Source organism: Embleya sp. NPDC050493 (genome assembly GCF_044458105.1).
Lineage (GTDB): Bacteria > Actinomycetota > Actinomycetes > Streptomycetales > Streptomycetaceae > Embleya.
Map to the genome: position 1 here is coordinate 296044 of NZ_JBITHP010000005.1, position 57671 is coordinate 353714.

Annotated in this window: 47 protein-coding genes, 2 tRNA genes and 1 pseudogene (2 of these 50 only partly in view); 29 read left to right on the forward strand and 21 right to left on the reverse strand. The window is 71.7% G+C overall.

What is annotated here, in order from left to right; genetic code table 11:
- The 8 genes from ACIBM5_RS13380 to ACIBM5_RS13415 all read right to left on the reverse strand — a co-directional run.
- Positions 1-1026, reverse strand: partial view of an ABC transporter substrate-binding protein gene (locus ACIBM5_RS13380; protein ID WP_391581385.1) — the 5' portion only. Its footprint begins 561 nt before the window's first position; the window shows 1026 of its 1587 coding nt (coding positions 1-1026); its start codon is at positions 1024-1026; the stop codon falls past the left edge of the window.
- Positions 1027-1173: 147 nt separating this feature from the next.
- Positions 1174-2784 carry an ABC transporter substrate-binding protein gene (locus ACIBM5_RS13385; protein WP_396006961.1) on the reverse strand — a complete coding sequence of 537 codons (1611 nt, stop codon included), beginning with the start codon at positions 2782-2784 and terminating at the stop codon, positions 1174-1176.
- Between the two features lie 202 nt (positions 2785-2986).
- Positions 2987-4606 (reverse strand): ABC transporter substrate-binding protein, encoded by a 1620-nt coding sequence (locus ACIBM5_RS13390; protein WP_396006962.1) that lies wholly within the window; start codon positions 4604-4606, stop codon positions 2987-2989.
- A 330-nt stretch (positions 4607-4936) separates the two neighbouring features.
- A complete protein-coding gene (locus ACIBM5_RS13395) occupies positions 4937-6487 on the reverse strand; it encodes an ABC transporter substrate-binding protein (RefSeq protein WP_396006964.1) in 1551 nt (516 codons plus the stop codon).
- A 261-nt stretch (positions 6488-6748) separates the two neighbouring features.
- Positions 6749-8038, reverse strand: coding sequence for an ABC transporter ATP-binding protein (locus tag ACIBM5_RS13400; protein WP_396006966.1), 1290 nt, complete (start codon positions 8036-8038; stop codon positions 6749-6751).
- Entirely contained in the window at positions 8035-9102 is a 1068-nt protein-coding gene (locus ACIBM5_RS13405) for an ABC transporter ATP-binding protein (RefSeq protein ID WP_391581390.1), read from the reverse strand. The genes ACIBM5_RS13400 and ACIBM5_RS13405 overlap by 4 nt, the downstream gene beginning before the upstream one ends.
- 132 nt (positions 9103-9234) lie before the next feature.
- A complete protein-coding gene (locus tag ACIBM5_RS13410; protein ID WP_391581391.1) occupies positions 9235-10161 on the reverse strand; it encodes an ABC transporter permease in 927 nt (308 codons plus the stop codon).
- Positions 10158-11108 (reverse strand): ABC transporter permease, encoded by a 951-nt coding sequence (locus ACIBM5_RS13415; protein ID WP_360310631.1) that lies wholly within the window; start codon positions 11106-11108, stop codon positions 10158-10160. The genes ACIBM5_RS13410 and ACIBM5_RS13415 overlap by 4 nt, the downstream gene beginning before the upstream one ends.
- Positions 11109-11714: 606 nt before the next feature.
- Between ACIBM5_RS13415 and ACIBM5_RS13420 the strand changes: the two genes are divergently transcribed.
- From ACIBM5_RS13420 to ACIBM5_RS13450, 7 genes are all read left to right on the forward strand, one after another.
- Positions 11715-13028 carry an ammonium transporter gene (locus ACIBM5_RS13420; RefSeq protein ID WP_396006967.1) on the forward strand — a complete coding sequence of 438 codons (1314 nt, stop codon included), beginning with the start codon at positions 11715-11717 and terminating at the stop codon, positions 13026-13028.
- Positions 13025-13363, forward strand: a complete 339-nt coding sequence (locus tag ACIBM5_RS13425) for a P-II family nitrogen regulator (protein WP_360310627.1) — start codon at positions 13025-13027, stop codon at positions 13361-13363. Before ACIBM5_RS13420 ends, ACIBM5_RS13425 begins: the two co-directional genes overlap by 4 nt.
- Before the next feature lie 130 nt (positions 13364-13493).
- The gene (locus ACIBM5_RS13430) at positions 13494-15824 is read left to right on the forward strand and encodes a [protein-PII] uridylyltransferase (RefSeq protein ID WP_391581392.1); all 2331 of its coding nucleotides are present in this window, start codon (positions 13494-13496) and stop codon (positions 15822-15824) included.
- A 319-nt stretch (positions 15825-16143) separates the two neighbouring features.
- Positions 16144-17712 (forward strand): signal recognition particle protein, encoded by a 1569-nt coding sequence (ffh, locus tag ACIBM5_RS13435; protein ID WP_396006968.1) that lies wholly within the window; start codon positions 16144-16146, stop codon positions 17710-17712.
- 81 nt (positions 17713-17793) lie between these two features.
- The gene (locus ACIBM5_RS13440) at positions 17794-18357 is read left to right on the forward strand and encodes a GNAT family N-acetyltransferase (protein ID WP_396006969.1); all 564 of its coding nucleotides are present in this window, start codon (positions 17794-17796) and stop codon (positions 18355-18357) included.
- Between the two features lie 26 nt (positions 18358-18383).
- Complete coding sequence (locus ACIBM5_RS13445) at positions 18384-20102, forward strand: alkyl sulfatase dimerization domain-containing protein (protein ID WP_396006970.1); 1719 nt, start codon at positions 18384-18386, stop codon at positions 20100-20102.
- Between the two features lie 204 nt (positions 20103-20306).
- Positions 20307-22556 carry a substrate-binding domain-containing protein gene (locus tag ACIBM5_RS13450; RefSeq protein WP_396006971.1) on the forward strand — a complete coding sequence of 750 codons (2250 nt, stop codon included), beginning with the start codon at positions 20307-20309 and terminating at the stop codon, positions 22554-22556.
- Between the two features lie 324 nt (positions 22557-22880).
- Here ACIBM5_RS13450 and ACIBM5_RS13455 read toward each other — a convergent pair whose 3' ends face one another.
- A complete protein-coding gene (locus ACIBM5_RS13455; RefSeq protein WP_396006972.1) occupies positions 22881-24587 on the reverse strand; it encodes a proline--tRNA ligase in 1707 nt (568 codons plus the stop codon).
- A gap of 260 nt (positions 24588-24847) precedes the next feature.
- On the opposite strand from ACIBM5_RS13455, the gene rpsP reads away from it, so the two are divergent.
- The 18 genes from rpsP to ACIBM5_RS13545 all read left to right on the forward strand — a co-directional run bounded on the left by rpsP (position 24848) and on the right by ACIBM5_RS13545 (position 43511).
- Positions 24848-25315, forward strand: a complete 468-nt coding sequence (gene rpsP, locus ACIBM5_RS13460; protein ID WP_126642843.1) for a 30S ribosomal protein S16 — start codon at positions 24848-24850, stop codon at positions 25313-25315.
- A gap of 2 nt (positions 25316-25317) precedes the next feature.
- A complete protein-coding gene (locus tag ACIBM5_RS13465) occupies positions 25318-25557 on the forward strand; it encodes an RNA-binding protein (protein WP_020553237.1) in 240 nt (79 codons plus the stop codon).
- 156 nt (positions 25558-25713) lie between these two features.
- Complete coding sequence (gene rimM / locus ACIBM5_RS13470; RefSeq protein WP_396006973.1) at positions 25714-26433, forward strand: ribosome maturation factor RimM; 720 nt, start codon at positions 25714-25716, stop codon at positions 26431-26433.
- Positions 26430-27248 carry a tRNA (guanosine(37)-N1)-methyltransferase TrmD gene (gene trmD, locus ACIBM5_RS13475; RefSeq protein ID WP_396006974.1) on the forward strand — a complete coding sequence of 273 codons (819 nt, stop codon included), beginning with the start codon at positions 26430-26432 and terminating at the stop codon, positions 27246-27248. The genes rimM and trmD overlap by 4 nt, the downstream gene beginning before the upstream one ends.
- A gap of 153 nt (positions 27249-27401) precedes the next feature.
- On the forward strand, positions 27402-27761 hold the full coding sequence (rplS, locus tag ACIBM5_RS13480; protein WP_020553234.1) for a 50S ribosomal protein L19: 360 nt from the start codon (positions 27402-27404) through the stop codon (positions 27759-27761).
- Between the two features lie 66 nt (positions 27762-27827).
- Positions 27828-28949, forward strand: coding sequence for a signal peptidase I (gene lepB / locus ACIBM5_RS13485; RefSeq protein ID WP_396006975.1), 1122 nt, complete (start codon positions 27828-27830; stop codon positions 28947-28949).
- Entirely contained in the window at positions 28942-30084 is a 1143-nt protein-coding gene (gene lepB, locus ACIBM5_RS13490) for a signal peptidase I (protein WP_396006976.1), read from the forward strand. The genes lepB (ACIBM5_RS13485) and lepB (ACIBM5_RS13490) overlap by 8 nt, the downstream gene beginning before the upstream one ends.
- Positions 30085-30296: 212 nt before the next feature.
- The gene (gene lepB, locus ACIBM5_RS13495) at positions 30297-31262 is read left to right on the forward strand and encodes a signal peptidase I (protein ID WP_396006977.1); all 966 of its coding nucleotides are present in this window, start codon (positions 30297-30299) and stop codon (positions 31260-31262) included.
- Positions 31263-31355: 93 nt separating this feature from the next.
- Entirely contained in the window at positions 31356-31925 is a 570-nt protein-coding gene (locus tag ACIBM5_RS13500; RefSeq protein ID WP_391581402.1) for an NUDIX hydrolase, read from the forward strand.
- Positions 31926-32070: 145 nt separating this feature from the next.
- Positions 32071-32397 carry a DUF2469 domain-containing protein gene (locus tag ACIBM5_RS13505; RefSeq protein WP_020553228.1) on the forward strand — a complete coding sequence of 109 codons (327 nt, stop codon included), beginning with the start codon at positions 32071-32073 and terminating at the stop codon, positions 32395-32397.
- A gap of 126 nt (positions 32398-32523) precedes the next feature.
- On the forward strand, positions 32524-32967 hold the full coding sequence (locus ACIBM5_RS13510; protein WP_396006978.1) for a YraN family protein: 444 nt from the start codon (positions 32524-32526) through the stop codon (positions 32965-32967).
- 2 nt (positions 32968-32969) lie between these two features.
- On the forward strand, positions 32970-34580 hold the full coding sequence (locus ACIBM5_RS13515; protein WP_396006980.1) for a YifB family Mg chelatase-like AAA ATPase: 1611 nt from the start codon (positions 32970-32972) through the stop codon (positions 34578-34580).
- Complete coding sequence (dprA, locus tag ACIBM5_RS13520; RefSeq protein WP_396006982.1) at positions 34577-35746, forward strand: DNA-processing protein DprA; 1170 nt, start codon at positions 34577-34579, stop codon at positions 35744-35746. Before ACIBM5_RS13515 ends, dprA begins: the two co-directional genes overlap by 4 nt.
- A gap of 751 nt (positions 35747-36497) precedes the next feature.
- Positions 36498-37346 carry an RNA polymerase sigma factor WhiG gene (whiG, locus tag ACIBM5_RS13525; RefSeq protein ID WP_020553224.1) on the forward strand — a complete coding sequence of 283 codons (849 nt, stop codon included), beginning with the start codon at positions 36498-36500 and terminating at the stop codon, positions 37344-37346.
- 66 nt (positions 37347-37412) lie between these two features.
- Complete coding sequence (locus ACIBM5_RS13530; RefSeq protein WP_396006984.1) at positions 37413-38720, forward strand: deoxyguanosinetriphosphate triphosphohydrolase; 1308 nt, start codon at positions 37413-37415, stop codon at positions 38718-38720.
- Positions 38721-38772: 52 nt separating this feature from the next.
- Positions 38773-40707, forward strand: a complete 1935-nt coding sequence (gene dnaG, locus ACIBM5_RS13535) for a DNA primase (RefSeq protein ID WP_391581407.1) — start codon at positions 38773-38775, stop codon at positions 40705-40707.
- A 142-nt stretch (positions 40708-40849) separates the two neighbouring features.
- Positions 40850-41977, forward strand: a complete 1128-nt coding sequence (locus tag ACIBM5_RS13540) for an RNA polymerase sigma factor (RefSeq protein WP_396006985.1) — start codon at positions 40850-40852, stop codon at positions 41975-41977.
- 61 nt (positions 41978-42038) lie between these two features.
- Complete coding sequence (locus tag ACIBM5_RS13545; protein WP_396006987.1) at positions 42039-43511, forward strand: FGGY-family carbohydrate kinase; 1473 nt, start codon at positions 42039-42041, stop codon at positions 43509-43511.
- Between the two features lie 168 nt (positions 43512-43679).
- On the opposite strand, the gene ACIBM5_RS13550 is transcribed toward ACIBM5_RS13545, so the two are convergent.
- The gene (locus ACIBM5_RS13550) at positions 43680-43979 is read right to left on the reverse strand and encodes a YtxH domain-containing protein (protein ID WP_391581410.1); all 300 of its coding nucleotides are present in this window, start codon (positions 43977-43979) and stop codon (positions 43680-43682) included.
- A gap of 162 nt (positions 43980-44141) precedes the next feature.
- On the opposite strand from ACIBM5_RS13550, the gene ACIBM5_RS13555 reads away from it, so the two are divergent.
- A tRNA-Asn gene (locus ACIBM5_RS13555) sits at positions 44142-44217 on the forward strand.
- Positions 44218-44276: 59 nt separating this feature from the next.
- Here the strand turns inward: ACIBM5_RS13555 and ACIBM5_RS13560 are convergent.
- Entirely contained in the window at positions 44277-44813 is a 537-nt protein-coding gene (locus tag ACIBM5_RS13560; RefSeq protein WP_391581411.1) for a nuclear transport factor 2 family protein, read from the reverse strand.
- A gap of 106 nt (positions 44814-44919) precedes the next feature.
- Between ACIBM5_RS13560 and ACIBM5_RS13565 the strand changes: the two genes are divergently transcribed.
- Together ACIBM5_RS13565 and ACIBM5_RS13570 are read left to right on the forward strand one after the other, a co-directional pair.
- Positions 44920-45894 carry an LLM class flavin-dependent oxidoreductase gene (locus tag ACIBM5_RS13565; RefSeq protein ID WP_391581412.1) on the forward strand — a complete coding sequence of 325 codons (975 nt, stop codon included), beginning with the start codon at positions 44920-44922 and terminating at the stop codon, positions 45892-45894.
- Between the two features lie 216 nt (positions 45895-46110).
- Positions 46111-46184 (forward strand) — tRNA-Ile (locus ACIBM5_RS13570).
- A gap of 167 nt (positions 46185-46351) precedes the next feature.
- On the opposite strand, the gene ACIBM5_RS13575 is transcribed toward ACIBM5_RS13570, so the two are convergent.
- A complete protein-coding gene (locus tag ACIBM5_RS13575; protein WP_396006989.1) occupies positions 46352-47299 on the reverse strand; it encodes an SGNH/GDSL hydrolase family protein in 948 nt (315 codons plus the stop codon).
- Between the two features lie 352 nt (positions 47300-47651).
- Here ACIBM5_RS13575 and ACIBM5_RS13580 point away from each other — a divergent pair, with 352 nt between their 5' ends.
- Positions 47652-48146 carry a DUF3145 domain-containing protein gene (locus ACIBM5_RS13580; RefSeq protein ID WP_391581414.1) on the forward strand — a complete coding sequence of 165 codons (495 nt, stop codon included), beginning with the start codon at positions 47652-47654 and terminating at the stop codon, positions 48144-48146.
- A 182-nt stretch (positions 48147-48328) separates the two neighbouring features.
- Here ACIBM5_RS13580 and ACIBM5_RS13585 read toward each other — a convergent pair whose 3' ends face one another.
- The 9 genes and pseudogenes from ACIBM5_RS13585 to ACIBM5_RS13625 all read right to left on the reverse strand — a co-directional run.
- A complete protein-coding gene (locus ACIBM5_RS13585; RefSeq protein WP_391581782.1) occupies positions 48329-49774 on the reverse strand; it encodes an acyl-CoA carboxylase subunit beta in 1446 nt (481 codons plus the stop codon).
- A 103-nt stretch (positions 49775-49877) separates the two neighbouring features.
- Positions 49878-51179, reverse strand: a complete 1302-nt coding sequence (fabF, locus tag ACIBM5_RS13590) for a beta-ketoacyl-ACP synthase II (protein WP_396006990.1) — start codon at positions 51177-51179, stop codon at positions 49878-49880.
- A gap of 133 nt (positions 51180-51312) precedes the next feature.
- Positions 51313-51558: an acyl carrier protein gene (locus ACIBM5_RS13595; protein ID WP_391581416.1), complete on the reverse strand. Its 246-nt coding sequence runs from the start codon at positions 51556-51558 to the stop codon at positions 51313-51315.
- Between the two features lie 78 nt (positions 51559-51636).
- Complete coding sequence (locus ACIBM5_RS13600) at positions 51637-52647, reverse strand: beta-ketoacyl-ACP synthase III (protein ID WP_396006991.1); 1011 nt, start codon at positions 52645-52647, stop codon at positions 51637-51639.
- A 319-nt stretch (positions 52648-52966) separates the two neighbouring features.
- A pseudogene (locus ACIBM5_RS13605) lies at positions 52967-53902 on the reverse strand (ACP S-malonyltransferase); the annotation flags it as partial.
- A 97-nt stretch (positions 53903-53999) separates the two neighbouring features.
- Positions 54000-55166: a PucR family transcriptional regulator gene (locus ACIBM5_RS13610; protein ID WP_391581418.1), complete on the reverse strand. Its 1167-nt coding sequence runs from the start codon at positions 55164-55166 to the stop codon at positions 54000-54002.
- 245 nt (positions 55167-55411) lie between these two features.
- Positions 55412-56140, reverse strand: coding sequence for an adenosylcobinamide amidohydrolase (locus ACIBM5_RS13615; RefSeq protein ID WP_396006993.1), 729 nt, complete (start codon positions 56138-56140; stop codon positions 55412-55414).
- The gene (locus ACIBM5_RS13620) at positions 56137-56949 is read right to left on the reverse strand and encodes an ABC transporter ATP-binding protein (RefSeq protein WP_396006994.1); all 813 of its coding nucleotides are present in this window, start codon (positions 56947-56949) and stop codon (positions 56137-56139) included. The genes ACIBM5_RS13615 and ACIBM5_RS13620 overlap by 4 nt, the downstream gene beginning before the upstream one ends.
- Positions 56946-57671, reverse strand: the 3' portion of a protein-coding gene (locus tag ACIBM5_RS13625) for a FecCD family ABC transporter permease (protein ID WP_391581421.1). The gene runs 309 nt beyond the window's last position; 726 of the gene's 1035 nt are visible here — the last part of the coding sequence; its start codon lies off the right edge, out of view — the gene reads right to left on this strand; the stop codon is at positions 56946-56948. Before ACIBM5_RS13625 ends, ACIBM5_RS13620 begins: the two co-directional genes overlap by 4 nt.

The window sequence follows — 57671 nt, forward strand, 5'->3', positions numbered from 1 at the left end:
CTTGCCGCTGTGGAAGATGCTCTTGGCCGGGGTCGCCGTGCCCGCGTACATCTTCTGGTTCAGGTCGGCCGGGTCGAGCGCGAGCGCCACCGCACGCCGGGCGCGCGGGTCGTCGAACGGCGCCGTCGAGGTGTTGAAGACGATCATCTGGCCGCCGTCGAGGGTGAACGGCGTGACGCCCAGGCCCGCTTCCTGCGCGGCCTTGGTCTTCTGCGGGTCGATCGTGAAGGTGATGTCGGCGCCGCCGGCCTTGATCGTGTCGACCTGCTGCTTGACGTCGTTGACCACCTTGATGGTCAGCGTGTCCAGGTACGGCTTGTCCGCGCCCTGCCAGTAGTTCGGGTTCTTCTCGAACACCATCTGGCTGTCCCGGGTCCAGGTCTTGAGCACGAACGGGCCCGCGCCGACCGGCTTTTCGCCCTTCGGGTCGATCGCGTACTGCTTGGGCGACTCGATGTAGGACAACTCCGAGGCCACCGTGCGGTCGAAGTTCGCGTTCAGCATCGGCAGGGTGATCTTCAGCGTCAGCGGGTCGACCACCTCCAGCCCCAGGCCGCTCGCGGCCGGGCGGTGCTGGCTGAGCACCTCCGGCTTGGCGTGCATCTCCCAGTTGAACTTGACCGCCGCGGCGTCCAGCGGGGTGCCGTCGCTGAACTTGACGTTCGGCTTGACCTTGAGGGTCCAGACCTTGCCGCCGTCGTCGCTCTTGAGGCTCTCGCCGATCTGCGGCAGGACCTTGTTCTGCGTGTTGTCCACGTAGAACAGCGCGTCGTAGACGGCGAGCATGCGGTTGAGGTCGGTGACCGCCGCATAGGACGCGTTGAACGGCGTCATGCTGCGGGCGTCGGACACGGTCAGAAGGGTCAGGTTGCCGCCCTTCTTGGCGCCCGCCGACGCGTTCGGATCGGCCTTGCCGCCGGCGCCGTCGTCCCCGCCGCCACACGCGGCGAGGATCAGGGCCAGAGCCGATACGCCGGCGACGGCCGCCGCGCGCTTTCGTGCGTTGTTGCCGAGGTGCTTGCTCATGTGACTCCTCCGTTGTCACAAGGCACACCCGGTCCCCGTTCGGATCGGGTGTGATGGTGCGGTGGTGCACGGCCGGGGGCCGGTCCGGCGCCGAGATCGCTGCGCCGGGCCGGCCACCCGGCCGGGTCTGTGGGGGTCAGCCGCTCATCAGCGCCGCCCGATGGCGTCGAAGTGGATCAGGCCGTCGTTGTAGAGCTGGATCCCGACCAGGTCGGACCGGTGCACGGCGCCGATCACCGCCGACGAGTAGACCCAGAACGGCAGATCGCGGTTGACCTGGTTCTGCAGCCGGGTGTAGGCATCACGCCGCGAACCGGCGTCGGTGGAGCGCCGACCGTCCTCCAGGGCGGTGTCCACGATGTCGTTCGCGTAGCCGGTGATGTTGCTCAAACCGGCCTTGCTGTACAGGAATTGGTAGATCGTAGGCTCGACGTCGTCGGCCCACAGCTGACAGACGGTGGCGTCGAAGTCGTTGCCCGCCAATCGGGTCACCAGCGAGGCCATGTCGGTGACCTCGACGATCACGGTCACGCCCGGGAAACCCTCCAGGGTCTGCCGGATGTACTCGGCGGTGGCGCGCATCTTGGCGCTGTCCGGCACCAGATAGCGGAAGACGAACGGTTTCTTCCCGTTGTTGGTGACCTGCGCGAACAGCGCGCGGGCCTCCTCGGGCCGATTCTCCGGCGCGGCCAGGTTGACGTTCGCGAGCGGGGACGCGCTGTCGAAGATGCCGCGCGCCGATTCGCCCCGGCCGCCGTAGAAGCGCCGGCTGATCTCGGTGCTGCTGAGCGCCAGTGCCGTCGCCCGGCGGGCGTTCGGGTCCTGGAACGGCCCCTTGCGCACGTTGAAGGCGACCATCAGGCCGCCGTTGAGCCGGGCGTCCTCGGCCACCAGGCCGTCCGCGCGGGCCTGCGCGATGCTCTGCGGGTCCGTACTCAGGGTGAGGTCGGCCCGCTTGGCCTGGATCGCCTTGTTGCTGCCCTCGACGTCCTTGTCCACCCGGAAGACCACCTCGTCGAGGTAGGGCCGATCCCGCTGCCAGTACAGGGGGTTGCGCTCCAGGCGGACCTCCCGGCCCGGTTCCCAGCTCTTCACCTTGAACGGGCCCGCACCGACCGGCGCGTGCTTGAGCTCGAAGCGGCCCTCGGGCGTGGCGGCCAGTCGCCGGGGTGCGACGAAGGAGAGGTTGCGCGCGATGGTGTGGTCGAAGTTGGCATTGGAGGACGGGAGTTCGATGCGCAGCTGGAGCGGGCCGAGTTCGGTCAGCTGCACACCGCGCAGCGGACCGCCGACCAGCGATCGCACCGTGGGGTCGCGATGCGCCTCCCAGTTGGCCTTGACCGTGCCGGCGTCGAGCGGGCTCCCGTCGCTGAAGCGCACGTCGGGACGCAGGGTCAGGGTCCAGATCCGCGCGCTCTGGTCGGAGACCAGCGATTCGGCCAGTTTGGGACGTACCCCACCCGTGCTCGGATCGGTCCACACCAGCACGTCGTACAGCGCGGACAACCGGTTCGAGTCGGCCACGCTGGAGTAGGACGCGGTGAACGGATCGAGCCCACGCTCCTCGCCGGGCATCAGGATCGTGACCGAACCGCCGTGCTCGGGCTCGCCGGACGAGCCGCCCGAGTCGGACGAGCCCAGGCCGCAACCGGTCGTCGCCAGCACGGTGGCCGCAGCGAGCCCGAGGGCGAGGGAGAGTCGGCGGCGCAGGCCGCGACACGGTGGTCGTCGTAGGGGTGTCTTCGGGTGGAGTACCACTGCCGGCCTACCTACCTATCACTGTGGGGTTCGAACGTGCCTCGTGCGTCGGTGCAGTCGTGCAGTCGTTCCGGAAGTGCGGTAGCGCTGTGGTGCGGTGGCTCGCGCGAGCCGCGCGAGGGGACCGAATGTCGCGCGCCGGCCGGGTACGGCGGGGCGTCCCGCCCGGGGTCACGGAACCCGGGCGGGACGAGTCGATCGACTAGCCGGTCGTGCCGATCCGGTCCCACAGGACGACGCCGTCGTTGGCCAACTGGATGCCGGTGATCCTGGGGTTGTGGACCGCGGCGGTGACCGCTTCCTGGTAGACCCAGAACGGCATGTCCTTGTTCACCTGCAGCTGTACACGCGTGTACGCGTCACGTCGCTGGGCGGGGTCGGTCGTCCTGCGCGCGTCCTCGAGCGCGGTGTCGACCGTCGCGTTCTCGTAACTGCTGTTGTTCGGCATGCTCTTGCTGTGCAGGAGATCGTAGATGCCCGGCTCCGGGTCGTCGATCCATTGTTGACCGAGAGCCGCCGCCCATTCGGTGGTGCCGCCTCGGACGGTGCGGACATAGGTCGCGATGTCGACGACCTTGACCTCCATCTGGACCCCGGGGTAGGTGTTGAGTACCGACTTCATGTACTCCGCGACCCGGATCGAGGCGGGGGCCTGGGGAACCCAGTAGGTGAACTTGAGCGGCTTGGTGCCGCCCGCGGTCACGTCGTCGAAGAGCTCCCTGGCCCGCTTGGGGTCGTTCTCCGACGCCGCGAGCTGGATGTTGGCCACCGGGGACGAGGCGGCGAAGATGCCCTTGGCGGGGGTGCCCTTGCCGCCGAAGAACTTCTGGTTGATCTCGATCCCGTTGAACGCGTAGACGAATGCCCGACGTGCCCGCAGGTCCTTGAACGGCGCGACGTTCAGGTTGAACACGACCATCTGGCCGCCGTTGAGGCCGATGCGGGACACGCCCAGCTTCTTCTCCTCGGCCTGCGCCACGGCGAGCGGGTCCACCGCGACGGTGAGGTCGGTCTTGCCGTCGTCGACCGCGGCGACCGAGTGGTTGACGTCGGTGTCCACCGTGATGGTCAGGTTGTCCAGATGCGGCAGACCCTTGTCCAACTGCCAGTAGTCGGGGTTGCGGGTGTAGGTCTGCTTGACCCCGCGCTCCCACTGCACCAGCTTGTACGGCCCGGCCCCGACCGGCTTGTCGCCGATCCCGGTGGGGCTCGCCCGCAGCGCGGTGGGCGAGGCGATGTAGGCGAGGTTGCGCGTGACCAGGTGGTCGAAGTTCGCGTTCTCGCTGATCAGCTTGATGTCCAGGGTGAGCGGGTCGCTGACGTTGAGCGAGAGGATGACGCTCGCCGCGCCCCGCTGGAAGGAACCGACCTTGGGGTCCTTGTGCCGGTCCCAGTTGAACCGCACGGCCTCGGCGTCGAACACCGTGCCGTCGCTGAACTTCACGTTCGGACGGATCTTGAGTCGCCACGTGTCGGCCTTGGGGCCGTTGATCGCCAGCGACTCGGCGATCTGCGGGCGAATGCTGCCGGTGCTGGGGTCCGTCCACACCAGCGAGTCGTAGAGCGCCGACATGCGACTGCCGTCGGCGACGTTGACATACGACGTGGCGAAGGGGTCCAGGCTGGTGGAGTCGCCCGGGAGGCTCATCGTGAGCGAGCCGCCCTGCTTGGGCGTACCCGCGGCCGACGGCTTGGTCTTGTCGTCGTCCCCGCAACCGGCGAGGACGGTGGCCAGCGCGGTCGTGACGACCAGCACGGCTATTCGGCGCCGGGGACGGGGGCGGCGCGTGGATCGAAGGGACAACAGGGAAGTACGAGTCACTGCAGGGCCAACCTTCACCTGACGGACCGTCCGGGCGTCTGTGGCCGGGCGGCGGACGTGCTTGGTGCCGGGTACGTCGGCCGACTCGGGGGGAGAGGGCGACGGCGCCCCGGGTGGAGCATGGTGGTGCGTCCGTGCGGCTGTGCTGTTGTGCGGTGGTGCGTGCTATGCGACTGTCTGCAACCCTCGGGCGAGACACGTGAAGGCCGGGAATCACCAAGGTGATTCCCGGCCTCCACGAACCGACTGGTAAGGGTGCCGTCTCTTTCTACTGCCTTCCGGCGGTCTGGTCCATCAAGATCGGGTCACTGTTGTACTTCTGATGACCTGTCAGGCCTTTTTGCCGATGCGATCGAAGAGGAAGATGCCGTCGTTGGACAACTGCACCCCGGTCACCCCGGAGTGGAACACGCCCGCCACGACCGCCTCCTGGTAGACCCACAGGGGCATGTCCCGGTCCAACTGGAGCTGGAGCTGGGTGTAGGCGGCCCGGCGTCGGGCCGGGTCGGTGGTGTTGCGGGCGTCGTCGAGTGCCTTGTCCACCACGTCGTCGCCGTAGAAGCAGCAGTTGCTCGGGCTGCCCCGGTGCAGGTACTGGTACACCACCGGCTCGGGATCGTCGGCCAGCAGTTGGCTGACCTTGACGTCGAACGCCTCGGCCAGATTGGAGCGCTTGACGAACTCGGCCAGGTCGGCGGTCTCCACGTCGACCGCCACTCCGGGGTACTTCTCCAGCGTTTCCTTCATGTACCGGCCGAGTTCGTCGATCGCGCCGCTCTTGGGCGCGAAGAACTTGAGCCGCATCGGCTTGGCGCCGTTGTCGGTCACCCTGGCGAACAGCTCCGCGGCCTGCTTCGGCTTGTTCTCCGGCGCGGACAGCTGCGGGTTGGCCAACGCGGTGGCCTGGTTGAAGATGCCGCGCGCGGGGGTGCCCGCGCCGCCGAACACGCGCCTGTTGATCTCTTCGCTGCTCAGCGCCAGCACGATCGCGCGCCGCACCTCGGGGTTGGCGGTGGGACCGCCGGAGGTGTCGAAGCTGAGCAACTGGCCGCCGGAGAGCGCGAGCGACTCGACGCCGACGCCCGCGTCGCGCGCGGCCTTGAGGGTGAACGCGTCGCTGACGTTGGCGACGTCGGCCTTGCCCTTCCTGACCTTGTCGACCGCCGCGCTGCCACTGGACTCGAAACGGAAGGTGAGGCTGTCCAGGTACGGCTTGGCCGGGCCCTGCCAGTAGTTCGGGTTCTTCACCAGGGTCAGGTGGTCGCCCTTGACCCAGTCGCCCGGGCGCAGCATGAACGGGCCCGCGCCGACCGGGTGTTCGGCCAGCTTGTCGACGCCCTCGGCGATCGCCTTGGGCGAGGCGATGAAGGACAGGCTGCGTGCGACCAGGCGGTCGAAGTTGCCGTTCGGCTTGTCCAGGATGATCCGCAGCTCCAGCGCGTCGGCGCCGATCTGGCTCTTCATGCCCACCGTCGCGTCCCGCTGTCGCGACTTGGTGGTGGGCACCGCGTGCGTGTCCCAGTTGATCTTGACCGCCGCGGCATCGAAGACCGTGCCGTCGGTGAACTTGAGGTTGGGCCGCAGCCGCAGGCTCCAGATCTTGTTGCCGCCGCCCTCCACCGGGGCCAGGCTCTCGGCCAACTGCGGCTGTACGGAGCCGGTGACGGGGTTCGTCCAGACCAGGCTGTCGTACAGGGCCGCCATCCGGTTTCCGTCCGCCTGTGCCGCGTAGGAGGGCAGGAACGGGTCGAGGCTGCGGGCGTCGGAGGTGGCCAGGATGTCCAGCGAGCCGCCGGCTCGGGGGGTGCCCACCGCGCTGGGGGCCTCACCGGACTCGGAGCCGCAGCCGGCCGCGGCCAACAGGCCGATTGCCGCGATCACGGCGGCGGTGCGACGGCGTGCCCGAAGGGCGAAAGGTCGTGCGTGTGCCACAGAAAACGTCCTCAAGCATGGAGCAGGCCGGCCGATGGCCGGATGCCGCGCGATGAGCGCGGTCAGCGCCGTGAGGCTACAACTCGACACGTGTCGCATCGTCGACGGGATGCCCGATTCGACCCCCGCACGGTCGACCGGGACACGGGCGTGTACGCACAGCGACGCGGTACGGCCCGGGGTCGGCCGTACCGCGTCGGGGGTCGGCGGTCAGTCCCGCTTGGTCGCGTCGGGTGCGTCGGCTGCGGCCTTCGGCTCTGCTCCCGGGGCGGGCTCGGGGTCGGAGTCGGCCTTGGCCGCGGCCTCGGGCTCGGAGGCGGTCTCGGCCTTCGGCTCGGTCTCGGCCTTCGCTTCCGCCTCCGGCTCGGGCTCGGGCTTCGTTTCCGGCTTCGCCTCGGCCCCGGCCTCCGGTTCCGGCTTCGGCTCGGGCTCCGGTGCGGCCTCGACGGCGGGCGTGCTCCGCTCGAACACCGCCGCCTCGCCGACCAGCGGGAAGTGGCACGCCACCCGGTGTCCCGGCGCGATCTCGCGCAGCGTCGGCACGTGCGCCGCGCATTCCTCGCGCGCGATCGGGCAGCGGGTGCGGAACCGGCAGCCGCTGGGCGGGTTCATCGGCGAGGGGATCTCGCCCTTGAGCGAGGGCCCGGCCGGCGCCGCCGCGGGGTCGGGCGCGGGCACCGCGTCGAGCAGGGCGCGGGTGTACGGGTGCGCGGGCGAGTCGTAGATGGCCGCGGTATCGCCGGTCTCGGCGATGGTGCCCAGGTACATCACCGCGACGTCGTCGCTGATGTTGCGCACCACCGCGAGGTCGTGCGCCACGAAGATCATCGACACACCGGTGCGGTTCTTCATCTCGTCGAGCAGGTCGAGCACCTGCGCCTGCACCGATACGTCCAGGGACGCCACCGGCTCGTCGCAGATCAGCAGGTCCGGGTCGACCACCATGGCCCGGGCGATGGCGATCCGCTGGCACTGGCCGCCGGAGAACTGGTGCGGACGCCGGTCCGAGACCAACTCCGGGTCCAGGCCCACCTGGCGCAGCACCGCCTCCACCCGCGGGCGGATCTCCTCGGCGGACATGCCCGAGATGACCAGTCCCTCGGCGACGATGTCGAAGATCTTCCGGCGCGGATTCAGCGCCGAGATGGGGTCCTGGAACACCATCTGGATCCGCCGACGCATCGTGCGCAGACCGGACTTGGGCAGGGTGGTGAGCTCCTGCCCGTCGAACCGGACCGATCCCTCGGACGGCTTGGTCAACTGCAGGATGGCCCGGGCCAGCGTGGACTTGCCGCACCCGGACTCGCCGACCAGGCCCAGCGTGCGGCCGCGCCCGAGCTCGAAGCTCACGCCCGCGACCGCGTTCATCATCCCGCCGGGCACCCGGAAGCGCTGGACCAGGTCGGTGACCGTGAGCAGCGGATCGGTGCCGGTCGAGGTCTCGGCGGCGGGCTTGTCGTCCAGGGCGAGCGCGCCCGGCGCGGTGCCGTCGGCGGTCATGCGGAGGCCTCCTTCATCAGGGACGGCTGCCCGCTCTCGACACCCTCGGCGGGCGCGACGTCCTCGCCGACGGGGTGATGGCAGGCGAACCGGTGTGCGCCGAGTTCGTCGCCGAGCTCGGGTCGCTCCTCGCGGCACAGGTCGTCCGCCGCCGTGCAGCGGGCCGCGAACGCACAACCGGACTTGAGCGTGACCAGGTCCGGCGGGACGCCGGGAATCGCCCGCGGGCGCTGGTCGCGGGGCACGTCCAGGCGCGGCACGGCGCCCAGCAGGGCCTCGGTGTAGCGATGCCGGCGGTGCAGGAACAGGTCTGCGGTGGGGGAGTGTTCGACCATGCGACCGGCGTACATCACGGCGATCTGGTCGGTTCGCCCGGCCACCACGCCCAGGTCGTGGCTGACCAGGATCATGCCCATGCCGCGTTCGGCCTGGATCTCCTGGAGCAGGTCGAGGATCTGCCGCTGCACGGTCACGTCCAGCGCGGTGGTCGCCTCGTCCGCGATCAGCACGTCGGGGTCGCAGGCGAGTGCCATCGCGATGGTCACCCGCTGGCGCATGCCGCCGGAGAGCTGGTGCGGGTACTGCCGGGCGCGTTTGATCGGTTCGGGGATGCCGACCAGCTTGAGCAGTTCGATCGCGCGCTCGCCGGCCTCCTTCTTGCCCAGGCCCAGGTGCAGCCGCATCGACTCGGTGAGCTGTCGGTCGATCCGCAGCACCGGGTTGAGCGAGGTCATCGGGTCCTGGAAGACCATCGCGATCCGGTTGCCCCAGATCTTGCGGGCCTCCTTGCGCGGTACGCCCACCAGTTCGCGGCCGTCCAGGCGCACACTGCCGTGGATGTTGGCGATCGAGGGGCAGATGCCCATCAGCGAGCGCACGAGCATCGACTTGCCCGAGCCGGACTCGCCGACCAGGCCGAGCGTCTCGCCGCGTTCGATGCTGAAGGACACCCCGTCCACCGCCTTGAGCAGCCCGCGCGGGGTGTCCAGGTGCACCCGCAGATCGGTGGCCCGCAGCAGTGGTTCGTCCGGCGTGGGCGAGCCGGTCGTCTTCGGCTCCGCCATGGTCACCACGCCACCTTCGCGCCGCGCGGCTGTTGGATCCCGTCCATGTGTGCGGTCCCGTCTGTGTGAGGGGGTCGAAGAACGAGGCCGACGGCGGTCCCGTGGGAGGCGGGACCGCCGTCGATCCCTCGGCTACAGCTTGGTGTCGCGGACGTCGAACCTGGCACGCAGCCGGTCGCCGATGACGTTCAGCGAGAAGACGGTCAGGAACAGCACCCCGCAGGGCACGAACACCTGGGCCGGATACAGCGAGAGATCGTCCCGGGCGGCGTTGATCATGCCGCCCCAGCTGGGCATCGGCGGCGGGATGCTCAGGCCGAGGAAGGACAGCGAACCCTCCGCGACGATCAGCACGGCCATCACGATCACCGAGTACGACATCACCGCGGGGAACGTGTTGGGCAACAGTTCCTTGAAGATGATCCGACCCGGTCCCGCGCCCATCGCCTTGGCCACCGTGACGTATTCGCGGTTGGACTGGGCGATCGCGCTCGCCTTGGTGAGCCGGGTGAAGCCGGGGATGGTGAGCACGGCCAGGCCCGCGGTGATGCTGGTCTGCGACGGCTCGTACACCGAGGACAGCGCGAGCAGCAGGATCAGCGGCGGGAAGGCCAGCAGCGCGTCGGAGAACAGGTCGATGATCATCTCGGTGATGCCGCGGAAGTAGGCCGCGACCAGGCCGAGCAGACCACCGATGATGACGCCGACCACGACCGACACCAGCGCGACGATCATCGACACGCGCGCGCCGAAGGCGAGCCGGGTCAGGTGGCTGCGGCCGAGGCCGTCGGTGCCGAGGAACTCGGGCCAGGCCGAGAACGGCTTCTGCTTCGCGTCGCCGAACGCCTGCCCGTACTCGTGCGGGAAGACGCCCGGGGCGATCAGGCTCAGCACCGCGCCGAGCAGCACGATGCCCATCCACCCGATCGCGAACCACAGCAGCACGCTGGGCCGCTTGCGGGCCTTGCCGCTCTTGGCCCGCTTGATCTGCGAGGGTCGCAGGCCCGTCGGTTCGGCCGCACCGAGGGCCGGCTCCGGGGCGGTTTCGAGTGTGCTCATCGGGCCCTCACTCTCGGGTCGATGAGTGAGTAGCCGATGTCCACGAGCGTGTTGAGCAGCACGTAGACGATCGCGATCACCACGACCGTGCCCTGGACGACCGGGATGTCCTTGCCGTTGATCGCCTGGTACATGCCCTGCCCCAGGCCGGGGATGGAGAAGTACGACTCGACGATGACGGTGCCGCCGATCAGCCGGCCCAGGGTCAGTCCGGAGACGGTCAGCAGCGAGAACGACGAGGGCCGCAGGGCGTGTCGGAACAGTACGTACGACGTCGACAGGCCCTTGGACCGGGCGGTCAGGATGAAGTCCTCCTGGAGCGTGGCGAGCATGTCGCTGCGCAGGAGGCGTTGGAACTGGGGGATCTCGGCGAGGGCCAGCGCGAGCGCGGGCAGGAACGCGAACTCGATGTTCTTGGCGAAGTCGATCGAGATGTACTCCCATCCCGTCGGCTTGAACGCCGCGATCATCTCCCGGTTCGCGAAGAAGTAGACGAGCAGGAACACGCTCACGAAGGTGGGGATCGACAGCAGCGCCGAGGACACGCCGCCCACGACGCGGTCGACGCGACCGCCTGCCTTCGCGGCCGTCCACACACCCAGCGGCACGGCCACGATCAGGGCCATGAGGAGGGCGAAGACGGCGAGTTCCAAGGTCACCGGGAAACGCTCGGTGATGCCGTCCATGACGGGGGTTCGAGTCTTCAGCGACTCCCCGAGGTCGCCGGTGAGCGCGTGGCCCACCCAGGTCACGTATCGGACGGGCAGCGACTTGTCGTACCCGAACTCGTGCTCCAGGTCCTTGAGGTCCTGTGGCGTGGAGCCGGGGCCGAGCATCTGGGCGACCGGTGAACCGTCCACCAGGTCGGGCAGGGCCGTGGTCGCGAACGTCACCAGGAACAGCACCGGAATCAGGGCCAGCAACTTGCGACCGAGCAGGCGCAACACGACGGTGTCACCCCCTCTCGCTGGTCTGGTCGGTTGACGAGGTCTGTTGACGTTCCGTGCGGTGGTGCGGTCGTGCGCTCGCGCGAAACCGCCGAATCCCGGACAGGGCCGATCACCTGTGGTGACACGTGCCTTGACGGGTCGTCAGTTAAGCGCGGTGATTAATTACGGCAGTGGGCGCGATCAATGTCAATGGATTCAACGCAACCGTTAGCGGGTCGAAAACGTCCGGTGCGAACCGGAGCGTCGGGCTCCGGCGGCACGTGTCGACCTGCGGGAATAAGGTGCGGAGGCCAACTAACTGACGGTGCGTCAGATGTGGTCGACGGGCTGTGTGTGGGTCGCCCGTCGCTCACCTGCGGGACACCCGCCGGCCCTCTCGCGCGCGAGCCCGACTCGTCCGGAGACCGGCCCGCCGCGCGTCCGGGGATCGGCGCGATCCGGCCGGCCGTGCGCGTGAGCGGACGTTCATCCGCCGGAAACACATGTGCGGCAAGCGTCACGTCGGCGAAACACGTCGCGCCACGGCGTGAAACCTCACGCCCCGAAGCTCCTTTCCATGAGCTCCCGGAGGTCGGCCGGGGCCACGGAGAAGAGAGGCAGAGTATGGACACGGGTAACACCGCATTCGTACTCCTGAGCGCCGCACTGGTCATGCTCATGACACCCGGGCTGGCGTTCTTCTACGGCGGCATGGTCCGCGTGAAGAGCGTCCTCAACATGCTGATGATGAGCTTCATCTGCCTGGCTGTCGTGACGGTGCTGTGGGTGCTCTACGGGTTTTCGATGACCTTCTCCACGGACGCCTTCGGCGGCCTGGTGGGGAACCTGGACTGGTACGGCATGCGCGACATCGGGGTCGCCGAGTTGTGGGACGGCTACACGATCCCGGTGACGGTGTTCGCGGCCTTCCAGCTGATGTTCGCGATCATCACCCCGGCGTTGATCAGCGGCGCCGTCGCGGACCGTACCAAGTTCACCGCCTGGGCCGTGTTCGTGGCGTTCTGGGTCACCCTGGTCTACTTCCCCATCGCGCACTGGGTCTGGGCCGCGGACGGCTGGTTGTTCGAGAAGGGTGTGATCGACTTCGCCGGCGGTACGGCGGTGCACATCAACGCCGGTATCGCGGCGCTGGCCCTGGTCCTGGTGATCGGCAAGCGGGTCGGCTTCAAGCGTGACCCGATGCGCCCGCACAACCTGCCGCTGGTGATGATCGGCGCCGGCCTGCTGTGGTTCGGCTGGTTCGGCTTCAACGCCGGCTCCTGGCTCGCCGCGGACGGCGTCACCGGCCGCGCCCTGATCAACACCCAGATCGCCACCGCCGCGGCCATGCTCGGCTGGCTGTTCCTGGAGAAGATCCGGGACGGACACCTGACCACCCTGGGCGCCGCGTCCGGCGCGGTGGCCGGCCTGGTCGCGATCACCCCCGCGTGCGGTGCGCTCAGCCCGCTCGGCTCGATCGCCCTGGGCCTGGTCGCCGGCGCGGTGTGCGCCTGGGCGGTGGGCCTGAAGTACAAGCTCGGCTACGACGACTCGCTCGACGTGGTCGGTGTGCACCTGGTCGGCGGCATCATCGGTTCGCTCGCCCCCGGCTTCCTGGCCACCGGTCACGTCCAGAGCGACGCCGAGGGCTTGTTCTACGGTGGGGGCTTCGACCAGCTGGGCAAGCAGCTGATCGGCGTCGGTGCCGTCCTGGCCTACTCCTTCGTCGTCACGTTCATCCTGGGCACGGTCATTCACAAGACCATCGGCTTCCGGGTGTCCGAGGACGAGGAGGTGGCCGGCATCGACCAGGTCGAGCACGCCGAGACCGGGTACGACTTCGCCACACTCGGCGGTTCCACCCGACCGTCGGCGGGCATCGGCACCTCTACGGGCGCGGGCGCCACGGCGTCCGCCGACACGAAGGTGGATGCGTGAAGCTCATCACGGCGGTGATCAAGCCGCACCGGCTCGACGACGTGAAGAACGCCCTCCAGGCGTTCGGCGTCCACGGCCTCACCGTGACCGAGGCGAGCGGCTACGGCCGGCAGCGCGGCCACACCGAGGTCTACCGGGGCGCCGAGTACCAGGTCGACCTCGTGCCGAAGGTGCGCATCGAGGTCGTCGCGGACGACGAGGACGCCGAGGAACTGCTCGACGTCCTGGTCAAGGCCGCACGCACCGGCAAGATCGGCGACGGCAAGGCGTGGATCGTCCCGGTGGACAGCGTGGTGCGGGTACGCACCGGCGAGCGCGGCCCGGAAGCCCTGTAGCACCCCGATGGCCGGTCCCGCCCCGAAGGCAGTCTTCGGGGACGGGTCCGGCCATCCGCCTTCGTGTCGACCGCTCGCAGCGCCCGGCGGCCCGTGCCGCCGGCGCGTGTGAACGAGGGAGCAGGCCCCGATGGAACCGACCGCCACCTCTCGGTACACCCGAGCCAGGGACGACCTCCTGGCCGATCCCGCCGGGCCCACCGGCGTGGCCCGTCGACAGGCGCTCGGCGCGCTGTCGGACCGCTGGCTGACCGAACTGTTCACCGCCGCGGGCGCGCCCACCGAGGGCGTGTGCCTGGTCGCGGTCGGCGGCTACGGCCGACGTGAGCTGTCCCCGGGCAGCGACCTGGACCTGGTCCTGCTGCACGAGGGCCACGACCGGATCACCGAACTCGCCGACGCGATCTGGTACCCGGTCTGGGACGCGGGCATCGCCCTGGACCACTCGGTGCGCACTCCCGACGAGGCCCGCCGAGCCGCCGCCGAGGACCTGCGGGTGCAGACCGGCCTGCTCGACATCCGCCACATCGCCGGCGACCCCGACCTGACCGCCGCGCTGCGCACGTCGATGTTCGGCGCGTGGCGTGCGGCAGCGGTCAAGCGGTTGCCCGAGCTCTTGGAGTCCTGCCGCGAGCGTGCGCGGCGGCACGGCGAGGTCGCCTTCCTGCTCGAACCCGACCTCAAGGAGGCCCGGGGCGGCCTGCGCGACGCGACCGCGCTGCGGGCCGTCTCGGCCTCGTGGATCGCGGACGCGCCGCACGAGGAGGTGGACACCGCGCGGGCCACCCTGCTCGACGTGCGCGACGCACTGCACCTGGTCACCGGGCGCGGCGCGGATCGACTGCTGCTCCAGGAGCAGGACGCGGTCGCCCGGCGGCTGGGCCTGCTGGACGCGGACACCCTGCTGCGCCGGGTCTCCGAGGCGGCCCGGGCGCTGGCCTACGCATCCGACGTGACCTGGCGCGAGGTGTGCCGGGTGCTCGCGGCGCGCGAGGCGGGCGCCGGGATACGCCGACTGCGCCGGGCCCGGACCGGGGTGTCCGCACGCACGCCGCTGGCCGAGGGCGTGGTCGAGTACGCGGGCGAGGCGGTGCTCGCACAGGCCGCGCAACCGGCCCGGGACCCGGTGTTGTTGCTGCGCGCCGCCGCGGCCGCCGCGCAGGCCGGCCTGCCGCTGTCCCGACACACCGTGGACCGGCTCGCGATCGAGTGCCCGCCGTTGGCCGATCCGTGGCCGCCGGCCGCCCGCGAGGCGTTCGTGTCGCTGCTCGGCGCCGGGCGGGACGTGTTGCCGGTGTGGGAGGCGTTGGAGTCCAAGCGGCTGATCACCGCGTTGTTGCCGGACTGGGAGCGGGTGCGCTGTCGTCCGCAGCGCAACGCGGTGCACCGCTTCACGGTCGACCGGCACCTGATCGAGACCGCGATCGAGGCCGCCGCGCACACCCGCCGGGTGGCCCGGCCGGACCTGCTCCTGGTGGCCGCGCTGCTGCACGACATCGGCAAGGGCTGGCCGGGCGACCACAGTGTGAGCGGCGAGGTGATCGCGCGCGAGGCCGCGGCGCGGATGGGCTTCGCCAAGAACGACGTGGACGTGCTGGGCACCCTGGTGCGCCACCACCTGCTCCTGGTGGACACCGCGACCCGGCGCGACCTGGACGATCCGACCACCGTGGCGGCGTTCGCCGAGGCGGTGGGCAGCGTGGAAACCCTCGATCTGCTCCACGCGCTCACCGAGGCCGACGCCGCCGCCACCGGACCCGCCGCGTGGAGCGAGTGGCGGGACGCCCTGGTTCGGGACCTCGTCGCCCGGACCAGGGCGGTGTTCGCCGGCCGGCCCGCCCCGGCGGTGTCCGAGCGGATCGTCACCGCCGACGTGTCCGGCGAACTTCCGGTGGTGCGGCTGGAACCGCTGCCCTTCGGCGCCGAGGTGACCATCGCGGCGCCGGACCGGGTCGGCCTGATGGCGCTCTCCGCGGGGGTGCTGGCGCTGCACCGCCTCACCGTGCGCTCGGCCGCGATCGACGTGATCGAGGAATTGGGCGTCACCGTGTGGACGGTGGAGACCGAGTTCGGCCGGCTGCCCGACCCGGCCGCACTGCGCGAGGACGTGCGCAGGGCCCTGGCCGGCGGCCTGGACGTGGCCGCCCGGCTGGCCAAGCGGGAGGCGGCCTACCCGCCCCGGCGCGGCACCACCCGGGCGCCCGCCCGGGTGGAGGTGATCGCGGACGCGTCGGAGAGCGCGACCGTCCTGGAGGTGCGGGCGCACGACAGCCCCGGGCTGCTGCACCGGATCGGCAAGGCGCTGGCCGATGCCCGGGTGAGCGTGCGTCAGGCCCGGGTCGGCACGCACGGCGCGGACGCGGTGGACGCGTTCTACGTGGTCGCCCCGAACGGGAACCCGTTGACCGCCGCCGACGCCCGGAGCCTGGCCAGGTCGCTGGAGAAGGCGCTCGCGCCGTGATCAGCGGCCCGGCGCCGCGGCCCGGGGCACGCGCGCCGTGATCGCAGGCACCGGCGCCGCCTCCCGGGCACGCGTGCCGCGGCCCGGCAGGCGGTGGCGCCGGGCGGGTCGGCGGGCACCCCGCGGGTCGACGCCCGTGCCACTGCCCCTTCGCGTCGGGGTCGGCCGGGGCGCCCGTGCCGGGATCCGCGCGGGGGCGAACGGCGCCGGTCACGGCGTCGGCGGGCGGATCCCGGACGCGTGCCCCCGCCACGACCGCTCGGCGGGCGGTTAGGCTGGGCCCGACACCACCCGTATCTGACGAAGGACCTCTGCCGACGTGTTCGACACTCTCTCCGACCGCCTCGCAGCGACCTTCAAGAACCTTCGCGGCAAGGGGCGGCTCTCCGAAGCCGACATCGACGCCACCGCACGCGAGATCCGCGTCGCCCTCCTGGAGGCCGACGTGGCCCTCCCGGTGGTCCGCGAGTTCATCGGACGCGTCAAGGAACGCGCCCGGGGCGCCGAGGTGTCGGGTGCGCTCAACCCGGCACAGCAGATCGTCAAGATCGTCAACGAGGAACTCGTCGGGATCCTCGGCGGCGAGACCCGCCGGCTGCGCTTCGCCAAGACCGGCCCCACGGTGATCATGCTCGCCGGCCTCCAGGGCGCGGGCAAGACCACCCTGGCGGGCAAGCTGGGCAAGTGGCTCAAGGAGCAGAAGCACCAGCCGCTCCTGGTGGCCTGTGACCTCCAGCGCCCGAACGCGGTCAACCAGCTCTCCGTGGTCGCCCAGCGGGCCGGCGTCGCGGTCTACGCGCCCGAGCCCGGCAACGGCGTCGGCGACCCGGTCAAGGTCGCCCGCGACTCGATCGAGTTCGCCAAGACCAAGCAGTACGACGTGGTCGTGGTGGACACCGCCGGACGCCTGGGCATCGACGCCGAGATGATGCAGCAGGCCGCGGACATCCGGGACGCGGTCAAGCCGGACGAGATCCTGTTCGTCGTCGACGCGATGATCGGTCAGGACGCGGTGGTCACCGCGCAGGCCTTCCTCGACGGCGTCGGCTTCGACGGCGTGGTGCTCTCCAAGCTCGACGGCGACGCGCGCGGTGGCGCGGCCCTGTCGGTCGCGTCGGTGACCGGCCGGCAGATCATGTTCGCCTCCAGCGGCGAGAAGCTCGACGAGTTCGACGCCTTCCACCCGGACCGGATGGCCTCGCGCATCCTGGGCATGGGCGACATGCTCAGCCTGATCGAGATGGCCGAGGCCAAGTACGACCAGGACCTCGCGCTCAAGGCCGCCGAGAAGCTGCACGGTGGCGGCAACAACTTCACCCTGGAGGACTTCCTCCAGCAGATGGAGCAGGTCAAGAAGCTCGGCTCGATCTCGAAGCTGCTCGGCATGCTGCCCGGCATGGGCGCGATGAAGGAGCAGATCGACAACATCGACGACCGCGACCTGGACCGGGTCGCGGCGATCATCAAGTCGATGACGCCCGCCGAGCGGGCGGACGTGAAGATCCTCAACGGCTCGCGCCGGGCCCGGATCGCCAAGGGTGCCGGTACCGAGGTCAACGCGGTCAACAACCTGATCGAGCGGTTCGTCGAGGCCCGCAAGATGATGGGGCAGATGGCCAAGGGCGGCGGCATGCCGGGAATGCCCGGGATTCCGGGCATGGGCGGCGGCGCCGGCAAGAAGAAGGGCAAGGCGCCCAAGCAGGCCAAGGGCAAGCGCCAGTCGGGCAACCCGATGAAGCGCAAGCAGGAGGCTGCGGCCGAGGCGGCGCGCCGCGAGGAGCGCGCGGCGAACCCGTTCGGCCTGCCGGCCGGCGGCGGTGCGGGTGGCGCGGCCGACTTCGAACTGCCCGAGGAGTTCAAGAACTTCCTGCCGCCGGGCCAGAAGTAGGCCCGGTCGCGACACGGGACCACCGCACCCGGGGGCGACCCCCGGGGGCGGTCGGATCGGACGACGAAGGGACACAGGCAGATGGCGGGGGTCGTGGACCTGTACACCGTGCCCGGTGCCCGCGTGGGCATCCGCGCGCCGCGGGAGTCGGACGCGGCGGCGTCCGCCGCGGCGATCCGCCGCTCGGACCACATCGCACGCTGGAATCCGTCCGACCCGGACGACCTGCCGGACCTGATCCGCCGACAGAGCGACAACTTCCGCACGTTCCTGGTGGTGGATCTCGCCGATACGGCCCTGGCCGGCCGGGTCAACGTCTCGAACATCGTGCGCTCGCGGTTCTGCAACGCCTCGCTCGGCTACGACGCGTACAAGCCGTACGTGGGCACCGGGCGGATGACCGAGGCACTCGCCCTGGTGATCGATCGGGTGTTCGCGCCGGACGGGCTGGGGTTGCACCGGCTGGAGATCAACGTGCAACCCGGGAACGAGAGTTCGATCGCGCTCGCGCGCCGGATGGGCTTTCGGCACGAGGGCTTCACCCCGCGGATGCTCTTCATCAACGACGCGTGGCGCGACCACGAACGGTTCGCGCTGACCGCGGAGGAGTGGCCCGGGGCGGAGAAGGCGATTCTTCCCTCGTAGCGCCGGACATGGCAGGCTGCCCGCCCATGACGTACGAGGTCGAGCCTGCCGTTCATCCCGAACTCGCCGCCCACACCGCGCACTTCACCAAGCGCGTGTACACCGTGGCCGAGCACGTACACGTCGCCGTGGGCTGGTCCTCGGCCAATGCGACGGTGATCGAGGGCCCCGGCGGCCTGGTGGTCGTCGACACCGGCAGCGGCGCGGATCTGGCCGCCGTGATCGAGGCGGAGGTACGCCCGCACCTGAGCGACCCGCAGGCACCGGTCCGGGCCGTGGTGGTCACCCACCATCACCCCGACCATGTGAACGGCCTGAGCCACTGGGCCGCGACGCCGGGCGTGGACGTCTACGCACACCGGACGTTCCTGGCGAGTCTGACCGACCAGTCCGGTCCCGCGCTGCACATCATGGGCCTGCGCTCGGTGTACTCGCTCGGCAACCTGCTCGCCCCCTCGGACACCGAGGGGGTCAACGACGCGGTCGGCCCGCACGCGGGGGTGGGCACACCGTCGTTCGTGATGCCCACGGTGCTGGTGGGCGACGAGTTGGAGACCGAGGTCGCGGGCGTGCGACTGCGCCTGTTCCACAACCCCGGCGAGACCGACGACGCGATCAGCGTGTACCTCCCGGACAGCGACGTGCTCCTGTGCGGGGACACCATCCAGGGCCCGACCCTGCCGAACATCCATACCCTGCGCGGTTGTCGCTACCGCGACCCGATGCAGTGGGTGCGCAGCATCGACGCGCTGCGCGCGCACCGGGCCGCGCACCTGATCCCCAGTCACGGGCAGCCGGTGTCGGGAGCCGCGAAGGTGGCCGAGGTGCTGGCGGTGGAGCGGGACTGCATCCAGTACATCCACGACCAGACGGTGCGCCGGATGAACGAGGGGCTGACCCCGGACGAGTTGGCCGAGACCGTCGAACTGCCCGAACACCTGGCCTCGTACGCGCCCTACGCACGCGAGTACTACGGCACGGTCAAGCACACCGTGCGGCAGATCTTCTTCGGCTACCTGGGCTGGTTCGGCGGCGATCCGGTCGACCTGGACCCGCTGCCCCGGGCCGAATACGCGCGCCGGACGGTGGAGTTGATGGGCGGCCGGGAGCGGGTGCTGGACGCGGCGAGGCAGGCGTACGCGGCGGCCGAGTACCAGTGGGCGGCCGAGCTGGCCACGCATCTGACCCGGATCGACCGCGAGGATGCGGACGCGCGCTCGGTCAAGGCCGCCGCGTTTCGCCGGCTGGGCTACGCGCAGCTCAACATCAACTGGCGGAACTGGTACCTGACCAGCGCGGACGAGTTGGAGGACCGGATCCAGCCGATCCTGCCCCTGATCAACTTCGCGGCGATCTTCGCACCGAGGGACCTGGTCGCGCAGATCCCGGCGGCGTGGCTGATCGAGCTGTACACGACCCGGCTGCGGGCCGAGGAGGCGCTGGACGTGGACGCCGTGCTCGGTTGGCGGGTGCTGGGCGGGGTGCACGGCGAGGAGGAGGTCGCGCTGCACATCCACCGCGGCGTCGCCCGCTTCCTGCGCGAGATCCCCTCGGACGCCGAGGTGATCCTCGAACTCCGGCGCGAAACCGTGGAATCGCTGCACCTGGGTCGCACCGACCTGCGCGGCGCCCTGGCCGGCGAGGACGCCCGCACCATCCGGGGCGGCGCCGAACGGGCGGTGACCCTGCTCGATCTCTTCGACCCGGCCCAACCGAAGAAGCCCACCGAACTCACACTGCGCTGAGCCCCCGACATCCGGTCGGCGGCACCCGGGCCCCGGGTGCCGCCGACCGGCTGCGAAGCGGGGTCGGCTTCGGCAACGATTGGGTCCGGTCGGTCACGCGAGGCAGGCATGCGGGTGATCCCGGCCCCGTCGGACGGGAGCGACGGCCGGAGTCGACGACGGGGGAACCCAGTGGAGCCATTACGGGCCGACGATCCGCGTCGGGTGGGACCGTTCCGATTGCTGGGTCGGCTCGGGGCCGGCGGCATGGGTCAGGTGTACCTCGGCCGGGGTCCGGCCGGGCGGACGGTGGCGGTCAAGCGGGTCCGGGTCGAACTCCTGGACGACGAGGACGCGTTCCGGCAGCGGTTCGCCCGCGAGGTGGAGGCCGCGCGTCGGGTGCGGGGACCGTTCACCGCACCGGTCGTGGCCGCGGACGCGTATGCCGAGGTGCCCTGGCTGGCCACCGCGTACATCCCCGGGATGACGCTCGGCGAGGCGGTCGGCGCGTTCGGTCCACTGCCCGCGCACACGCTGGGCGCGGTGGCCTCGGGGCTGGCCGACGCGCTGCTTGCCATGCACGCGGTGGGCCTGGTGCACCGGGACCTGAAACCGGCGAACGTGCTGCTCGCGGTCGACGGCCCGATCGTGATCGACTTCGGCATCGCGCTGCTGGACGGGGCGACCGCGCTGACCCGCACCGGGCGCACCCTCGGCACGCTCGGGTTCATGTCGCCCGAGCAGTTCGAGCGGGCCGACGTCGGGCCGGCCAGCGACGTCTTCTCCTACGGAGCGGTGCTCGCCTATGCGGCCACCGGGCGACTGCCGTTCGGATCCGGGCCCTGGCCGGTCCTGCTGGCCAACCTGACCGGCCGCGATCCGGACCTGGCGGACGCCCCGGAGGCGTTCCTGCCGTTGCTGCGGGCATGCCTGGACAAGGACCCGACCCGCCGGCCGACGCCGACCCGGGCCCGCGAACTGGTGCCGACCGGGACGGGCGAGGATCTGCCGGGTGGCTGGTTGCCGATGCCGCTCGCCCACGAACTGCTGCGGATCGCGGGGCGTGCGCTGGACGCCGAGGGCATGCCGGATCCGCGCGCCGAGGGGTTCGGCGAGGTATCGGGCCGGGCGCCGGAGGACGAGGCGACCGACGACCCGCGGTTCCCGCCGATCGTCGGCTGGGCGGTCGAGGACACCGCCGACTCGGGGGAGTTCGGGCCGGCCCGGGTCCGGGTCGAGCCCGCTCGGGACGCGCTGCCGGGCGACCCGCCGGGCGATCTCCCGGACGGCGCGTCGAGCCGGGTCGAGCCGGCCGCCGCCCCCGCCGCGCGCGTGGTGCATGCGGGCGGCCCGGGCCGGGGCGGGAGCCATCGGCTGCCCTCGACCCGATCCCGGTTCACACTCGTGGTCGTGACGGCCGTCGTGGTCGCGCTGACGGCCGCCCTCCTGGTGTGGCGCGGGTTCGGGGACGACACCTCCGACGCCGCCCACACGCCCGCCGCGTTCCCGGTCGGCCTGCTGCTGCCCGACGACCGGGCGGAGCGCACGGTACGACCGGCGTTCGAGGCCCGGCTTCGACACCTGTGTCCCGGCTGCACCGTGCGTTTCGCCCGGGCCGACCGGCAGCCGGGCGTGCAGGGTGCGCAGGTCGACGCGATGATCTCGGCCGGTGTCCGGGTGCTGGTCCTGGGCCCGGTGGACCCCAAGGACGCGGCGCCGACGGTGACCAGGGCCCGGGCACACGGCATCCCGGTGATCTCCTTCGACAAACTGGCCGCCGGTCCGGTGGCCGGGCACGTCTCGTTCGACTTCCGGGCGGTGGGCCGACTCCAGGCCGAGGCGCTGCTCGACGCGGTGCGGACGGCCGGCGGACCGCACCGCGGCTCGATCGTGATGCTCAACGGCCGCGCGGGCGATCGGGCCGGGAACGAGGTCAAGCGCGGCGCCCACGAGGTGCTCGACGGTGAGGTGACGATCGGGCGCGAGTACGACGTCGAGGACGCCGGCGGGTCCAAGGCCCAGCAGGTGATCGGCGACGCGGTCACCGCACTCGGCGGGCCGCGGCAGCTGATCGGGGTCTACGCGGCGGACGACACGATGGCCGAGGGCGTGCTCCGGGGCCTGACCGCCGCCGGTGTCGGCCGGCCCGTGCCGCTGACCGGACAGGATCCGGACCCGGCCGCGCTGCGCCGGATCATCGCGGGCACCCAGACCGTCTCGGTGCTCAAGCCCGTCGGGCCCGAGGCCGAGGCCGCCGCCGAGATGGCGATCGCGCTGGGCCGGGGCGAACCGTTGCCGGGCGTGAACGCGGCCCGCGACAACGGGACGATCCGGGTGCCGACCGCGGCGTTGGCGCCGATCGCGCTGACCCGGGCCAACCTCAAGGAACTGCTGCCCACGCTCCCGGGCCTGGACGTACGCGAGGTGTGCACGGCCGAACTCGCGTCCGCGTGCGCCCTGCTCGGTCTCGGCTGACGGCGTCGCGGATCGCGGGCCCGGGTCGACGGCCGCGGATCCGGAGGCACGAGGCACGAGGCTGGGGGCGCCGAACTCGGGGCGCGGAACTCGGCGCTCGGGAACGGACGACAACGGTCGCGTGGGTCGATCGGTGGTCGGTGGTCGGTGGCCGGTGGCCGGCGCCGTCGACATCGGGGAATCGATCCATGCCCTGACCCCGGACCCGTTCGGCACCAACCGGGTGCGGGTCGAGGAGATCGCCCGCCGGGCACCGCGACCCGGCACCGACCCGGCACCGGGCAGGTGTCGGGTCGGTACAGGGTCGGCGCATCGCAGCCGTGGTCAGCTCGCGTCGAGGACCAGCTTGCGCACGTACTCGACCGCCTCGGCGACCGGGACCATGGCCTTCTCGCCGCTCGCGCGCGAGACGATCTCCACGTTGCCCTCGGCCAGGCTGCGGGCGCCGACGGTGACCCGGAACGGGATGCCGACCAGTTCGATGTCCTTGAACTTCACCCCGGGACGCTCGGCGCGGTCGTCCAGGATCGTGTCCACCCGCTGCCGGACCAGTTCGGCGTAGATCTCCTCGGCGGTGCCGCGCGACTTCTCGTCGTCCACGTCCAGGAGCGCGACCGCGACCTCGAACGGCGCCACCGCGACCGGCCAGACGATGCCGTTCTTGTCGTGGTGCGTCTCCACGACCGCGGCCATCGCGCGCTCGACGCCGATCCCGTAGCTGCCCATGATCGGGGTGACCCGCTCACCGTCCGCGCCCAGCACGTTCACGCCCAGGGCCTCGGTGTACTTGTAGCCGAGCTTGAAGATGTGGCCGATCTCGACCGTCTGCTCGACCTCCAGGCCGGTGCCGCAGGCGGGGCACGGCTCGCCGGCCACCACCTCGCGCAGGTCGGCCCAGGTGCCCACGGCGATGTCCCGCTCCACGTCCACGCCGCGCACGTGCACCTTGTCGACGTTGGCACCGGTCACCATGTCCCGGCGACCGCGCAGCGCCTGGTCGGCCAGGATCGGCAGGTCGCGCACGCCGACCCCGCCCAGGCTGCCCGGGTAGGCGCCGAGCGCGGCCTTGATCTCGTCCGGCGTCGCCGGGCGCACGTCGGTGGAGCCGGTGGTGTCGATCAGCTTCTGCTCGACCAGCGCGTGGTCGCCGCGCAGCAGGGCCAGGGTGAGCTGCCCGCCGACCATGTAGACCAGGGTCTTGATCTGCCGGTCGGCCGGCACGCCGTGCGCCTTGGTCAGGTTCTCGATGGTCTTGATGCCCGGGGTGTCGAACCGCTCCGGCGCATCGAGCCCGGGGCCGTCCTCGATCGCCGCGAGCTGCGAGGTGGCCTTCTCGACGTTGGCCGCGTAGTCGCAGTTCGGACAGTGCACGACGAGGTCCTCGCCGGCGGCCGAGGGGCACATGAACTCGGTCGAGCCGCTGCCGCCCATGGTGCCGCTGGACGCCTGCACCGCGATCGCCGGAATGCCCAGGCGCTGGAAGATCCGCACGTACGCCTGCCGGTGCGCCTCGAACGAGCGGTCCAGCCCCTCGGCGTCCAGGTCGAAGCTGTACGAGTCCTTCATGGTGAACTCGCGCACCCGGATCAGACCGCTCTTGGGCCGCGGCTCGTCGCGGAACTTGGTCTGGAACTGGTACCAGGTCTGCGGCAGGTCGCGGTAGGAGCTGAGCTCGTGCGCGAGGGTGGTGAAGATCTCCTCGTGCGTCATGCCCAGCGCGAGGTCCGAGCCCTTGCGGTCCTTGAGCCGGAACATCTCGTCGCCCATGACCTCCCAGCGACCGCTCTTCTGCCAGATCTCGGCCGGGTGCATGGTCGGCAGGATCATCTCCTGCGAGCCGATCCGGTTCATCTCCTCGCGGATGATCGCGACCACCTTCGCCCGCACCCGCACTGCGAGCGGCAGCAGCGAGTAGTGGCCGGCCATCAGCTGGCGGATGTACCCCGCGCGGACGAGCAGACGGTGACTGACCGCGTCGGCATCGGCGGGGTCCTGGCGGAGGGTGGGTACGTACAGTTCGGACCAACGCATGAGACCGTGGCGACCTAACTACTGGAGTGGGAGAAGGGCGATGCGGCTTGCATTCTAAAAGCCGCGCGACCCTCGGCCGGTCGAGTTTGCGCCCGGCTTTGGCCGGGGCCCGGAAGTCTGGCAGAATGGCCAGCTGAGTACCCGGGGCATTGCCGGACCCTCTCTCCGCATGCTTACCGTGTCCACGATCAGCCGAGCCTCATGTCCCCACGTGAATGCCGGCTGTTCACCCACGTCAAGATGCAGGAGACACCACTCTCGTGGCAGTCAAGATCAAGCTGAAGCGCCTGGGCAAGATCCGTTCGCCCCACTACCGCATCGTCGTCGCCGACGCCCGCACCAAGCGTGACGGTCGGGCGATCGAGGAGATCGGTATCTACCACCCGATGGAGAACCCCTCGCGCATCGAGGTCGACTCCGAGCGGGCGCTCTACTGGCTGGGTGTCGGCGCGCAGCCGACCGAGCCGGTCGCGCACATCCTCAAGCTCACCGGCGACTGGCAGAAGCACAAGGGTCTGCCGGCCCCGGCCCCGCTGCTCGTCGCCGCGGAGAAGGCCGACAAGAAGTCGCTCTTCGAGGCCGCCGCCCGTGAGGCGATGGACGAGCCCAAGGACGGCGCCACCACGCCGAAGGCCAAGAAGGAGAAGAAGGTCGAGGCTGCCGCCGAGACCGAGACTCCGGCCGCCGAGGGCGAAGCCGCCGCCGAGACCGCCGCTAACGAGGGCTGACCGTGCTCGAGGAAGCCCTCGAACACTTGGTCAAGGGCATCGTCGAGCATCCGGACGAGGTCAAGGTACGGGCGCGTAATCTCCGCCGCGGCCGCATTCTCGAGGTTCGGGTCCACCCCGAAGACCTCGGGAAGGTCATCGGTCGAGGCGGTCGCACCGCGCGTGCGCTGCGCACCGTCGTGACCGCGCTCGGCGGCCGGGGAGTCCGCGTCGACCTCGTCGACGTCGACCAGGTTCGCTGACGTACCCGGACATCACGTCCAACCGGGAGCTGCCCGGCGGAATCATCCGCCGGGCAGCTTCTTGGCATCTACAGTCCCGGCATTTCCGCCGACTTGGCATTTCCCCCTCCTGCCCCGGGCATGAGGTCCCATCGGGCAGAGATTGAGGAGTCGCAGGTGCAGCTTGTGGTCGGCCGTATCGGCAAGGCACACGGCATCAAGGGCCAGGTGACCGTCGAGGTCCGTACCGACGAGCCGGAACTGCGGCTTGCGCCCGGGGCGGTGCTGATGACGGATCCCCCCTCGGTCGGCCCGCTGACCATCGCCGACGGTCGGGTGCACAGTGGCCGGCTGCTGCTCACCATCGAGGGCGTGACCACCCGCAGCGGCGCCGAGGCGCTGCGCAACACGCTGCTGATCGCCGAGATCGACCCCGAGGAACTCCCCGAGGACCCCGAGGAGTACTACGACCACCAGCTGATCGGGCTCGACGTGGTCACCGCGGACGGCGAGGCGGTCGGCGAGCTGACCGAGGTCGTGCACCTGCCCTCGCAGGACCTGCTCCTGGTCCGGCGCTCGGATGGTCGCGAGGTGATGATCCCGTTCGTGCACCAGATCGTCCCGGAGATCGACCTGGAGAACCAGCGCGCGGTGATCACCCCGCCGCCGGGTCTGCTGGACGCGGAGAACGCGGTGCTCGCGGTACCGGATCCGGATGCGACCGAGGCCGAGCCGCGCGAGCGCAAGCCGAAGAAGGCCAAGCCGAAGAAGCTCACGGCCGCCGAACGGGCCGAGGCGAAGGCCGCCCGGGCCGCGGCGAAGCCCGACGCCGAGCCCGAGCCGGGACCGACGCGGCAGTCGCAGTCGGATTCGGAGTCCGAGCAGGACCCCTCGTGAGGATCGACGTCGTCACGATCTTCCCCGAATATCTCGCGCCGCTGGACGTCTCCCTGGTCGGCAAGGCATGCGCCAAGGGGCTCATCGACGTACACCTGCACCAGTTGCGGGACTGGACGTACGACGTGCACAAGACCGTCGACGACACCCCGTACGGCGGCGGCCCCGGCATGGTGATGAAGCCCGAGCCGTGGGGCCTCGCGCTGGACGCGGTGCTCGAGCGAGGCGCGAGCGAGGCGGCCCCGGTGCCCCGGATGATCGTGCCGACCCCCTCCGGGCGGCCGTTCACCCAGGACCTCGCGGTCGAACTGGCCGACGAGCCGTGGTTGTTGTTCGCACCGGCCCGGTACGAGGGCATCGACCGGCGGGTGCTCGACGAGGCGGCGACCCGGATGCGGGTGGACGAGGTGTCGATCGGCGACTACGTGCTCGCCGGCGGCGAGGTGGCCGTGCTCGTCATGGTCGAGGCGGTGGCCCGGCTGCTGCCCGGTGTGCTCGGCAACGCCGAATCGCACCGGGACGACTCGTTCGCCCCGGGCGCGATGGCCAACCTGCTCGAAGGGCCGGTGTACACCAAGCCCGCCGAGTGGCGCGGTCGCGAGGTGCCGCCGATCACGGTGTCCGGGAACCACGGCGCGATCGCCCGCTGGCGGCGGGACGAGGCGCTGCGCCGGACCGCCGCGCACCGGCCCGACCTGATCGCCCGGATCGATCCGGGGGCCGTGGACAAGAAGGATCGGGCCACCCTCGCCGAGCTGGGCTGGGTCGAGCGGGACGGCCGGTTTCGGCCGGCCGATACACCTGTGGCAGACTGAGACGCTGTTGCCATGTCCCGATCCGGACCGGGTTCCCCGGGAGCCGGACGGCACCCCTGCCACAGGGGGAGCGCCACTCGGGAGCGGCGACCCCACACCTGTGACCACGAAACCCGTGGGTGACCTGTGGCACCCACGAGAAAGCGACGCGAGATGAACAAGCTCGACCACATCGATGCCGCATCCCTGCGGGACGACGTCCCGGACTTCCGTCCCGGTGACACCCTCAAGGTGCACGTGCGAGTCATCGAAGGCAACAAGTCCCGCGTCCAGGTCTTCCAGGGCTTCGTCCTGCGTCGCCAGGGTGACGGCGTGCGCGAGACCTTCACGGTCCGCAAGGTCAGCTACGGCGTCGGCGTGGAGCGCACCTTCCCGGTGCACACCCCGGTGATCGAGAAGATCGAGCTGGTCACCCGCGGTGCGGTCCGTCGCGCGAAGCTGTACTACATGCGCGACCTGCGCGGCAAGGCTGCGAAGATCAAGGAGAAGCGCACGGACCGTCCGGGCCGCTGACCCGTACGTTCCAACCCGGGGTGCCTCGGCCCTGTCGAGGCGACCCGGACGCTAGTCTCGTTCGTGATGGACGACGCAGAGCAGAGCAAAGGCCGTGCCTCCACGGCGGAGGAATCCGCCGGCACCTCGTCCACCGAGGTCGTGGAGGCGCGGCCTTCGCGTGTCTCGGAGCAGGCGCGGAGCGCCGGCGGCGGCGAGAGCGGCTCCGAGGGGGCCGTCGCCACGGTCACGGAGGCGGCGAAGTCTCCGATTCCGGCAAAGGATTCGGCCCCGAACCCGACCCGGGAGTCGGCCGCGACCGCCGAACCCGCCGCCGCCCCGAAGCCCGCCGCGGACGCGGACGGCGCCACCGCCCCGGTTCCGGCCCCCGCCCACGCCCCCGACGCCGACCGCGACCCGGCCGCGGAGCGGGACGAGCCCGTCGAGCCGGCGGACGCCCCCGCAGACACCGATGACGACAGCGGTGACGGCACCGATGGCACCGACGGCACCGACGACCCGCCCCCCGCGCCGCGCCGGCGGCGGATGCCCGCGTGGGTCGAACTGCCGCTCCTGGTCGCGGTGGCGATGGTCGTGGTGCTCGCGGTGAACTCGTGGGTGGCCCAGCCGTTCGTGATCCCGAGCGGTTCGATGGAGAACACGCTCCAGGTCGGCGACCGGGTGCTGGTCAACAAACTCGCCTATCGATTCGGGGACATCCGACGCGGCGACATGATCGTCTTCGACGGCCGCGGCTCGTTCACCCCCGAGGACACCGACAAGCCCAATCCGGTGGCCGGCGCACTGCGCAAGCTCGGCGGGGTGTTCGGCTTCACCAACCCGGACGACAGCGACTTCGTGAAGCGGGTGATCGGGGTCGGCGGCGACGTGGTCAAGTGTTGCGACGCGCAGGGGCGGGTCACCGTCAACGGCGTGCCGCTCGACGAGGGCGACTATCTGCATCCGGGCGACAAGCCCTCGGACTTCCCCTTCGAAGCCGAGGTGCCCAAGGGCAAGCTGTGGGTCATGGGTGACCACCGCAGCAACTCGGCCGACTCGCGCGACCACCTGGGCGACCCGGGCGGCGGCATGGTGCCCGAGAGCCGAGTGATCGGGCGGGCGCAGTGGATCATCTGGCCGTTCGGTCGAATCCAGGGCGCGGACCGGCCGAGGACGTTCGAGCGGTCGGACTTCGACCGTCGTGGGTAAGCGCGGCAAGCCCAAGGGTGCCCGCGCCGCAGCCCGCACGTCGGGGCCGGCCACCGGCGCGGACGTCCCCGTCCCCGGTGCCCCGCCCGCGGGAGCAGCCGGCGCGGTGGTGCTCGGCGAGGCCGAACCGCCGGTGCCGGCGCCCGTATCGCGCGCGGCGCCCTCGGTCGAGGCGGGTACGCCCACCCGGCGGCGGCGGCGGGGCCGGCGCTCGCGGCGCAAGGACAAGGTGGTGCCGCTGTGGCGCGAGTTGCCGATGCTGGCGGTGATCGCGCTCGCGCTCGCGCTGCTCATCAAGACCTTCCTCGTGCAGGCGTTCTACATCCCGTCCGGTTCGATGGAGCACACCATCGACATCGGCGACCGGGTGCTGGTGGACAAGTTCTCGCCGTGGTTCGGGTGGACCCCCGAACGCGGCGAGGTGGTGGTCTTCCGGGATCCGGGCGGTTGGCTGGGCAAGAAGAAGTCGGACGACCCGCCGCCCGTGCTCAAGCAGATCAAGCAGGGTCTGGTGTTCGTCGGCATGTTGCCCTCGGACGACGAACAGGACCTGATCAAGCGGGTGATCGGGGTCGGCGGCGATACGGTGGCCTGCTGCGACCCCTCCGGTCGGATCACCGTCAACGGTGTCCCGCTGGACGAGCCGTACCTGTACAAGGGCAACGCGCCCTCGGAAAAGAGATTCAGCGTGACCGTGCCCAAGGGTCGGTTGTGGGTGATGGGCGACCATCGCGGTGACTCGGCCGACTCGCGGGCACATATGGATCGGCCCTACCAGGGCACGATCCCGGAGGGTGACGTGGTCGGCCGGGCCTTCGTGGTGGCCTGGCCGTTCGGCCGGGCGCATCGCCTGCCCGTTCCGGAAACGTTCGGGAACAAAGCCCTGTCGGTTGCGATTCCCCCGCCCACCCCGGTCGTTATGGGAATGGTGGGTGCGGTTCCGCTGGTCCTGCTACGCCGACGTGTACGCTCGCGCCGGCGCATGCCGGACCCTTGGGGCCGACATCGACCCGGCAACGTGCGCGGCACGGGTCGGAAATCATCAAGACAGAGCTGTGGGCAGCCGGTGGACAGCCCCGACCGGGTGCCGTCCGGCCTGCACGGGTACGAGGAGGCGCCGTGGGGGAAGTCGTGATCGGAGCGCGATCCGCTGGTGGAGACGACGATCGTGGGCGGGAGCCGCAGGAGCGGTACCCGACCGACGCGCCGCACGATCCCGGAGCGCCACCGACCCAACCAACGAGCGGGGACGGGCCGGCGCAGTCGTCCGATCCGGTGAAACGCCCGGGGCCGGATCTGGGGAAGCGACCGGGGGGCGTCCCGGACGCGGCGCCGGTCTTCCCGCCGGTGGGTCCGACCCCCACGTCCGGCGGCCCGGGCGACGGTTCGCCGCCGGACGCGAACGACCCCGGCGGCCCGGGCGGCCCCGGTGGATCGCACGGCCCGGAGGACTCCGGCGACGACGAGGGTGCCTCCGACTCGGGCGAACGGCGCAAGAAGAAGGGGTCGTTCTGGAAGGAACTGCCGCTGCTCCTGCTGATCGCCATCGTCCTGGCGCTGCTCATCAAGACCTTCCTGGTCCAGGCGTTCTCGATTCCCTCGGAGTCGATGGAGAACACCATCAAGGTCGGCGACCGGGTGCTGGTGAACAAGTTCTCGCCGTGGTTCGGCGCGGAGCCCGAGCGCGGCCAGGTCGTGGTCTTCCACGACCCGGGCAACTGGCTCCAGGAGGCCCCGAAGCAGTCCGACAACGCGGTCGTGCGCGGGTTGCAGAAGGGCATGTCCTGGGTCGGCCTGATGCCGTCCGCGGACGAGAAGGACCTGATCAAGCGGGTGATCGGGGTGGGTGGCGACCGCGTGCAGTGTTGTGACGCGCAGGGTCGCCTGATGGTCAACGGGAAGCCGTTGGACGAGAGTTCGTACCTCAAGAAGGGCGTGGCCCCGTCGACGAAGGTGTTCGACGTGACCGTGCCCAAGGGCCGGATCTGGCTGATGGGCGACAACCGGGACAACTCCTCCGACTCGCGCTACCACATGGACCAGCCGTTCAACGGGACCGTGGACAAGGACCAGGTGATCGGGCGCGCGTTCACCGTGGTGTGGCCGCTGAACCGGATCCACGGTCTCGGGGTGCCGGGCACGTTCGATCAGCCGGGGCTGGGGCTCGACGTGATCGGCGGCACGCCGATGGCGGCCGGCCTGATCGGGGCCGTGCCGCTGGTGCTGTGGCGCCGCCGGCGCCGGGCCGGGGCGGACGACGCGCCGCAGGCACGCGTGAGCACGCGCGACCCCTCGGGAGCGCCGCCGGCCTGACCACGGGCCCTCGGGCCGGTCGGTACGGCCGGGTCGCTCGGGAATCCTTCTCCCGGGCGGCCCGGCCGTTCGCGGTCGGGGCACAATCCGTGGATGACGACTCAACCCGTGTCATGGCCCGGAGACGTGCCGGAGCCGGTTCCGGACTACCCCGCGGACCTCGCTCCCGACCTGGAACGCCGCGCCGTGCGCGTGGTGCTGCTCGACCCGGACGGCCGGGTGCTGCTGTTTCGCACCCGGGTCGCCGAATCCGATCCGTCGCAGTGGTACGACCTGCCGGGCGGCGGCCTGGACCCCGGTGAGACCTACGTCGACGCGGCGGTGCGGGAGATCCTGGAGGAGACCGGCCTGCGGATCACCCCCGCCGATGTGGGCCCGCCCACATGGCGGCGGAGTGTGACCTGGGTGCGTCCGGGGCATCGGCGGGTGCAACACGAGTTCGTGGTCCTGGTCCGGATCGCCGAGCGGGCGCCGACGGTCGGCGAGGACCGGTCGCAGTGGACGGCCGAGGAGCTGGCCGAGTACCAGGAGGCGGTGTGGTGGTCGCCGGCCGAGATCGCGGCCGCCCCGGCGCGGTTCTATCCCGGCCGGTTGCCGCAGCTGCTGGAGCCGTTCCTGGCCGGCGAGCTGATCGACGAGCCGTTCGAGTGGTGGAACGGCTGAGGTACGGCCGGCGGGCCGGGATCCGCCCGGCCGATCCGGGCCGCCCGCAGGCTCCCGGACGGTTGTGCCATGGTGCGCCGGTGGTCGCGTGGGTCGCCGGTACACAATGGGAGACGACAGCGAAGCGCAGGAGCGAGGGGCGCGCATGAGTGCGGAAGATCTCGAAAAGTACGAGACCGAGATGGAGCTGCAGCTCTACCGCGAGTACCGCGACGTCGTGGGTCTCTTCAAGTACGTCATCGAGACGGAAAGGCGCTTCTACCTCACCAACCAGTACGAGCTGCACGTGAGGTCGGCCGACGGGGAGGTCTTCTTCGAGTTGTCCATGGCGGACGCGTGGGTGTGGGACATGTATCGACCCGCGCGTTTCGTGAAGAATGTCCGAGTCCTCACCTTCAAGGACGTCAACGTCGAGGAATTGACCAAGAGCGAGTTCGAGATGCCCTCGGGCAACGAAGGGTTCGGCGGCTGAGCGGCCCGGACGCGGTTCCCTACCCGCAAGGGCGGCATCCACAACGACCGGTTTGTGCACAGCCGGTCGCGCACGCGCTCTCGACCACCTTCGGCACCGGCACTGTCGGTACCGGAGGTGGTCGTCGTGCGAATCGGAGCAGGTGGCGGCGAAGACCGGGGCAGCGGGCCCCGGGGCGCGCGGGAGGGGACCGGCCCGGCCCGCCGGTCGCGCAACACCGCGGTGGGGCGGTACGGCGAACGGGTCGCGGCCCGGTTCCTGATCGAGGCCGGGATGGCCGTCCTGGATCGGAACTGGCGCTGTCGCGACGGTGAGATCGACATCGTCGCCCGGGACGGGCCCACGCTCGTGGTGTGCGAGGTCAAGACCCGCCGGGCGGGCGGCTTCGAGCACCCGCTGGAGGCGGTCGGCGCGGTCAAGGCGGAGCGGCTGCGGCTGCTCGCGGAGCGCTGGCTGCTGGCCCACCCGCTCGGCGGCCCGCCGGGGCGCGAGGTGCGGATCGACCTGGTCGCGGTGATCCCGGCCGAGCGCGGGGCGGCCCGGGTCGAGCACATCCGGGGGGTGTGCTGATCGTGGGCTTCGCACGTACCCGCTCGGTCACCCTGCTGGGCGTGGACGGCGTGGTGGTCGAGGTCCAGGCCGATCTGGAGCCCGGCGTGACCACGTTCACGCTGGTGGGGCTCCCCGACAAGACCCTCGTGGAGTCCAAGGAACGAGTCCGCGCCGCGCTGGTCAACAGCGGAGAGGAGTGGCCGCAGCGACGGCTCACGGTGGGGCTGTCACCCGCGACCGTGCCCAAGACCGGGTCCGGGTTCGACCTGCCGATCGCCGCCGCCGTGCTGGCCGCGGCGGGTGTGCTCGACCCCCGCGTGATCGAGGACCTGGTGATGGTCGGCGAACTGGGCCTGGACGGGCGCCTGCGGCCGGTGCGCGGGGTCCTGCCGGCGGTGATGGCCGCCGCCGCGGCGGGCTGTGCCCGGGTCGTGGTGCCCGCCGTGGTGGCCGGCGAGGCCGAGTTGGTGCCCGGCATCACCGTGTGCGGGGTGACCTCGCTGCGCCACCTGCTCGCCCTGCTGCGCGGTGAGCCGGTGCCCGTGCCGGAACACGCGGTGGCCGACATCGGCCTGGGCCCGGATCCGCTGGCCGTGGTCGGCACCCTGGCCGCGGGCCCCGCCCCGGCCGGCGCCGAACCGCCCGACCTGGCCGATGTCGCGGGACAGGGCCGGGCCCGGCGGGCGCTGGAGGTGTGCGCGGCGGGCGGACACCACCTCTTCCTGCTCGGCAGCCCGGGGGCGGGCAAGACGATGCTGGCCGAGCGGCTGCCCGGGATCCTGCCCGCGCTCGACGGCCCGGCGTCGCTGGAGGTCAGCGCGGTGCACTCGATCGCCGGCACGCTGCGTCCGGACCTGCCACTGGTGACCACGCCACCGTTCTGCGCACCGCACCACAGCGCCACGATGCCCGCGATCGTGGGCGGCGGCAACGGCCTGCCCCGCCCCGGCGCGGTCTCGCTGGCCCACCGGGGCGTGCTGTTTCTGGACGAGAGCCCGGAATTTTCCGGGCGGGTCCTGGACGCACTGCGGCAGCCGCTGGAGTCGGGCACGGTCACCGTGGCGCGCAGCGGCGGGATGTTGTGCTTCCCGGCCCGGTTCCTGCTGGTGATGGCGGCCAACCCGTGCCCGTGCGGGCGGTTCTCCGGGCGTGGCCTGGACTGCACGTGCTCGGTGCTGATGCGGCACAAGTACCTCTCCCGGCTGTCCGGGCCGCTGATGGACCGGATCGACGTACGGGTGACCGTGGACGCGGTCTCCCGGGCCGAGTTGTTCGCACCCGAGGGGTCGGGGGAGCGGTCCGCGGTGGTGGCCGCGCGGGTGCTCGCGGCCCGGGAGCGGGCCGCCCGGCGGCTGGCCGGGACCGGGTGGGCGGTCAACGCCGAGGTGCCCGGGCGCGAGCTGCGCACCCGCTGGAGCGTCGAGCCGGACGCGCTGGATCGCGCCGCCCGGGACATGGAGCGCGGCCTGCTCACCGCCCGGGGCCTGGATCGGGTGTTGCGGGTCGCCTGGACCGTCGCCGACCTGCGCGGGCACGAGCGGCCCGATCGGGCCGACGTGGACGCGGCCCTGGAGCTGCGGACCGGGATCGTCCGGGGCGACTCGGCCGGCGACGGCGAGCCCGCGCCGTGACGGGGCCGGATCCGCTGCCCTGGGACGAGTCGGACCCGCCCGCCCGGGACGCCGCGGCGGAGCGGGTGGCCCGGGCGGCGCTGACCCGCCTGGTGGAGCCGGGCGACGCGGCGTTCGGCCGTGCGGTGCGCACCCACGGCGCCGCCCGGCTGTGGGCCGACCTGCGGTCCGGCGCCGCGTTGCCGGTCGAGCTGGCCCGGCGGGATCCGGCCGGCTACCGGGTTCGGCTGGGCGGGCACGACCCGGAGCGGGACCTGGCCCGGATCGCCGGGCTGGGGGGCGCCTTCGTGGTCCCGGGCGACCCGGGCTGGCCCAGCCAGCTCGACGACCTCGGGGACGTCCGGCCGCTGGGCCTGTGGGTGCGCGGCGCGGTTCCGCTGCGGCTCGCCGCGCTGCGCTCGGTGGCGGTCGTGGGCGCGCGGGCGTGCACCGACTACGGCGCGCACGTGGCCGCGACGCTGGCCGCCGACCTGGTCGAGGCGGGCTGGACGGTGGTCTCGGGCGGCGCCTACGGGGTGGACGCCGCCGCGCACCGCGGCGCGCTCGTGGTGGCCGGCCCGACCGTCGCGGTGCTCGCGTGCGGGATCGACGTGAACTATCCGCGCGGCCACGAGCGGCTGCTCGCCCGGATCGCCGACGAGGGCACCCTGGTCACCGAGCTGCCGCCGGGGGCGCATCCCACCCGCTACCGCTTCGTCGAGCGGAACCGGGTGATCGCCGCGCTGACCCGGGGCACCGTGGTGGTCGAGGCGGCGCTGCGCAGCGGGGCGCTGATCAGCGCGCGGCGGGCGGCGCGGCTGGGCCGCCAGGTGATGGGCGTGCCGGGGCCGGTCGGATCGCCGAGTTCGGCCGGTGTGCATGCGCTGCTGCGCGAGCCGGGCTCGGTGCTGGTCACCCGGGCGGCCGAGGTGATCGAACAGGTGGGGCTGATCGGCGACGACCTCGCGCCGGTGTTGTCCGGCCCGGTCCGGCCGGGCGACGATCTGGCGCCGACGACGCGCCGGATCCTGGAGACGGTGCCGAACCGGGGCACCTCGTCCACGGCGCGGATCGCCCGCGAGGCCGGCATCGGGCCCGCCGCCACCCGCCGCCATCTCGACGTCCTGGCCGCCCGCGAACTGGTCGATCGCACCTCGAAGGGGTGGCGTCGCCGTGGCGGTGCTTGACCTGGGGCGGCAGTGATCATCACCGTGAGGGGAGGCCCAATCGAGGAGGTGCCATACCCCGTGACCGACGAGAGCGTGGCCGAGGCCGCGGCCGCGGAAGGCGACACCGGCGGCCCCGACCGGATCGCCCCACCGCCGGCCGCGCCCGCCCGACCGGCGGATCGCGACCGGGCCCGACGGTTCGACCCGCGCCCGCGCACCCGGCGCGACGCCGCCCGCGGTCCGCTCGAACGCGCGTGCCCGGGCGGTGTCGGCCCGACACGCGACGACACGCCCGTACCGGCCCGCGTCCTCCCGGTTGCGGCGGCGGCCGGGCCGGCCCGCGGGGCGGCGGGTACACCCGTTCGGGGAGGCGTGATCGCCGCGCGCGGGCGCGCCACGGCGCGGACGCCGAGCACGATCGGGCACATGCACACGCCGCCCCGGGCCGGCCGACCCGCGGGCACCCTCGATCGGTGGATCATCGCCGGTGGGCGGCACCGCGCGGGCCGGATCCCCGCTGCCGCCCGCCGTCCGGCCGAACCGCCGGCCCGGCCGCCCCGACCGGCGCCCTCGGCCCCGGCAGAAGCCGCCTCCGCCGGCCCGATCGAATCCGCCGGGGGCGATCCGCGCGGCCCCGGCCGCACCGCCGCGACCCGGCCGATCCGGGCCGGGCGGGATCTTCGTAGCGCTCGGGAGTCGTCAGGTCACGCTACGCTCGCGAGGACCCAGATCTGCACGCACGTCTCCGTGGAACGACACAAGGCCACGCATGCCCAAGCAAACCCCAGGGCGTAAGAGCGCCACCGCGGCCGCGTCCCAGGACGGACCGGCCGTCACCGTCGAGGACGGTGGCGCTTCCAACCGCGCGCTGGAGAACCTCTGGAGCGACTTCAAGCGCTCGGGGGATCCCACCCTGCGGGAACGCCTCATCCTGAATTACTCGCCGCTCGTGAAGTACGTCGCCGGGCGCGTCGGCGTCGGCCTTCCGGCCAATGTGGACCAGGCCGACTTCGTCTCGTACGGGATGTTCGGCCTGATCGACGCGATCGAGAAGTTCGACCTCGACCGCGCGATCAAGTTCGAGACGTACGCGATCAGCCGCATCCGAGGCGCGATCATCGACGAACTGCGCGCGCTGGACTGGATCCCCCGGTCCGTGCGGCAGAAGGCCCGCGCGGTCGAACTGGCCTACGCGGGCCTGGAGGCGAAGCTCAATCGCACGCCCTCGGAGGTCGAGGTCGCGCGCGAGATGGGCATCGCGCTGGAGGACCTGCACGCGATCTTCAGCCAACTCTCGCTGATCAACGTGATGGCCCTGGACGAACTCCTGCACACCGGGCAGGACGGCGGCGATCGGCTCAGCCTGGTGGACACGCTGGAGGACACCACCGCCGACGACCCGGTCGAGGTGGCCGAGAGCCGAGAGATGCGACACCTGCTCGCCCGCGCGGTCAACGCCCTGCCCGAACGGGAGAAGACCGTCGTGACGCTCTACTACTTCGAGGGCCTGACCCTGTCCCAGATCGGCCAGGTGCTCGGGGTGACCGAGAGCCGCACCTGCCAGATCCACACCAAGGCGGTGCTGCAACTGCGCGGCAAGTTGTCCGACGCGCGGTGAAGGCTTCCCCCGGTGTTCGCGGCCCGGACTTCGTCGAATGTCGGCGGCATTCCTTAATGTGGACAAGTGGACAGCACATCGGCATGCACGACAGGACTTCCCGCGGCCCGTCCCGGGGCGGAAGATCGATCCGGGCGCGGCCACTATGGAGCCGAGGATCTCGCCCGGTGGGTCCCCGAACCCAACAAGCGGCCCGGGCGCACCGCGTTCGAGCGCGACCGGGCCCGGGTGCTGCACTCGGCCGCGCTGCGCCGCCTCGCGGGCAAGACCCAGGTCGTGGTCCCCGGCGAGACCGCCGCCGCGGGCCAGGACAGCCCGCGCACCCGGCTGACCCACTCGCTCGAGTGCGCCCAGATCGGTCGTGAGCTGGGCCAAGCGCTGGGCTGCGATCCGGACCTGGTGGAGACCGCGTGCCTGGCCCACGACCTGGGCCACCCGCCGTTCGGCCACAACGGCGAGCGCGCCCTGGACGAGGCGGCCGAGAGCTGCGGCGGCTTCGAGGGCAACGCCCAGAGCCTGCGCCTGCTCACCCGGCTCGAACCCAAGACGTTCGGCCCCGACGGCCGCAGTGTGGGCCTGAACCTGACCCGCGCCGGGCTGGACGCGGTGCTCAAGTACCCGTGGCCGCGCCGGCGCGACACCCACTCCTACGGCGCCTACGAAGACGACCTGGCCGTGTTCGAGTGGGTGCGCGCCGGCGCCGACCCGAACCGCCGTTGCCTGGAGGCCCAGGTGATGGACTGGTCCGACGACGTCGCCTACTCGGTGCACGACCTGGAGGACGCGGTGCAGTCGCACCGGCTCGACCTGGTCCGACTGCGCGACGCCGGCGAACGACGCGAACTGCTCGACCTCACCGTGCGCCGCTACCGCCCCGACTGCGCGGCCGACGAACTCGGCGAGGCGCTGGACCGCCTGCTCGCGCTCGACTTCTGGCCGGTGGGCTACGACGGCTCGCGCCGGGCCCAAGCCCGGCTCAAGAACGCCACCAGCGGTCTAATCGGCCGCTTCTGCCTGGCCGCCGAACACGCCACCCGCGAGCTGTACGGCACCGACCCGGTCGCCCGCTACACCGCCGACCTGATCGTCCCGCGCGACATCCGGCTCGAATGCGCCGTGCTCAAGGCGGTCACCGCGCGCTACGTGATGGCCCGCGAGGGCGCCGATCGGCTGCGCGAGCGCCAGCGCGCGGTGATCACCGAACTGGTCGAACTGCTCGTGGCCGGCGGCCCCGAGGTACTGGACGCATCGCTGCGCGAGGACTGGGCCCGGGCCGCGGACGACGCGGCCCGCCTGCGGGTGGTCGTCGACCAGGTGGCCTCGCTCACCGACCGCGCCGCGATCACCCTGCACGCCGCGCTGAGCTCGCGGTGAGCCGCCCGGTCGGCGCCACCACCCCTCGCGCGGCCCCGTAGACTCGACGATCGTGGCCGGCCGTATCCGTGAGGAAGACGTCAGGCGGGTCCGCGAGACGGCACGCATCGCGGAGATCGCCGAACAACACCTGCAACTGCGCAACGCGGGCGGAGGAAACTTCAAGGGGCTGTGCCCCTTCCATGACGAGAAGTCCCCGTCCTTCCAGGTCAGCCCGGCGAAGAACCTCTGGTACTGCTTCGGCTGCGGCGAAGGCGGCGACGTTCTCGACTTCGTCATGCGCCTGGACCACACCACGTTCTCGGAGACCGTGGAGCGGCTGGCCCAGCAGTACGGCATCGAGCTGCGCTACGAGGAGGGCGGCTACACACCCGGCCGCCAACAGGGTCGGCGCACCCGGCTGGTCGAGGCGCACAAGATCGCCGCACGCTGGTTCGCCGATCAGCTCGCCGGCCCCGAGGCCCAGACCGCCCGCCAATTCCTCGCCGACCGCGGCTTCGAGCAGGACGCCGCCGAACGGTTCGCGCTCGGCTACGCGCCCAAGGGCTGGGAGAACCTGGTGCGATTCCTGCGCGGCAAGGGCTTCACCCCGCAGGAGATGCTCGAAGGCGGCCTGGCCAGCGAGGGCCGCAACGGCCCGATGGACCGCTTCCGGGGCCGGCTGATCTGGCCCATCCGCGACATCACCGGCGACGTGATCGGCTTCGGCGCGCGCAAGCTCTACGACGACGACAACGGCCCCAAATACCTGAACACCCCCGAGACGCCGATCTACAAGAAGTCCCAGGTGCTCTACGGCCTGGACCTGGCCAAGAAGGAGATCGCCAAATCCGGCCGGGCGGTCATCGTCGAGGGCTACACCGACGTGATGGCCTGCCACCTCGCCGGAGCCGGCACCGCGATCGCCACGTGCGGCACCTCCTTCGGCGACGAGCACATCAAGGTGCTGCGCCGGCTGCTGATGGACTCCGGCGAGTTCCGCGGTGAGGTGATCTTCACCTTCGACGGCGACGCGGCCGGCCAAAAGGCCGCGCTGCGGGCGTTCGAGGAGGACCAGAAGTTCGTCACCCGCACCTTCGTCGCGGTCGAGCCGCGCGGCCTGGACCCGTGCGACCTGCGCCTGGCACACGGCGACGAGGCCGTGCTCGGTCTGATCGACGCGCGCGTCCCGCTGTTCGAGTTCGCCATCAAGTCCCGGATCGAGGGTCACGACCTGTCCACCGCCGAGGGCCGGGTGGCCGCCCTGGACGCGGCCGCGCCGGTCATCGCGGGCATCAAGGACCAGGCCCTGCGGCACACCTACGCGGTCCGCCTCGACTCCATGCTCGGCTTCCTGGACGAGCGGTTCGTGGTCGCCCGGGTCGCCCAGGTCAACCGGTGGCAGCGCGAGCGCGCCGCGCGCGGCGAGCGGGGCGCCCACCAGGGCCAGGTCCCGGCACAGCCCGGCCGGCAACCGCAGGCCCCGCAACGACCGGCCGGCTTCCGACCGGACCCGCGCGACATGTGCCAGGCCGTGCAACGCGAGGTGCTCAAGCTCGCGTTGCAGGCTCCCGCGCTGGTGGCACCGGCGTTCGACCACTACGAGGTCGACGAGTTCACCGCGCCGCCGTACGCGGCCGTGCGTGCGGCGATCACCGCCGCCGGCGGCGTGTGCTGCGAGCTTGCCCAGACCGCGAACTGGGTCGCCGAGGTGCGCACGGCCGCACCCGACGACGTCGTCCGGCACATGGTCACCGAACTTGCCGTGGAGAGCCTGCACCGCACCGCCGACCCGGACCGGGCCTACGCCGACGGCAACCTGGTGCGCCTGCGGGTGTTCTCCGCCGAACGCCGGATCGCGGACGCCAAGTCCCGCCTGCTGCGCATCGATCCGGTCCGCGACGCGGACGAGTACGCGCTGGTCTGGCAGGAGTTGAACACGCTGGAGACGTACAAGCGCGCCCTGGTCGACCGGGGCGCCGAGGCGCTGTACGCCCCGGGCGGCTGACGGTTCGGCCGCCCGGCCGGCAGAAAAACCGCCCCCGCCCGGGGCATCGGGCCACGTCGATCGCCCGAATCGCCTTGGGGCCGGCGAGATTTCCGCGCCGGACTCTCGGCTACAGGCCCCCTCGTACAGCAGACTGGGGAAGGTGCATCGGCACACCAGAGGGGGGAAAACGCCCGGCGGAGACCCCACCCATACGGATCGGACGGATGAGCCTGAACCGGGCCCGGCCACCGTCCTCACGGAGTACGTCACCCCAGGAACCGCGCCACCCGCGCCACCCGCACCGGCCACGGCCGAAGACGTCGCGCGACCGGCCGCCGACGATGCCCCCCGGGACGCCCCGCGCAGCACGGAGTCCGGCGGCTCGTCCGCCGACCTGCTGCGCCAGTACCTGCGCGAGATCGGCCGGGTGCCACTGCTGAGCGCCGCGGACGAGGTGGACCTGGCCCGTCGGGTCGAGGCCGGCCTGTTCGCCGGCGAACGCCTGCTCGACGACCCGCCCGCCGACCCCGCCGTCCGCGACGCGTTGACCACCCTGGTCCACGACGGCGAACGGGCCAAGCGCCGCCTGATCGAGGCCAACCTGCGCCTGGTGGTCTCGATCGCCAAGCGCTACGTCGGACGCGGCCTTGGCCTGCTCGACCTGGTCCAGGAGGGCAATCTGGGTCTGATCCGGGCGGTGGAGAAGTTCGACTACACCCGCGGCTACAAGTTCTCCACCTATGCGACCTGGTGGATCCGCCAGGCGATGAGCCGGGCGCTGGCCGACCAGGCGCGCACCATCCGGGTCCCGGTCCACGTGGTCGAACTGATCAACCGGGTGATCCGAGTGCAGCGCCGACTGCTCCAGGAACGCGGCGAGGAGCCCACCGCCGAGGACGTCGGCGAGGTGCTCGACCTGACCGCCGAGCGGGTCACCGAGATCCTGCGGCTGGCCCAGGAGCCGGTGTCCCTGCACACCCCCGTCGGCGAGGACGAGGTGCTGCTCGGGGACATCGTCGAGGACACCGACGCGACCTCCCCGGCCGAGGCCGCCGCGTCCCTGATGTTGCGCGAACACCTGGAGGCGCTGCTGTCCACGCTGGGCGACCGCGAGCGTCGGGTGGTGCAACTGCGCTACGGGCTGGCCGACGGCGAACCGCACACGCTGGAGGAGATCGGCCGGGTCTTCGGGGTGACCCGCGAGCGCATTCGCCAGATCGAGTCGCGCACGCTGTCCCGACTTCGCGAACGGTCCTACTCGGAGCAACTGCGAGGCTATCTCGACTGATCCTCGATCGATGTGACCCGGAGACCGGTTGTCGTCGGTCGTCTGCTGTCAGAATTCGCCCATGCCGACAAGCCCGACACCCACCCTCGTCGCCGGGGTGCACTGCTCAGCGCGACAGTTGCGCATCCTCGTCTGCGACGCCGCGACCGGTACGCCCCATCGCCAGGGGCGCGCCGCGTACGCCGAGGGCGCCGCGACCACGCCGGGCGCGTGGTTGCGTGCCTTCGGCGAGGCCGCGGCGGACGGCCTCCTCGACGGCGTGGCGGCGATCGCGGTGGCCGCACAGAACCACGGCGCGGTCCCGCTGGACGCACAGGGCGTGATTCTGGGGCATCCGCTGCCCGGGGACGACCCCGGCGCCTCCGGGGCCGCCGCGGACCTCGTCGACGCACTCGGCGGGCCGGCCGCATGGACCGCCGCGACCGGCTCGGTGCCGGGCTCGTCCTCGGCGATCGCCCAACTGCGCCGATTCGCCCGGTTCGAACCCGAGGCGGTGACCCGGATCGCCTCCGTGCTGCTGCCGCACGACTGGGTCACCTGGCAACTGCTCGGCTGTCCGCCGGACCCGGTCACCGACCGCGCGGACGCCTCCACCACCGGCTACTACGCCACCACGGGAGAGTGGCGTGCGGACCTGCTGCACCTGGCCATCGGTCGGGTGCCGCGCACGCCGATCGTGCTGCCGCCGGGCGGCGTCGCGGGACACACCCCCGAAGGTGTCCTGGTCTCGGCCGGCACCGGCGCCGAGGCGGCGCTGGCACTGGGCGCGGGGTTGTCCGACGGCGACGTGGTGGTCGCGATCGGTACCACCGGCACCGCGTTCGCGCCGCATCCGGTCTCGGTGGCCGATCCCACCGGCGTGGTCTCCTCCTACGCCGACGCCACCGGGCGGCACCTGCCGCTGGCGCGCACCCTCAACGCGGCCCGGGTGCTGCGCGGGACCGCGACGATGCTGGGGCTGGACGCCGACGAGTTCGACCGGGTCGCGCTGGAGTGCACGCCGGGCGCGTGCGGACTGGTCCTGGTGCCCTACCTCGACGGCGAGCAGATCCCCGACCTGCCGCACGCGGCGGGCACGCTCACCGGGCTGCGCCGGGAGAGCATGACGCCGGCGGCACTGGCCCGGGCCTCGGTGGAGGGCATGTTGTGCGGCATCTCGGACGCACTGGACGTGCTGCGCGATCGGGACGTGGCGGTGGACCGGGTGATCCTGGTCGGCCCCGGCGCCCGCTCGAGCGCGGTGTCCACGATCGCGCCGGCCCTGCTCGGCTTGCCCACCGCGGTGCCCGCGGCGTCGCTCGCCGGACGCTTCGTGGCCCAGGGTGCGGCCCGTCAGGCCGCGTGGGCGCTGTTCGGGGCGCTGCCGGCGTGGCCCTCGGGGGTCGGCGCCTTCGTGCAACCCCCCGAGGAGGAACTCGGACTCGGCGACGCGGTCCGGGCGCAGTACCGCGAGGTGCGCGATCGGCTGCACCCGGGCGCGGTGCCGCCGCCGCGCGAGGGCGCGGAGGTGGGTGGGCGCCACCGCAGGGGGTGACCGGACGGCGGATGCCGGCGCCGGCGGGGCGGGCCGGCGCCGGGCGAACCCGGTGTCCGACCCACCCCGCCGACGCCGCCGACCGTGGGTACCCGAAAACCTCCACGCGGGCCGCCCGGGGTCGCCACGAACCCGGTCCGCAGCCCGTTCATCCGCTGCTGCGGGCCGTTACAGCCCCTGTCCGTAGCGCGAGGTCGTCACCGACGTGCCGTTCGTGTGGTGTCGGCCGAACCGGTCCGGCAGGTGTCGTCCCACCCGCTCGGGCAGGTGGTCGCCGATGGCCCGACCGGCCTTGACGCCGGCCTCGCGGCCGAGTCCGGCCGCCGCGTGCCCGGCCTTGCGGGCAGGCGGGCTGCCCGCCACCGTGCCGGACAACTTCCGGATCTGCTCGTACCGCTCCCGCCCGGCCTTCGTCCCCAGGACGTAGCCGATGGCGAGGCCGGTGACGAAGGTGAGCTTGTTGATCATGATGTCCTCCGCGGTCGTGTGTCCCGCCCGTGCACGTCAGCGCCTACCCGGGCGCGGTGCGTGGGCAACCTGTGAGGTCCTACCGGAAAAACCCTGGTGCGGGCCACCCCCGGGAATGCGCTAATGTATTCCACGCAGCGACCGCCACACGGTCCGACGCAATCCCGCATAGCTCAATTGGCAGAGCAGCCGGCTGTTAACCGGCAGGTTATTGGTTCGAGTCCAATTGCGGGAGCCATCACGAGCGCCCGCCGGGTCCATCCGGCGGGCGCTCGTGCGTTGTGGAGCGGGTCCGGCTCACTCGCTTCCGGTGCGGGCCCAGAACTCCTGCCACGAGGGCCACGCCTGCGGGAGGCGGGCGTCCGTGATCAGCGGGTTGTTCGGAAAGTGGAACCGGTCGGGCACGGACAGCGGGTGTTCCAGGACGTCCGCCGCGTAGAACACCCGGGGCTTGCGGCTGCGGAAGTACCACCGCCCGTCCCGCCGTTCGTAGCGGTCCAGATACTGCATCGGCATCACCACCCACAGGTCGCCCACCTCGTGTTCGGGGCGGCAGTAGACCACCCCGGTGGCGTGATCCTCGTCCACCAGGTCGATCACGTGGTTCCCGATCAGGTGAAACGTGATCCCGTACGGGCGCAGGACCGGGTCGAACCACCGGGCCAGGGCATCCCGACCGACCCCGCCGTCACCCGTGCGCACGTCGTCCACGAACAGTGCGGCCAGCGCCGGCACGTCCCGACTGTCCAGTGCGAGCGCGTAGCGGGCGGCGAGTTGGCGGATCTGCTCGTGCGCCTCCAGGCGATCCAGCCGGGTGGTGATCGGGTCGGACATGCTGCCTCCGTAAGCTGACGGTCAGTCAGATATCACCGTGTCAGATGACCGACCGAGGCGTTGCCCCGGGTCGGCCCATCCGGGCACCCACCGTGGGGAGCGTCGCGTGGTCAACGTCGGCATCTACCTGGACCTGCGCAATCCGGTCGAGTGGCGGCAGGACTGGTCCCGGCTGTACGCCTTCACCCTGGAACTGTGCGAGGAGGCGGACCGGCTCGGAGTGCACTCGATCTGGACCACCGAACACCACGGCTTCGAGGACGGCTACCTCAGCCAACCGCTCACCCTGGCCGCCGCGATCGCCGCGCGCACCCGGCGGGCCCGGATCGGCACCGGCGTCACCATCGCGCCGCTGCGCCACCCCGCGCACCTGGCCGAGGAGGCCGCGATCGTGGACCTGATCGGCGGCGGCCGGCTGGAGCTGGGCATCGGCACCGGATACCGGCAGCCCGAGTACGACCTTTTCGACCGGACCGAGCTGCTCAGGACCCGGTTCGCGGCCACCGACGCGAGCGCCCGCGAGATCCGCCGGTTGTGGGAGAGCGGGACCATCACGCCGGCCCCGGTCCAGCGCCGGCCGCGGATCTGGCTCGGCTACCAGGGGCCGCAGGGCGCACGTCGGGCCGGACTGCTCGGCGAATCGCTGCTCACCGCGAACCCGGCGATGGCCGCGCCCTACCTGGACGGACTGCGCGAGGCGGGCCACGACCCGGCGGGCGCCCGGATGGCCGGACTGCTGAACGGCTGGATCACCGAGGATCCCGACCGGGACTGGCCCGTGGTCTCCCGACACCTGGCGCACCAGTGGGACGGCTACCACCGCTACGCGGTCGAGGGCACCGACGCCGCACCCCCGCGCCCGATCGACCCGGACCGGTGGCGGGCGCGGGGGTTGTCCGCGGCACCCGGCCACTTCCTGCACGCGACGCCCGAGGACGCGGCACGCGAGATTCGGGCCTACGTGGCCGATACGCCGATCGAGACGGTGTGGTTCTTCGCCTCGCTGAGCGGCATGGGCGAGGAGATGGTGCGCACCCACGTGACCACCCTGTGCTCGCGGTTGGCGCCGCTGCTGGCCTGACCGGCGGTCCGGCCGGCGCGGCGGGCGAGCGGGTGGGCGAATCGCGGCGACAGCCCGGTTCGGCGGCGGACATGGCGCGCGCCGGCCCCGGTGCGACCCGGGGACGGGAAGCGAACACTTTCGGGCAGGATGAGACCACGCTCGCGAGGATCCCCCCGGGCGATGGTCGTGCCTGACCGGTTATGCTGCCTCAGGTTGTCCGGCAGCGGACGGCGAGGGGCGGTAGCTCAGCTGGTTAGAGCAGGGGACTCATAATCCTCTGGCCGTGGGTTCGAGTCCCACCCGCCCCACCCATTCAGGTCGGCGTCTCGCAGTGTGTTCTCGCGTCGTATGTCTCGGTCGGCTGCTTTCGTCACCATGCTTCGTCGCTGTGTGTCGTCGAGCGACTCTATTCCGTAGTCGAGTGAGAGCTTAGCGGGCTCGCCGGGGATTCCGGGAGAGAAATCACTCATACGGGCTATCCCCATGTATATCCCTGGCGGGACGTCACCTCCGCGAGCGTGCGCTGACCGGCCACGCTGGGGTGGAACCAGTCCCAGTGGCTGACGTCGTTCTTGCCGAACCGCTGGGTGTTCACGACGCCGCCGTCGTAGCGGCAGTTGGACCACGACGAACACACCTCGCGCAGCTTCGCGTTGTAGGCGGTGACCCGGTCGCGCACCCGCTGTCGGCGGTCCAGTGCCGCGGGCTTGGCCGACTGTGGGTCCTCCAGCATCGTCTGGCACACGTTCGCCACCGACCACACCGCCCGGGCCACCATCTCGTCGTGGCCGGTCTCCCACATCCGACCCAGGTCCGGCACGCTGACCACGAGTACCCGCGCGTGCGGCAGTCCCTCGCGCAACACCGACAGCGCGTCGCGGAACTGGCTCTCGAACGTGCCCGGCGAGGTCATCTCGGCCTCGGTGCGGCGGCACGCGTCGTTGGCACCCATCAGGATCGTCACGTAGTCGGCCCGCTCCCGGACCGCCTCGCGGGCCTGGCCGGCCAGATCCGACATCCGGGCGCCGGTCTCGGCGTTGTTGAACACCGCGTCCGCGGGCAACCCCAGCCGCTTGGCGTGACTGTTCACGTCGGAAGAGGTGCCGGTGGCCCAGGACTTTTCCGGGCAGTCCCGCAGCGGCGAGCACGAGTCGAAGCCGCGGGTGATCGAGTCGCCCAGGGCCGCCATCGAGCGCGGCCGCGGCGGGGCGGTCGCGGTCGCCGGCGCATCCGGAGTGGGCACGAGCGCCTTTGCGTTGGGCTGTTCGGACGCGCTCGGGTTGCCGGGCCTGCCGGTCTTCCCCCCACTCGGCTCGGCCGCCGCACCGGCCCCGACCGCGGCCGGCGCGGCACTCTTGCCCCCGGCCGAGTCGTTACAGGAGGACAGCGTCAACAAGGTCGCGACCATCGTCGCGGTTGCCACCCCTACTCGTCGTTTCCCACCCACGCCGCCCCCTCCGACCCCTAGCATCGACACGACGATGTCCATCGACGGTACGTCACTCCTTCGTGTGAAGGCCGACACTGCCGGGAGTGGCGTTGTCGACGGCCGGGCACGTTGAGTGCAGTGGCTCACCATTCCGAGACGGTGAGTAACGAATTGTTCCTTCGCATCGGACAATTGCCCACATGTGATTACGGACAGCAACTGGTGCCTGTGGTACATCCGTGGTCCGTGGGGCACAATGGAAGACCGGGATTCGAACAGGCAGTCCGAGACAAGGCTTGAGGCCGCTGGGGAAGGCGAACCTCGTCCTTGAAGCCTGGAGGTCCCGGTGACGACACGTGGAGTTCTGTACGTGCACTCCGCGCCGCGTGCGCTGTGCCCGCACGTCGAGTGGGCCGCAGCGGGCGTTCTTGGCGTGCGCGTGAGTCTTGACTGGGTCCGCCAGCCGGTGGCGCCCGGCATGTTGCGGGCCGAGCTGTCCTGGCAGGGCGCGCCCGGTACTGCGTCGCGCCTGGCCTCGGCGCTGCGCGGGTGGCACCTGCTGCGCTTCGAGGCCACCGAGGAGCCCTCGGCCAACGCCGAGGGGGAGCGCTACAGCAACACCCCCGACCTCGGTATCTTCCACGCGGTCACGGGGGCGCACGGCGACATCCTGATCCCCGAGGATCGGCTGCGCGCGGTGCTCGGTCGGGCGGCGCGCGGCGAGGTCGACCTGCGTACCGAGGTGGAGAAGCTGCTCGGCAAGCCGTGGGACGACGAGTTGGAGCCCTTCCGCTACGCGGGGGAGGGCACGCCGGTGCGCTGGTTGCACCAGGTGGTTTGAGCGTGGCAGGCGGGCCTGCGGCGGCGGCCGGAGCGGCCGGGGAGAAGACATACGTATAGACATACCGACGCGAGGGGCCCTTCCGAATCATCCGGAAGGGCCCCCCGCGTCTCCGCCTTCGGGCCCATCGGGGCCGCGGGAGTACCGGGTGCCGGGTGCGGACCGAGCTCCGCAGACGCAACCTAGAGCGGGATGTTGCCGTGTGCGCCGCGGGTTCGCGGTGCGGCGGCGATCGCCTTCGCGATCGCGAGCCGGCTCTCGTCCGGGTCGATCACCTCGTCCACGACGCCGATCTCGATCGCCCGGTCCAGGCCGCCCGCGACCTTCTCGTGCTCGGCCGCCAGCTCCAGTTCGACCTGCGGCTTCAGCTCGTCCGGAACCTCCGCGAGCCGGCGGCGGTGCAGGATGCGCACGGCGGCGACCGCGCCCATCACCGCGACCTCGGCGGTCGGCCAGGCCAGTACCCGAGTCGCGCCCAGCGAGCGCGAGTTCATCGCGATGTACGCCCCGCCGTACGCCTTGCGGGTGACCATCGTCACGCGCGGCACGACGCACTCGCCGAACGCGTGCAGCAGCTTCGCGCCGCGGCGCACCACGCCGTCCCACTCCTGGCCCACGCCGGGCAGGTAGCCGGGCACGTCCACGACCACCACGAGCGGCACGCCGAACGCGTCGCACATGCGCACGAAGCGCGAGGCCTTCTCGGCCGACGCCGAGTCCAGGCAACCGCCCAGTCGCAGCGGGTTGTTCGCGACCAGGCCGACGGTGCGCCCGCCGAGCCGGCCGAGTGTGGTGACGATGTTCGGCGCCCACTTGGGGTGCAGTTCCTGGCCGGGCTCGTCCAGCAGCCCGTCGACCACCGGGTGCACGTCGTAGGCGCGCTTGGCGGACTCGGGCAGCAGCGCGCCCAGTTCGCGGCGGTCGAGGGTGGCCGGGTCGATCTCGCCCTGGTTGGCCAGCAGGTCGGCCAGGCCGCGGGCCCGGTCGATCGCGTCCTGCTCGGACTCGGCGACCACGTGCACGACGCCGCTGCGCCGGCCGTGCGGCTCGGGGCCGCCCAGGCGCAGCGCGTCGACGTCCTCACCGGTGACCGAGCGGACCACGTCCGGTCCGGTGACGAAGATGCGGCCCTCGGGCGCCAGGATCACGATGTCGGTGAGCGCGGGTCCGTAGGCCGCGCCGCCGGCGGCCGCGCCGAGCACGACCGAGATCTGCGGGATGCGACCCGAGGCCATGGTCATCGCGTGGAAGATCCGGCCCACCGCGTGCAGGCTCGCCACACCCTCCTGGAGGCGGGCGCCGCCGGAGTGGAACAGCGCGATGATCGGCGCCTGCTCGGCCATCGCCCGCTGGTAGGCCTCGACCACGATGGCGCAGCCCTCTTCGCCCATCGCCCCGCCCTGGACGGTGGGGTCCGACGCGTAGGCCACCACTCGGGCGCCGTTGATCGTGCCGACACAGGCGAGAGTGCCCGAGGTGGTCTCGTAGGCCGAGATCTCCTCGTACGAACCCGGATCGACCAGCTTCCGCAGCCGCAGCCTCGGGTTGCGCGGGTCGTCGTCGCGGTGCGGACGGGTGGGCCGGGCGGTGGGCGCGGGTGCGGCCTCGGTGCCGGGTCGGTTGTCCATCACGGTCACGGCTGTCTGGTCCGTCCTGCCGACCGCGGCACGCGCGCCGGGCATGGTGCGGCCCGGCGGCACGCGTCGCGAGCCGGCGCAAGGAGTTCGGGGGTCACCCGAACGTGCGGAAGGCGACGACGACGTTGTGGCCGCCGAAGCCGAACGAGTTGTTGAGGGCGACGACGTTGCCGTCGGGCAGGGTGCGCGGCTCGTCCCGGATGACGTCCAGGTCGACCTCGTCGTCGAGGTCGTCCACGTTGATCGTGGGCGGCGCCGTGCGGTGGTACAGGGCGAGCACCGTGGCGACCGACTCGACCGCGCCGGTGCCGCCGAGCAGGTGGCCGGTCATCGACTTGGTGCTGGTGACGGTGACCTTGTCGGCCGCCGCGTCGCCCAGCGTGGCGCGGATCGCCTTGAGTTCGGTGACGTCGCCCGCCGGGGTCGAGGTGCCGTGCGCGTTGACGTGCACGACCTCCTCCGGCTCGATCGCGCCGTCCGCCAGGGCCAGGGCCATCGCCCGGGCGATGTCGCGGCCGGTCGGCTCGGGCTGGGCGATGTGGTGGCCGTCGGAGCTGAGTCCGGCGCCCGCGACCTCGGCGTACACGCGCGCTCCGCGGGCCGCCGCGAATTCGGCGCTCTCCAGGACCAGGACGCCCGCGCCCTCGCCCATCACGAAGCCGTCGCGGCCCTTGTCGTACGGGCGCGACGCGCGCTGCGGCTCGTCGTTGCGCTTGGACATCGCCATCATGTTCGCGAAGGCGGCCATCGGCAGCGGGTGGATCGCCGCCTCGGTACCGCCGCAGACCACCACGTCGGCACGGCCGGAACGGATCATCTCCAGGCCGTAGGCGACCGCCTCGGCGCCGGAGGCGCACGCGCTGACAGGGGTGTGCACACCGGCCCGCGCGCCCAGCTCGATGCCGACGTTGGCGGCCGGGCTGTTGGGCATGAGCATCGGGACGGTGAGCGGGCCGACCCGGCGCGGACCCTTCTCGCGGAAGGTGTCCCACGCGTCGAGCAGGGTGGTCACGCCGCCGATGCCGGACGCGATGACCACACCGAGGCGGACCGGGTCCACCACGAGCGCGTCCGGGGCGTCCTCGTTCGCGGTGTTCTTCGCCGCGTAGCCGGCGTCCAGCCAGGCCTCGCGTGCGGCGATCATCGCGAACTGGCCGGACCGGTCCAGGCGACGGGCCTCGACCTTGGGCATGACCTCGAGTGGCTCGACGGCGATCCGCGCGGCGAAGGTCACCGGCAGCTCTGCGGCCCATTCCTCGGTCAGCGCCCGCGCGCCGGACGTGCCCGCGAGCAGCGCGGACCACGTGGTCGCGACATCGCCGCCGACCGGCGTGGTCGCGCCCAGACCGGTGACGACCACGGTTCGCGCGGCGTCGTTGCGCTCGGTCGACTTCACTGTCTTCTCACTCTCACGCTCTTGTTTCGGGGATCCGGCGGCCGAGCGGGCCGGGGCCCGGTGTGGCTGCGACGGACCGGGCCGGACTCGCGGACGCGGGTCCGGCCCGGAAAACGGCCGTACTACATCCGACCTAGGCGGCCTTGACGATGTAGTCCACCGCGTCGCGAACGGTCTTGAGGCCCTTGACGTCGTCGTCCGGGATCTTGACCTCGAACTTCTCCTCGGCCGCCACGACGACCTCGACCATCGACAGCGAGTCCACGTCCAGGTCGTCGATGAAGGACTTGTCCAGCTCGACCTCGTCCTGCGGGACGCCGGCGATCTCGTTCACGATGTCGGCGAGGCCCGCGAGGACCTCTTCCTGGCTGGCAGCCATGTTGCTCCTTGATTCGAATCTTCTGCGGTGACGGGTACTGCGTGTGTTGCGCGTCCGCCGGCGTGGACCGACGGGGGACTACGGAAGCGTAATGACCTGGCCCGCGTAGACGAGGCCCGCCCCGAATCCCATGATCAGTGCGGTTCCGCCGCTGACCGCTTCGCCGCTTTCGAGCATGCGCTCCATGGCGAGCGGGATGGACGCGGCGGAGGTGTTTCCGTTCTCGGCGATGTCGCGGGCGACCGGCACCTCGGCGGGCAGCTTCAGCGCCTTGATCATCGCGTCGGTGATGCGCATGTTGGCCTGGTGCGGGATGAACGCGTCCAGGTCCTCGGCCTTGATGCCGGCCGCGTCCAAAGCCTGCTCGCAGACCTTGGCCATCTCCCACACGGCCCACCGGAAGACCTTCTGGCCCTCCATCTTGAGCGTGGGGAACTCCTGCTCGGGCCGGTCGCGCAGCTCGTTCCAGTCGACGGTCTGGGTGATCGCCTCGGACTGCGAGCCGTCGGAACCCCACACGACCGGGCCGATGCCCGGCGTGTTCGAGGGACCGATCACCACGGCGCCCGCGCCGTCGCCGAAGATGAACGCGGTGCCGCGGTCCGCCAGGTTGGTCAGGTCGCTCAGTCGCTCGACCCCGATCACCAGGACGTACTCGGCACTGCCGCCGCGGACCATGTCACTGGCCAGCGAGACGCCGTAGCAGAAGCCGGCGCAGGCCGCGGAGACGTCGAATGCCGCCGCCCGCCCGCCGCCCGCACCCAGGCGGTGCGCGATCTCGGTCGCGATCGCCGGGGTCTGCTTGAGGTGCGTGACCGTCGAGACGATCACGCAACCCACCTGCGACGCATCCAGACCGGCGTGCGCGAGCGCCTTGCCCGCCGCGGCGATGGACATCTCCGCGACGGTCTCCTCGGCGGAGGCCCAGCGCCGGGTCTTGATCCCGGAACGGGTCTGGATCCACTCGTCGGACGAGTCGATCCGGTCCACCAGTTCGGAGTTGGGCACGATCCGAGCCGGGCGGTATCCACCGACGCCGAGGATGCGCGCGTGTGCGGCTCCGGCGCGGGGGGTGATGGAAGCGGTCACGCGTGGTCCTCCCGTACGGGTTCGAGGCCGGGTGGGTTCGCGGCCGGGTGCGGAGCGGGTGCCGCGACGTGTGTCACAGCGCGCTCTGCGGGTGGATGCGCAACAGCGGCATGCCGGGCGCGACCGGGTCGCCGTCCTCGACGAGCCACTCGACCACGGTGCCGCCGTGCGGAACGGTGATGCTCTGCTCGTCGCGGTGCGAGCGCACCGTGGCGACCCGGGCACCGGGCACCAGGGCGTCGCCCGACTTGATGTCGGTGAGTTCGATGATGCCCTTGAACGGCGCGACCACCAGGCGCCACGTGGGCGAGGCGTCGATCGCGCTGGGGCTGCCGTGCCGCTCGACCAGCTTGCGGGCCGCCTCCAGGTCGTCCGGGGTCTTGAGGGCGACCGTCTCCACGCCGGGCAGGGCGCGCTTGGCCAAACCGGTCAGGGTGCCGGCCGGGGCCACTTCGATCAGACCGGTGACGCCCAAGTCCTTCATGGTCTCCATACACAGGTCCCAGCGCACCGGGTTGGAGACCTGGGTGACCAGCCGCCCGACCACGGCGCGGCCGTCGTGCAGCACGGCGCCGTCGGAGTTGGAGATGAACGGGGTGCGCGGGTCGCGCACGGTGACGCCCGGGACCAGCTCGGCGAGCCGGTCCACCGCGGAGGCCATGTGCTCGGTGTGGAAGGCACCCGCCACCGACAGCGGACGTACGCGGGCCTTCTCCGGCGGGTCGGCGGCGAACGCGGCGAGCTGCTCCAGGGTGCCGGCCGCGACGATCTGGCCCGCACCGTTCATGTTCGCCGGGGTGAGCCCGTGTTCGGCGATCTTCGCGAGCACCGTCTCCGGGTCGCCGCCGAGTACCGCGCTCATGCCGGTCTGCGTGACGGCTGCGGCCGCGGCCATCGCCCTGCCGCGCTCGCGCACGATGGTCATCGCCGACTCGGCGGTGATCACGCCGGTGCCGGCGGCGGCGGTCAGCTCGCCGACGCTGTGACCGGCGGCGGCGCCGACCACGCGGTAGGCGTCGGAGGGGTGCGGGAACAGGGCCAGGGCGGCCACCAGACCCGAGGCGACGAGCAGCGGCTGGGCCACCGCCGTGTCCCGGATCTCGTCCGCGTCGGCCTTGGTGCCGTAGTGGATCAGGTCGAGGCCCGTGACGGCGGACCACCAGCGCAGCCGATCGGCCACACCGTCGAGGTCCAGCCAAGGGGCGAGGAATCCGGGCGTCTGGGCACCCTGTCCGGGAGCGACGAGTACGAGCACGAGGTCAAGCCTCTCTCCTGCGAGGGGTGTGAGCCCCTTATCGGCAGGGACGAAGATCCGATGGTGACTTTGTGGGTTTCCTACAAAATAGTCTCGACTAGATCTCGATTGCGGCGAGCCGGCCGAGGATCAGCGAGACCTGGAGGGTGAATGCGGAACGGGTCTCCGTCGGTACGAGTCCGGTCACGTCGACGACGCGTCGCAGCCGGTAGCGCACGGTATTCGGGTGTACGAAGAGCATTCGGGCGGCCCCCTCCAGGCTCGCCGCCTGCTCCAGGTACACGGAGAGTGTCTCCAACAATGCGGAGCCCGCCGCGTGCAGAGGTATGTAGATCTCCTCCACCAACTGCTCCCGGGCCTCCTCGTCACCCGCGAGCGCCCGCTCGGGCAGGAGATCGTCGGCGGACACCGGGCGCGGAGCGTCCGGCCACGCGACGCAGGCCCGGTGTCCCGACATCGCCGCCTGCGCCGAGCGCACCGCGGCCAGCAGGTCCGGCACCTCGGGGCCGACCACCACCGGGCCCGGGCCGAACTGGCCGATCAGCGAGCGGGTGGCCCGGATCGGATCGTCGGTGCCGCCCAGGATCACCACGAGCCGTTCGCCCTGGACGCCGGTGAGCACGTTGAGTCGGGCGTGTCGGCCCGCCCGGTGGATGCCGTCCACCACCGCCTGCGAGTCCGCGTCCGGCGCGTTGCCCACCACCACCATGACCGAGTCCGGCGAGCCCCAGCCCAGCGCCGAGGCGCGGGAGAGGATGCCCTCGTCCGCCTCGCCGCGCAACAACGAGTGCACGACCAGCGCCTCCAGCCGCGCGTCCCACGCGCCGCGCGTCTCGGCGGCGTGCGCGTACACCTGCGCGGTGGCGAAGGCGATCTCGCGGGAGTACAGCAACAGTGCCTCGCGCAGCGCCTGTTCGTAGCCGGGCGCGGCAAGCGTGGCGATCTCGGCCTCGACCACCTCGATCGTGGTGCGGATCAACTCCACCGTGTGCGGCAGCGTGATGGTGCGGGTCAACTCGCGCGGCGCGGTGCCGAACACGTCGGCGCTGACCTTCTGCGGGGTCTCCGGATGCCGGAACCACTCGGTGAACGCGGAGATACCCGCCTGGGCTACCAGGCCGATCCAGGAACGGTTGTCGGCGGGCATGTTCCGGTACCAGGGGAGTGCCTCGTCCATCCTGGCCAGCGCCGCTCCGGCCAGTGCGCCGGCGGACTTCTCCAGCCTGCGGACGGTCGCGGCGCGCAAATCGGGCTTGGAACTCACAGGGCCATCATCCTCCGGCTGTCGGGCGACTTCGTCGCCGGCTCGCGCGGGACCACCTTTTTCTCTCCCTCGCAGGCTTTTCCGAGAAAGAAAGCGACCCTTCGCTCGTGACTTCGGGTCCGTCCGCTTCGCTGCGGGCCACGAAGTCGCTGTTCCGCGGCTCTGCCGCTCTCCGCGCTGCGCGCGTCGATCCCCGGGGCGGGCGCGGGTCGGGTGCCGACGCGCCCGGTGGTGGGCGATGGGGGTCAGGGTTCCCGGGGCGGAGGTGGCTTCGGGGTGGTGTGTCTGCGGTGGCGGTCGTCGAGGGCGCCGCGCAGTACCGCCGTGTACACCGCTCGGGCCAGGCGGGCGCCCCACAGGGAGCGTGGACCGCCGAAGGGTTCCGTCGGTCGGGACGGATTGGGTGTGTGGGCGGCGATGCAGACCGCGTCGGAGGGGGTTCCGGTGCAGGCGTAGCCGGCGTCGAGGAGGGCTTGGACCTTTGCCTCGGTGGCGGTGGCCACCGCGTTGATCAAGGCCGCGTCGGAGAGGGCGGCGGGGATGGCCGCGAGGATGTTGATCGTGCCGGGCGGCGGTGCCCCGGGGCGGCCCGGGACGGGGGCGGCGGCCCAGGTGGGGATGCCGATCCCGGTGGTGACCGCGGCCTCGACGCCCTCGTCGGCGCCGTGTGTCCAGGCGGTGACGTCGGCGGCGGTCATCAGGCCGACCCCGGCTCCGGTCAGGCCCAATGGCGCGGCCACCTCGGTCAGATGGGCGACCGGGTCCATCCGGTCGTAGCCGGGTCGGACCTGGAGGTTGAGCACCCACGCGCGCTCGCCGATGCCGCCGCCGAGCAGCGCGGAGGAGGCCATCTGCCAGTCGGGGCCGGCCCGCCACACCAGGGCCCGGCGGCGAGTGCCGTCCTCGTCGCGCCACACCGTGCGTGGGCGCAGCAGTTCGGCCGGTGTCTCGCGCGGCCGCGGCAGCGTGCTCACGCGGGCCCCTCGGCGGCGTCCCGGCCCGCGTGTCCCGGTCGGATCAGGTGCACCCGCGGGCGGCCGTCCGGACCCGGCTCCACCGATACGCGGGCCTGGTAATGCTCGGCGATCGACCGGGGGGTGAGCACCTCGGCGGCCGACCCGGACGCCACCGGGCGCCCGTCGACCAGCATCAGCAACCGGTCCGCGTACTGCGCGGCGACGCCCAGGTCGTGCAGCGTGGTGAGCACCGTGAGGCCGTCGTCGCGGCGCAGCCCGTCCACGATCTCCAGCACCTGCTGCTGGTGACCCAGGTCGAGCGCGGTGGTCGGCTCGTCCAGGAGCAGTACCGGCGCCTGCTGGGTGAGCGCCCGGGCCAGCACCACCCGCTGCCGCTCGCCGCCGGAGAGCCGGCCCACGTCGCGGCCGGCGAACGCACCCAGGTCCAGTCGCTCGATCACCTCGTCGGTGATCGCCCGGTCGCGTCGGCCCGGCCGGGCCAGATAGCCCAGATGCGGCGTGCGGCCGAGCAGGATGTACTCGTGTACCGGCATCTGCGCCGGTACCACCGGGCTCTGCGCGGTGTAGGCGATGCCGCGGCCCAATTCGCGCCGGGTGAGCTCGCGGACCGGGCGGCCGGCCACGCTGATCGAACCCAGGTAGGGCAGCAGCCCGGCGACCGCCTTGAGCAGCGTGGACTTGCCCGCGCCGTTGGGGCCGATCACCGCGAGCCACTCGCCGGGTTCGACGTCCGCGTCCACCCCGCGCAGCACCGGCACCCGGTCACGGTCCACGCCGGTGTCGCGCAGCATCAGGCGGGCGCTCACACGTCCACCTTGCGGGTGCCGCGCAGCACGAACACGAAGAAGGGTGCGCCGACGAACGCGGTCACCACGCCGATCGGCAGTTCGCCGGGTGCGGTGATCGTGCGCGCGAGCAGGTCGGTGAGCACCAGGAACGCCGCGCCGCACAGCAGCGACATGGGCAGGACACGGCGATAGCTGCCGCCGACGAAGCGGCGCACGATGTGCGGCACGACGATGCCGACGAAGCCGATCAGGCCGCTGATCGCGACGGCGGACGCGGTGGCCAGGGAGGCGGCGAGCAGCACCACCAGGCGGACCCGGCCGGCCCGTACGCCCAGGCCCGCGGCCTCCTCGTCGCCGACCGACATGACGTCGAGCAGGCGTCCGTGCAGGAGCAGCACCGCGGTGCTCAGCAGTGCGTACGGCAGGATCATCCGCAGGTCGGCCCAGCCGATCCCGGACAGCCGGCCGAAGATCCACGAGTAGATCCGACGCAGTTCGTCGGTGTTGGCGGACTGCACGTAGGTCTGTGCGGAGGCCAGGAACTGGGCGACCGCGACGCCGGCCAGGACCAGGTTCGCGGTGCCGTCGGAGCGGCTCGTGCTCGCGCCGAGCCCGTAGGCGAGCAGCACGCCGCCCATCGCGCCGACGAACGAGGCGAGCGGCACCACCGGGATCCCGCCCACGCTGTTCCCGTCCGCGTACACGATCACCAGCGTCGCGCCCAGTCCCGCGCCGGAGGC

What these genes read in the sequence shown, in the direction of transcription:
- ACIBM5_RS13400 (WP_396006966.1), bottom strand. Translation starts at nt 8,038, where the DNA reads ATGACCGCCGACGGCACCGCGCCGGGCGCGCTCGCCCTGGACGACAAG.
- ACIBM5_RS13405 (WP_391581390.1), bottom strand. Translation starts at nt 9,102, where the DNA reads ATGGCGGAGCCGAAGACGACCGGCTCGCCCACGCCGGACGAACCACTG.
- ACIBM5_RS13410 (WP_391581391.1), bottom strand. Translation starts at nt 10,161, where the DNA reads ATGAGCACACTCGAAACCGCCCCGGAGCCGGCCCTCGGTGCGGCCGAA.
- ACIBM5_RS13420 (WP_396006967.1), top strand. Translation starts at nt 11,715, where the DNA reads ATGGACACGGGTAACACCGCATTCGTACTCCTGAGCGCCGCACTGGTC.
- ACIBM5_RS13430 (WP_391581392.1), top strand. Translation starts at nt 13,494, where the DNA reads ATGGAACCGACCGCCACCTCTCGGTACACCCGAGCCAGGGACGACCTC.
- ACIBM5_RS13440 (WP_396006969.1), top strand. Translation starts at nt 17,794, where the DNA reads ATGGCGGGGGTCGTGGACCTGTACACCGTGCCCGGTGCCCGCGTGGGC.
- ACIBM5_RS13445 (WP_396006970.1), top strand. Translation starts at nt 18,384, where the DNA reads ATGACGTACGAGGTCGAGCCTGCCGTTCATCCCGAACTCGCCGCCCAC.
- ACIBM5_RS13455 (WP_396006972.1), bottom strand. Translation starts at nt 24,587, where the DNA reads ATGCGTTGGTCCGAACTGTACGTACCCACCCTCCGCCAGGACCCCGCC.
- rplS (WP_020553234.1), top strand. Translation starts at nt 27,402, where the DNA reads ATGAACAAGCTCGACCACATCGATGCCGCATCCCTGCGGGACGACGTC.
- lepB (WP_396006975.1), top strand. Translation starts at nt 27,828, where the DNA reads ATGGACGACGCAGAGCAGAGCAAAGGCCGTGCCTCCACGGCGGAGGAA.
- ACIBM5_RS13500 (WP_391581402.1), top strand. Translation starts at nt 31,356, where the DNA reads ATGACGACTCAACCCGTGTCATGGCCCGGAGACGTGCCGGAGCCGGTT.
- ACIBM5_RS13505 (WP_020553228.1), top strand. Translation starts at nt 32,071, where the DNA reads ATGAGTGCGGAAGATCTCGAAAAGTACGAGACCGAGATGGAGCTGCAG.
- whiG (WP_020553224.1), top strand. Translation starts at nt 36,498, where the DNA reads ATGCCCAAGCAAACCCCAGGGCGTAAGAGCGCCACCGCGGCCGCGTCC.
- ACIBM5_RS13545 (WP_396006987.1), top strand. Translation starts at nt 42,039, where the DNA reads ATGCCGACAAGCCCGACACCCACCCTCGTCGCCGGGGTGCACTGCTCA.
- ACIBM5_RS13550 (WP_391581410.1), bottom strand. Translation starts at nt 43,979, where the DNA reads ATGATCAACAAGCTCACCTTCGTCACCGGCCTCGCCATCGGCTACGTC.
- ACIBM5_RS13560 (WP_391581411.1), bottom strand. Translation starts at nt 44,813, where the DNA reads ATGTCCGACCCGATCACCACCCGGCTGGATCGCCTGGAGGCGCACGAG.
- ACIBM5_RS13585 (WP_391581782.1), bottom strand. Translation starts at nt 49,774, where the DNA reads ATGGACAACCGACCCGGCACCGAGGCCGCACCCGCGCCCACCGCCCGG.
- ACIBM5_RS13595 (WP_391581416.1), bottom strand. Translation starts at nt 51,558, where the DNA reads ATGGCTGCCAGCCAGGAAGAGGTCCTCGCGGGCCTCGCCGACATCGTG.